The 57,671-nt window shown below is 48.2% G+C and carries 59 protein-coding genes, 1 rRNA gene and 1 pseudogene (2 of these 61 running past the window's edge); 16 read left to right on the forward strand and 45 right to left on the reverse strand.

What is annotated here, in order from left to right:
- Positions 1–1,229: ribosomal RNA gene (locus RAC89_RS28200) — 16S ribosomal RNA — on the reverse strand; it reaches 306 nt to the left of the window's first position.
- Between the two features lie 666 nt (positions 1,230–1,895).
- Here RAC89_RS28200 and RAC89_RS28205 point away from each other — a divergent pair.
- Positions 1,896–3,455: an IS1182 family transposase gene (locus RAC89_RS28205; RefSeq protein WP_306617021.1), complete on the forward strand. Its 1,560-nt coding sequence runs from the start codon at positions 1,896–1,898 to the stop codon at positions 3,453–3,455.
- Positions 3,456–3,668: 213 nt separating this feature from the next.
- On the opposite strand, the gene RAC89_RS28210 is transcribed toward RAC89_RS28205, so the two are convergent.
- Complete coding sequence (locus RAC89_RS28210) at positions 3,669–7,781, reverse strand: 3-keto-alpha-glucoside-1,2-lyase-like domain-containing protein (protein WP_306617022.1); 4,113 nt, start codon at positions 7,779–7,781, stop codon at positions 3,669–3,671.
- 273 nt (positions 7,782–8,054) lie between these two features.
- Here RAC89_RS28210 and RAC89_RS28215 point away from each other — a divergent pair, with 273 nt between their 5' ends.
- Positions 8,055–8,705: an SGNH/GDSL hydrolase family protein gene (locus RAC89_RS28215; protein WP_306617023.1), complete on the forward strand. Its 651-nt coding sequence runs from the start codon at positions 8,055–8,057 to the stop codon at positions 8,703–8,705.
- A 283-nt stretch (positions 8,706–8,988) separates the two neighbouring features.
- On the opposite strand, the gene RAC89_RS28220 is transcribed toward RAC89_RS28215, so the two are convergent.
- The 8 genes from RAC89_RS28220 to RAC89_RS28255 form a co-directional block, all read right to left on the reverse strand.
- On the reverse strand, positions 8,989–10,614 hold the full coding sequence (locus RAC89_RS28220; protein WP_306617024.1) for a response regulator transcription factor: 1,626 nt from the start codon (positions 10,612–10,614) through the stop codon (positions 8,989–8,991).
- Positions 10,601–12,442, reverse strand: coding sequence for a sensor histidine kinase (locus RAC89_RS28225; RefSeq protein WP_306617025.1), 1,842 nt, complete (start codon positions 12,440–12,442; stop codon positions 10,601–10,603). The genes RAC89_RS28220 and RAC89_RS28225 overlap by 14 nt, the downstream gene beginning before the upstream one ends.
- A 144-nt stretch (positions 12,443–12,586) precedes the next feature.
- Positions 12,587–13,963 (reverse strand): FAD-dependent oxidoreductase, encoded by a 1,377-nt coding sequence (locus RAC89_RS28230; RefSeq protein WP_306617026.1) that lies wholly within the window; start codon positions 13,961–13,963, stop codon positions 12,587–12,589.
- A 66-nt stretch (positions 13,964–14,029) separates the two neighbouring features.
- A complete protein-coding gene (locus tag RAC89_RS28235) occupies positions 14,030–15,043 on the reverse strand; it encodes a glycoside hydrolase family 130 protein (protein ID WP_306617027.1) in 1,014 nt (337 codons plus the stop codon).
- 12 nt (positions 15,044–15,055) lie between these two features.
- Entirely contained in the window at positions 15,056–15,934 is an 879-nt protein-coding gene (locus RAC89_RS28240) for a carbohydrate ABC transporter permease (protein WP_373430072.1), read from the reverse strand.
- Positions 15,935–15,953: 19 nt separating this feature from the next.
- Positions 15,954–16,850, reverse strand: coding sequence for a carbohydrate ABC transporter permease (locus tag RAC89_RS28245; RefSeq protein WP_306617028.1), 897 nt, complete (start codon positions 16,848–16,850; stop codon positions 15,954–15,956).
- A gap of 122 nt (positions 16,851–16,972) precedes the next feature.
- On the reverse strand, positions 16,973–18,346 hold the full coding sequence (locus tag RAC89_RS28250; RefSeq protein ID WP_306617029.1) for an ABC transporter substrate-binding protein: 1,374 nt from the start codon (positions 18,344–18,346) through the stop codon (positions 16,973–16,975).
- A gap of 141 nt (positions 18,347–18,487) precedes the next feature.
- On the reverse strand, positions 18,488–19,231 hold the full coding sequence (locus RAC89_RS28255; protein ID WP_306617030.1) for a GTP pyrophosphokinase: 744 nt from the start codon (positions 19,229–19,231) through the stop codon (positions 18,488–18,490).
- A 237-nt stretch (positions 19,232–19,468) separates the two neighbouring features.
- Between RAC89_RS28255 and RAC89_RS28260 the strand changes: the two genes are divergently transcribed.
- Positions 19,469–19,981 (forward strand): hypothetical protein, encoded by a 513-nt coding sequence (locus RAC89_RS28260; RefSeq protein WP_306617031.1) that lies wholly within the window; start codon positions 19,469–19,471, stop codon positions 19,979–19,981.
- Between the two features lie 94 nt (positions 19,982–20,075).
- On the opposite strand, the gene RAC89_RS28265 is transcribed toward RAC89_RS28260, so the two are convergent.
- Positions 20,076–20,528, reverse strand: coding sequence for a VOC family protein (locus RAC89_RS28265; RefSeq protein ID WP_306617032.1), 453 nt, complete (start codon positions 20,526–20,528; stop codon positions 20,076–20,078).
- Between the two features lie 164 nt (positions 20,529–20,692).
- Positions 20,693–22,171: a peptidase G2 autoproteolytic cleavage domain-containing protein gene (locus tag RAC89_RS28270; RefSeq protein WP_306617033.1), complete on the reverse strand. Its 1,479-nt coding sequence runs from the start codon at positions 22,169–22,171 to the stop codon at positions 20,693–20,695.
- Positions 22,172–22,441: 270 nt separating this feature from the next.
- Here RAC89_RS28270 and RAC89_RS28275 point away from each other — a divergent pair, with 270 nt between their 5' ends.
- Positions 22,442–23,305 carry a selenium metabolism-associated LysR family transcriptional regulator gene (locus RAC89_RS28275; protein WP_306617034.1) on the forward strand — a complete coding sequence of 288 codons (864 nt, stop codon included), beginning with the start codon at positions 22,442–22,444 and terminating at the stop codon, positions 23,303–23,305.
- A 16-nt stretch (positions 23,306–23,321) separates the two neighbouring features.
- On the opposite strand, the gene RAC89_RS28280 is transcribed toward RAC89_RS28275, so the two are convergent.
- The 4 genes from RAC89_RS28280 to RAC89_RS28295 form a co-directional block, all read right to left on the reverse strand.
- The gene (locus tag RAC89_RS28280) at positions 23,322–23,810 is read right to left on the reverse strand and encodes an OsmC family protein (protein ID WP_306617035.1); all 489 of its coding nucleotides are present in this window, start codon (positions 23,808–23,810) and stop codon (positions 23,322–23,324) included.
- Positions 23,794–24,990 (reverse strand): cobalamin-independent methionine synthase II family protein, encoded by a 1,197-nt coding sequence (locus tag RAC89_RS28285; RefSeq protein ID WP_306617036.1) that lies wholly within the window; start codon positions 24,988–24,990, stop codon positions 23,794–23,796. The genes RAC89_RS28280 and RAC89_RS28285 overlap by 17 nt, the downstream gene beginning before the upstream one ends.
- A 77-nt stretch (positions 24,991–25,067) precedes the next feature.
- Entirely contained in the window at positions 25,068–25,886 is an 819-nt protein-coding gene (locus RAC89_RS28290) for a phosphate/phosphite/phosphonate ABC transporter substrate-binding protein (RefSeq protein WP_306617037.1), read from the reverse strand.
- 22 nt (positions 25,887–25,908) lie between these two features.
- The gene (locus tag RAC89_RS28295) at positions 25,909–27,036 is read right to left on the reverse strand and encodes an acyl-CoA dehydrogenase family protein (protein WP_306617038.1); all 1,128 of its coding nucleotides are present in this window, start codon (positions 27,034–27,036) and stop codon (positions 25,909–25,911) included.
- A gap of 301 nt (positions 27,037–27,337) precedes the next feature.
- Here RAC89_RS28295 and RAC89_RS28300 point away from each other — a divergent pair, with 301 nt between their 5' ends.
- Both RAC89_RS28300 and map read left to right on the forward strand, forming a co-directional pair.
- A complete protein-coding gene (locus tag RAC89_RS28300; protein WP_306617039.1) occupies positions 27,338–27,922 on the forward strand; it encodes a TetR/AcrR family transcriptional regulator in 585 nt (194 codons plus the stop codon).
- A gap of 7 nt (positions 27,923–27,929) precedes the next feature.
- Complete coding sequence (gene map / locus RAC89_RS28305; RefSeq protein ID WP_306617040.1) at positions 27,930–28,676, forward strand: type I methionyl aminopeptidase; 747 nt, start codon at positions 27,930–27,932, stop codon at positions 28,674–28,676.
- 78 nt (positions 28,677–28,754) lie between these two features.
- Here the strand turns inward: map and RAC89_RS28310 are convergent, their stop codons facing one another.
- The 11 genes from RAC89_RS28310 to RAC89_RS28360 form a co-directional block, all read right to left on the reverse strand.
- On the reverse strand, positions 28,755–29,213 hold the full coding sequence (locus RAC89_RS28310) for a hypothetical protein (protein ID WP_306617041.1): 459 nt from the start codon (positions 29,211–29,213) through the stop codon (positions 28,755–28,757).
- 2 nt (positions 29,214–29,215) lie between these two features.
- The gene (locus RAC89_RS28315; RefSeq protein ID WP_306617042.1) at positions 29,216–29,998 is read right to left on the reverse strand and encodes a hypothetical protein; all 783 of its coding nucleotides are present in this window, start codon (positions 29,996–29,998) and stop codon (positions 29,216–29,218) included.
- A 104-nt stretch (positions 29,999–30,102) separates the two neighbouring features.
- Positions 30,103–30,591 (reverse strand): CBO0543 family protein, encoded by a 489-nt coding sequence (locus tag RAC89_RS28320; RefSeq protein ID WP_306617043.1) that lies wholly within the window; start codon positions 30,589–30,591, stop codon positions 30,103–30,105.
- A gap of 321 nt (positions 30,592–30,912) precedes the next feature.
- Positions 30,913–31,341, reverse strand: coding sequence for a DoxX family protein (locus RAC89_RS28325; protein WP_306617044.1), 429 nt, complete (start codon positions 31,339–31,341; stop codon positions 30,913–30,915).
- Positions 31,338–31,766 (reverse strand): SRPBCC family protein, encoded by a 429-nt coding sequence (locus RAC89_RS28330; RefSeq protein ID WP_306617045.1) that lies wholly within the window; start codon positions 31,764–31,766, stop codon positions 31,338–31,340. Before RAC89_RS28330 ends, RAC89_RS28325 begins: the two co-directional genes overlap by 4 nt.
- A 61-nt stretch (positions 31,767–31,827) precedes the next feature.
- The gene (locus tag RAC89_RS28335) at positions 31,828–32,784 is read right to left on the reverse strand and encodes a sigma-70 family RNA polymerase sigma factor (RefSeq protein ID WP_306617046.1); all 957 of its coding nucleotides are present in this window, start codon (positions 32,782–32,784) and stop codon (positions 31,828–31,830) included.
- A gap of 241 nt (positions 32,785–33,025) precedes the next feature.
- A complete protein-coding gene (locus RAC89_RS28340; RefSeq protein ID WP_306617047.1) occupies positions 33,026–33,442 on the reverse strand; it encodes a VOC family protein in 417 nt (138 codons plus the stop codon).
- A 937-nt stretch (positions 33,443–34,379) separates the two neighbouring features.
- Positions 34,380–35,147, reverse strand: coding sequence for an ABC transporter permease (locus tag RAC89_RS28345; protein WP_306617048.1), 768 nt, complete (start codon positions 35,145–35,147; stop codon positions 34,380–34,382).
- Positions 35,148–35,918 (reverse strand): ABC transporter ATP-binding protein, encoded by a 771-nt coding sequence (locus tag RAC89_RS28350; protein ID WP_306617049.1) that lies wholly within the window; start codon positions 35,916–35,918, stop codon positions 35,148–35,150.
- A gap of 4 nt (positions 35,919–35,922) precedes the next feature.
- Positions 35,923–36,798, reverse strand: coding sequence for a pentapeptide repeat-containing protein (locus RAC89_RS28355; RefSeq protein ID WP_306617050.1), 876 nt, complete (start codon positions 36,796–36,798; stop codon positions 35,923–35,925).
- Positions 36,799–36,811: 13 nt separating this feature from the next.
- Positions 36,812–37,141 (reverse strand): PadR family transcriptional regulator, encoded by a 330-nt coding sequence (locus tag RAC89_RS28360; RefSeq protein WP_306617051.1) that lies wholly within the window; start codon positions 37,139–37,141, stop codon positions 36,812–36,814.
- Positions 37,142–37,492: 351 nt separating this feature from the next.
- Here RAC89_RS28360 and RAC89_RS28365 point away from each other — a divergent pair, with 351 nt between their 5' ends.
- Entirely contained in the window at positions 37,493–38,254 is a 762-nt protein-coding gene (locus tag RAC89_RS28365) for an SDR family oxidoreductase (RefSeq protein WP_306617052.1), read from the forward strand.
- Between the two features lie 99 nt (positions 38,255–38,353).
- On the opposite strand, the gene RAC89_RS28370 is transcribed toward RAC89_RS28365, so the two are convergent.
- Complete coding sequence (locus RAC89_RS28370; RefSeq protein ID WP_306617053.1) at positions 38,354–39,295, reverse strand: DMT family transporter; 942 nt, start codon at positions 39,293–39,295, stop codon at positions 38,354–38,356.
- Positions 39,296–39,465: 170 nt separating this feature from the next.
- On the opposite strand from RAC89_RS28370, the gene RAC89_RS28375 reads away from it, so the two are divergent.
- The 3 genes from RAC89_RS28375 (at position 39,466) to RAC89_RS28385 (ending at position 43,252) form a co-directional block, all read left to right on the forward strand.
- On the forward strand, positions 39,466–40,809 hold the full coding sequence (locus tag RAC89_RS28375) for an aminotransferase-like domain-containing protein (RefSeq protein ID WP_306617054.1): 1,344 nt from the start codon (positions 39,466–39,468) through the stop codon (positions 40,807–40,809).
- 209 nt (positions 40,810–41,018) lie between these two features.
- Positions 41,019–42,185 carry an epoxide hydrolase family protein gene (locus tag RAC89_RS28380; protein WP_306617055.1) on the forward strand — a complete coding sequence of 389 codons (1,167 nt, stop codon included), beginning with the start codon at positions 41,019–41,021 and terminating at the stop codon, positions 42,183–42,185.
- Positions 42,186–42,331: 146 nt separating this feature from the next.
- On the forward strand, positions 42,332–43,252 hold the full coding sequence (locus RAC89_RS28385) for a helix-turn-helix transcriptional regulator (RefSeq protein ID WP_306617056.1): 921 nt from the start codon (positions 42,332–42,334) through the stop codon (positions 43,250–43,252).
- Between the two features lie 199 nt (positions 43,253–43,451).
- Here RAC89_RS28385 and RAC89_RS28390 read toward each other — a convergent pair whose 3' ends face one another.
- Positions 43,452–43,898, reverse strand: a complete 447-nt coding sequence (locus tag RAC89_RS28390) for an SgcJ/EcaC family oxidoreductase (RefSeq protein WP_306617057.1) — start codon at positions 43,896–43,898, stop codon at positions 43,452–43,454.
- Between the two features lie 187 nt (positions 43,899–44,085).
- Between RAC89_RS28390 and RAC89_RS28395 the strand changes: the two genes are divergently transcribed.
- A complete protein-coding gene (locus RAC89_RS28395; RefSeq protein WP_306617058.1) occupies positions 44,086–44,568 on the forward strand; it encodes a MarR family transcriptional regulator in 483 nt (160 codons plus the stop codon).
- Between the two features lie 122 nt (positions 44,569–44,690).
- Here RAC89_RS28395 and RAC89_RS28400 read toward each other — a convergent pair whose 3' ends face one another.
- Complete coding sequence (locus RAC89_RS28400; RefSeq protein WP_306617059.1) at positions 44,691–45,161, reverse strand: NUDIX domain-containing protein; 471 nt, start codon at positions 45,159–45,161, stop codon at positions 44,691–44,693.
- A 176-nt stretch (positions 45,162–45,337) separates the two neighbouring features.
- On the opposite strand from RAC89_RS28400, the gene RAC89_RS28405 reads away from it, so the two are divergent.
- The 3 genes from RAC89_RS28405 (at position 45,338) to RAC89_RS28415 (ending at position 46,629) form a co-directional block, all read left to right on the forward strand.
- On the forward strand, positions 45,338–45,640 hold the full coding sequence (locus tag RAC89_RS28405) for an alpha-helical endospore appendage domain-containing protein (RefSeq protein ID WP_306617834.1): 303 nt from the start codon (positions 45,338–45,340) through the stop codon (positions 45,638–45,640).
- Between the two features lie 64 nt (positions 45,641–45,704).
- Positions 45,705–46,136, forward strand: coding sequence for a hypothetical protein (locus RAC89_RS28410; RefSeq protein WP_306617060.1), 432 nt, complete (start codon positions 45,705–45,707; stop codon positions 46,134–46,136).
- A 262-nt stretch (positions 46,137–46,398) separates the two neighbouring features.
- Positions 46,399–46,629 (forward strand): hypothetical protein, encoded by a 231-nt coding sequence (locus tag RAC89_RS28415; RefSeq protein ID WP_306617061.1) that lies wholly within the window; start codon positions 46,399–46,401, stop codon positions 46,627–46,629.
- Positions 46,630–46,767: 138 nt separating this feature from the next.
- Here RAC89_RS28415 and RAC89_RS28420 read toward each other — a convergent pair whose 3' ends face one another.
- The 7 genes and pseudogenes from RAC89_RS28420 to RAC89_RS28450 all read right to left on the reverse strand — a co-directional run bounded on the left by RAC89_RS28420 (position 46,768) and on the right by RAC89_RS28450 (position 51,061).
- Positions 46,768–47,112, reverse strand: coding sequence for a hypothetical protein (locus RAC89_RS28420; RefSeq protein ID WP_306617062.1), 345 nt, complete (start codon positions 47,110–47,112; stop codon positions 46,768–46,770).
- Complete coding sequence (locus RAC89_RS28425) at positions 47,102–47,644, reverse strand: hypothetical protein (RefSeq protein WP_306617919.1); 543 nt, start codon at positions 47,642–47,644, stop codon at positions 47,102–47,104. The genes RAC89_RS28420 and RAC89_RS28425 overlap by 11 nt, the downstream gene beginning before the upstream one ends.
- Positions 47,645–47,650: 6 nt before the next feature.
- Positions 47,651–47,895: pseudogene (locus RAC89_RS28430) on the reverse strand (amidase family protein); the annotation flags it as partial.
- Complete coding sequence (locus RAC89_RS28435; RefSeq protein WP_306617063.1) at positions 47,850–48,827, reverse strand: phosphotransferase enzyme family protein; 978 nt, start codon at positions 48,825–48,827, stop codon at positions 47,850–47,852. The pseudogene RAC89_RS28430 and the gene RAC89_RS28435, both read right to left, overlap by 46 nt.
- Positions 48,828–48,906: 79 nt before the next feature.
- A complete protein-coding gene (locus RAC89_RS28440; RefSeq protein ID WP_306617836.1) occupies positions 48,907–49,317 on the reverse strand; it encodes a GNAT family N-acetyltransferase in 411 nt (136 codons plus the stop codon).
- Positions 49,318–49,622: 305 nt separating this feature from the next.
- Positions 49,623–50,135 (reverse strand): GrpB family protein, encoded by a 513-nt coding sequence (locus RAC89_RS28445; protein WP_306617064.1) that lies wholly within the window; start codon positions 50,133–50,135, stop codon positions 49,623–49,625.
- A gap of 128 nt (positions 50,136–50,263) precedes the next feature.
- Positions 50,264–51,061 carry an arylamine N-acetyltransferase family protein gene (locus RAC89_RS28450; RefSeq protein ID WP_306617065.1) on the reverse strand — a complete coding sequence of 266 codons (798 nt, stop codon included), beginning with the start codon at positions 51,059–51,061 and terminating at the stop codon, positions 50,264–50,266.
- A gap of 307 nt (positions 51,062–51,368) precedes the next feature.
- Between RAC89_RS28450 and RAC89_RS28455 the strand changes: the two genes are divergently transcribed.
- Positions 51,369–51,569: a transposase gene (locus tag RAC89_RS28455; RefSeq protein WP_306617066.1), complete on the forward strand. Its 201-nt coding sequence runs from the start codon at positions 51,369–51,371 to the stop codon at positions 51,567–51,569.
- A gap of 115 nt (positions 51,570–51,684) precedes the next feature.
- On the opposite strand, the gene RAC89_RS28460 is transcribed toward RAC89_RS28455, so the two are convergent.
- The 8 genes from RAC89_RS28460 to RAC89_RS28495 all read right to left on the reverse strand — a co-directional run bounded on the left by RAC89_RS28460 (position 51,685) and on the right by RAC89_RS28495 (position 57,079).
- Positions 51,685–51,972 (reverse strand): NUDIX domain-containing protein, encoded by a 288-nt coding sequence (locus RAC89_RS28460; RefSeq protein WP_306617067.1) that lies wholly within the window; start codon positions 51,970–51,972, stop codon positions 51,685–51,687.
- A 163-nt stretch (positions 51,973–52,135) separates the two neighbouring features.
- Positions 52,136–53,050, reverse strand: coding sequence for an ornithine carbamoyltransferase (locus RAC89_RS28465; RefSeq protein ID WP_306617068.1), 915 nt, complete (start codon positions 53,048–53,050; stop codon positions 52,136–52,138).
- 291 nt (positions 53,051–53,341) lie between these two features.
- A complete protein-coding gene (locus RAC89_RS28470; protein ID WP_306617069.1) occupies positions 53,342–54,100 on the reverse strand; it encodes a class I SAM-dependent methyltransferase in 759 nt (252 codons plus the stop codon).
- A 183-nt stretch (positions 54,101–54,283) separates the two neighbouring features.
- Complete coding sequence (locus RAC89_RS28475) at positions 54,284–54,730, reverse strand: hypothetical protein (RefSeq protein ID WP_306617070.1); 447 nt, start codon at positions 54,728–54,730, stop codon at positions 54,284–54,286.
- A 204-nt stretch (positions 54,731–54,934) separates the two neighbouring features.
- Positions 54,935–55,384: a HEAT repeat domain-containing protein gene (locus RAC89_RS28480; protein ID WP_306617071.1), complete on the reverse strand. Its 450-nt coding sequence runs from the start codon at positions 55,382–55,384 to the stop codon at positions 54,935–54,937.
- Between the two features lie 42 nt (positions 55,385–55,426).
- Positions 55,427–55,600 (reverse strand): DUF3934 family protein, encoded by a 174-nt coding sequence (locus tag RAC89_RS28485; protein WP_306617072.1) that lies wholly within the window; start codon positions 55,598–55,600, stop codon positions 55,427–55,429.
- A 169-nt stretch (positions 55,601–55,769) separates the two neighbouring features.
- Entirely contained in the window at positions 55,770–56,081 is a 312-nt protein-coding gene (locus RAC89_RS28490; RefSeq protein ID WP_306617073.1) for a nucleoside deaminase, read from the reverse strand.
- 113 nt (positions 56,082–56,194) lie between these two features.
- Complete coding sequence (locus RAC89_RS28495; RefSeq protein ID WP_306617074.1) at positions 56,195–57,079, reverse strand: RCC1 domain-containing protein; 885 nt, start codon at positions 57,077–57,079, stop codon at positions 56,195–56,197.
- A gap of 243 nt (positions 57,080–57,322) precedes the next feature.
- Between RAC89_RS28495 and RAC89_RS28500 the strand changes: the two genes are divergently transcribed.
- On the forward strand, positions 57,323–57,671 hold the 5' portion of the coding sequence (locus RAC89_RS28500) for an SH3 domain-containing protein (RefSeq protein WP_306617075.1). Its footprint extends 644 nt past the window's final position; only the first 349 of its 993 coding nucleotides appear in the window; the start codon lies at positions 57,323–57,325; its stop codon lies off the right edge, out of view.

Raw genomic sequence — 57,671 nt, forward strand, 5'->3', positions numbered from 1 at the left:
TAGTACGTGTGTAGCCCAGGTCATAAGGGGCATGATGATTTGACGTCATCCCCACCTTCCTCCGGTTTGTCACCGGCAGTCACTTCAGAGTGCCCAACTTAATGCTGGCAACTGAAATCAAGGGTTGCGCTCGTTGCGGGACTTAACCCAACATCTCACGACACGAGCTGACGACAACCATGCACCACCTGTCTCCTCTGTCCCGAAGGCCTGCCCTATCTCTAGGACATTCAGAGGGATGTCAAGACCTGGTAAGGTTCTTCGCGTTGCTTCGAATTAAACCACATACTCCACTGCTTGTGCGGGTCCCCGTCAATTCCTTTGAGTTTCACTCTTGCGAGCGTACTCCCCAGGCGGAGTGCTTACTGTGTTTACTTCGGCACCAAGGGTATCGAAACCCCTAACACCTAGCACTCATCGTTTACGGCGTGGACTACCAGGGTATCTAATCCTGTTTGCTCCCCACGCTTTCGCGCCTCAGCGTCAGTTACAGTCCAGAAAGTCGCCTTCGCCACTGGTGTTCCTCCACATCTCTACGCATTTCACCGCTACACGTGGAATTCCACTTTCCTCTCCTGCACTCAAGTCTCCCAGTTTTCAGTGCGAACCAGGGTTGAGCCCTGGGCTTAAACACCAAACTTAAAAGACCGCCTGCGCGCGCTTTACGCCCAATAATTCCGGACAACGCTTGCCCCCTACGTATTACCGCGGCTGCTGGCACGTAGTTAGCCGGGGCTTTCTTCTCAGGTACCGTCATTTCCAGGGCAGTTACTCCCCGGAACGTTCTTCCCTGGCAACAGAGCTTTACGATCCGAAAACCTTCATCACTCACGCGGCGTTGCTCCGTCAGACTTTCGTCCATTGCGGAAGATTCCCTACTGCTGCCTCCCGTAGGAGTCTGGGCCGTGTCTCAGTCCCAGTGTGGCCGATCACCCTCTCAGGTCGGCTACGCATCGTCGCCTTGGTGAGCCGTTACCTCACCAACTAGCTAATGCGCCGCAGGCCCATCTGTAAGCCACAGCTTGCGCCGTGTTTCCAAGCTCCTCCATGCGAAGAAGCCATCTATCCGGTCTTAGCTACCGTTTCCGGTAGTTATCCCGGTCTTACAGGCAGGTTGCCTACGTGTTACTCACCCGTCCGCCGCTAGGGTCCGAAGACCCTCGCTCGACTTGCATGTATTAGGCACGCCGCCAGCGTTCGTCCTGAGCCAGGATCAAACTCTCCAATAAAGGGTAAACTTTATATAGATGAGCTGATTGCTCAATTCGTTACTGACTTTCGAATCTCAAATGAGATTCTGCACAATCACTCGTTGTTCAGTTTTCAAAGGACAATGTTGTTAGTATTACCCGCCTGCCCAAGAAGCAGACAAGAAAACACTTTAGCATGTTAATCACTTATTTGCAAGTGGTAATCTCTTACTGTTAGTTGCAGCCATGTCGCTATCGCAACAGTGGAAGAGTAATATATCATGTTTCATTGCTCGATGCAAGAATGATGTTTTACCATTCCTGGGTCGAACCCGTAAGGACAGATAATCTTTCAATCTTGCTGCCGCGTCGCTATCGCAACGGCCGGAAAAGTAATTTATCATGTTTTATTACTTAATACAATGGCAATTTTATCCAAGCGGCATGTTTACACCTGACCTGCAGCCGATAGTAGCTTGTTCCACCAATTTGATAATCGCATTTCGTTATTTTGTGGTCGTCGGGAGTAAGCAAGGTAACCAAATATGCTGCTGCCACTTATTTGATCGGTTCCAGAATGAGGCTGTCCCAAAAGTCATCATAGATGACTAAGGGAAGCCTCTTTTTCTCATTTTTGTAAAACAAAAAGAAACCAATCCTTGGTAAAATGGAAGTGTCGAGCAACCATTGAAAGGAGAGGTTTCTTTGTTTATTCAATATACCATGGATCAGCTATGTCTGCCAATGGATTTGGAAATGGACATCCCACCACGTCACGTAGCGCGAGTTATTAATAGCTTCATCAATCGTTTGGACGACAGCTTGTTTACAGCTGCGTATCCCGGAGGCGGTCGGGATAGCTATCATCCGAAGATGCTAACGAAAATCATTGTATATGCTTACTCGCAACGCATTTACTCGTCTAGACAGATCGCTAAAGCTGTTCGCGAAAACATCCCATTCATGTGGCTGGCAGGTCGTCAGCAGCCCGACTTCCGCACCATCAATCGTTTTCGTTCCGAGCGGATGAAAGACCAGCTGGAGAAAATCTTTGCAGGAATTCTGCAGCTGCTTGTGGCCGAAGGCTACATCAAGCTGGAGAATTACTTCGTTGACGGCACGAAGATTGAAGCCAACGCAAACCGGTATACCTTCGTCTGGGGAAAGGCTGTCAAGAAACAGAAGGCCAGACTGGAAGAGAAAGTGAAGCAGCTCTTTATTGAGATTGAACAGCAGGAGATTCAGGAAGATAAAGAGCACAACGGCAAGGACCTGCTCGAGCTGGGTGAAGATATCGACCTAACAAGCGAGAGCATGGAGGAGGCTTTAATTATGTTAGAAGCCAAGCTGAAGAGTGAACCAAAGAACAAAACGGTAAAGAAAGCGGTACGGCAGCTGCGTAAGGATTTTGTTCCCCGCCAGCGGAAGTACGAAACTCAGCTTCAGATCCTTGGCGAACGAAATAGTTTCAGCAAAACGGATCCAGATGCGACGTTTATGCGAATGAAGGAAGACCACATGCGTAACGGTCAACTCAAGCCCGGCTACAATGTACAAGTTGGCACAGAGAACCAATTCATCGTAGGTTACTCCCTCCACCAACGCCCGACAGATACACGTTGCCTCATCCCGCATCTTAACAAGGTAAAAGAGACGATTGGTCGCCTTCCTAAAACCGTCATCGCCGATGCGGGCTACGGTGGCGAAGAAAATTACGCGTACCTAGAGAAAGAAAACATGGAAGCGCTCGTGAAATACAATTCCTTTCATAAGGAAGTCTCGAAGGCATGGCGAAACGATGTAGCCCGCTTAGAGAACTGGACGTATAACGAGGACAAAGACAACTGGGTATGCCCAAACGGAAGAACGCTGCATTTTATTAGGGAGAGCAAGAGCAAGACCGATAGTGGCTACGGGGTCAAGCTAAGGATCTACCGGAGTGAGAACTGTGAGGGGTGTCCGTTCAAAGAGAAATGCACCAAGTCTGAACGCAGCCGCGAAATAAGGGTCAGCTTGGAGTATCTTCGCTACAAAAAAGTAGCTAGAGAAAAATTAAGAAGCGAAGATGGACGCAAGCTCTCCGTTCAGCGAATGGTTGAAGTGGAAAGTGTGTTTGGACAAATGAAAAATAACCGGGGATTCCGGAGGTTCCTGCTTCGCGGCTTACCAAAAGTAAGCCTGGAGGTCGGGTGGCTTTCGCTTGCCCACAATTTGCTTAAGGTGGTAACCACGGAGCAAAAAAGACATATAGTCGGGCAAGAATGAACCCTGTCCGGCCATTTTTTTTACGAAATATGGGGTTGTATAAAAGGGGCTGTCCCTTTAAGTAGATTTTTCGCTACTTTTGGGACAGCCTCCTTTCAACTTTCGCAGCTGAAAATTGCATTGTATGCCTAGTTGTAATTGGCAGACCCGTGATCCATCGCTGGAGTTGACGCTTCCTTTCTTTTATTAAAAATGGCTGAAAGCCTTTCTTCTTCACGGCTCGTAAGTAACCGAAATGTCATCCACACTTGCCGACGTATTGTACATTCGGAAGCCGACGCCCCCATTCAACAGGGATACATCGTTTGTTTCGAACACTTTGGTTCCGTTCACGTAAGCCACGATAGCATCGCAGGATACCGTCACCTTGACCGTATACCATACGCCTAAAGCTTGCGTTAGAGATGCGGCGCTGCCTACTTGTGACCAGACGCCCCCCACCTTCTTCATCAATCGAACATCGTTCTGGCTTGGGCGCAGATTCAACCAGTAAAAATTGTTCGTATCCTTCATCCGAAACGCCAGCCCTGCGCCTGTACTTCCGGTCCCTAATGTATCCATCCGTACTTTGGCCTCTACCGTGTAGTCGCCGTCGTTGACGGTGGACGGTTGAATCGCCATTACATCACCGCCCGTCGCACTTTGCTTGTAGGCTTTCGAGCCATCGGTTTGCGCGGCTACCGACCAAATGCCGCCGTATGTTGTCCAACCGTCGGCGATCCCGTCCTCGAACGTCTCCGTGTACGGAGCCCTTGGTCCTGGAGAAGGCATGCCGTACACCGCTTTCACATCATCGAATTGCACTGCGGTATTGTATACGCGAAAGCCGAAGGCGCCGCCTGGATGTGAGGCATCACTTGTGTTCAGCTTAAGCTCGCCGTCCACATACACTTGAATAGCATCTCCCTGCAGCTCCGCCCGGAGATGGTACCATCGGTTCAGCTCCTGCGGCAAAGCAGCGCTGGCTACCTGGCTCCATACACCGCCCGATTTTTTCATCAATCGAAGGGTACCTGCCGAGCGACGCAGATTTACCCAGTAGTAATTGTCCTCATCCACATATCGAACAATCAAGCCTGAGCCGGTGCTGCTTGCCCCTTCGGCTGTCATACGTATGCGGGCTTCCACGCTGCCGCCGTTCTGAGGCGCAGCGGAGACGAGGTTGACGATGTCCCCAGTCAATGAGCTTTGCTGGTACACAAAACCCCCTCCGTCCTGCACAACCGACCACGTCCCGCCGCTTGGCGTCCATCCCGCGGCATTGCCGTCGTCGAAGCCGTCCATAACATCGGCGGATTGGGTCACGGCCGTTACTTCAGGCGTCGCAGCGGACTCGTAGCCTTGTTCGTTCACCGCCGTAACCCGGTAATAATAGGTCTTGCTGCCCGAAAGACCTGTATCCCACACTTCACTTGCTCTGGCGCAGCAATCAAGTCTCGTTTCCCATGAAGGGTTGAATGGTGCTGTACTACGGTAAATGTTATAGCGAATCGCCCCGGGCGCATCGTTCCAATTGAGGTGAACGGCGCTGCCGTTGCTTGCGTCGGCAACAAGTCCCGTGGGCGCTGACGGAGCCATATTCAGAACCCCAGGAACACCGGCGGCAAGCTGGAATTGAGCCGTACCTGGCTGTAAAGCATCCACACTTGTTCCCAATTGTACTCCAGCGTTCAGCTCCGGCCGGGGGTCGACCACACGAAGACCGTTCAACGAGACGTTCGCCGCATTTTCCACCCTGACCGCTGTAATATCTCCATCCAACACTGGGTCACCGGAAACAGCCGTAATGGTATTCGTGCCTTCCATTGTAACGCCGTCGACGCCGGCAATGAGAATGCCGCTGCGAATCGGCGATTCAATCGTGTTGCCCCTAAGCGTAATCTGTTTAATACCACGGGAATCGGCAACCTGTTTATCCTTTTTCTGTGCAAAAATCTGGATCCCGCCGGCAGTCAGCTTCCCGCCCTTGGCAGCGCTGTTAATGTCCGTTAAATAATTGTTCCGGGCAAAATAATTGCCTTCAATGAGCAGCTGCTCGGCCATAGGACCTTCGTGGGCAAACGTACCGGGCTCGTTCTGCACGGCTATGCCGGCACCGCCTAAGTCCGTAAACCGGTTGTTCTTGATCACTCCGTTGCTGCCAGGCCTCACGAGCACGCCATATCGTCTGGACTCCCGAAACGTAGAGCCGCTGACCTCGTAATTATTGAAGTTCTTCGTCAGATTATAGATTGAATCCGCGGTCGACAAGTCATCACCGCCGGTCATTCCGACGATATCGCGGTCAAGCGTCCAGATCGCTCTAGACTTCAAAGGGAAGGTGCCGACCGGATCCATTCCGATGATTTTGGCTGTGCCGCGAATACGGCCGAGATCTGCATCCAGTACCTGGATCGTGTCGCCTATACTGTAGATGCCGTTGAGCTTGACATAAATACGGTTCGGGGCTAGCGGTTCGATTAAATGAGTCGGCGCTTGGTAGAAGTTGATCGCATCGTCCAGCATGCCCTCGAATGTGGAATTGCGAACGATCGGACCGTTCACGGAAAACTGCATGTGCAGCCCGTCCGCCGGCGTTGTCATTACTTGTCCCGGAGTTCTGCGGAGAACGTTAATGTTCGTAAATTGCGCTGTGCCGTCCAGGTTTTGCGATGTGACGGTCGTGCCTGCCCCACGGTACACGGTAATATCACTCAAAGCTACATTGGAATCGTTACGCAGATCGAACATATTGTAGCCCGTGGAGCGGTAGCTGAAAGCGAACTTGTCATTCACCTCAATATACCCGGGTATGCACATTTTGGAAGCTAGGTGCGGAGACAGCTGCAGTCGATACGTCGTTCCGCTTAGCTTCTGCCACGATTGGACAGTAACGACATTCGGCACCGCTTCCTTCTGCAGATCGCTGTTGGCCGGGTCGCGGATGACACCCCACTTGGACGGCATGAGGGGCGTGCGCGGATCGTCCAAGATATAGGCGTAGCCGGCGTCCGGAACGAAATCGATCGTCGCGGCAGCGGCATTACATCCGGCAATGACACCTTGCGTGAAAGGCGGATTCTTATAATCCATTGCGAAGCCGGATATCGATAGGTTCGACGATTCGAAAAACTTAAACGCCCCGTAGAACGGCTCCGTAAATTCAAGCTCTGCGCCGCCGCCTGTCACCGTGAGACCTTGTGTCGCACCTTTGTAATGGAAATAAAAATTCGATGTCAGCGGATCGGGCTGTTCAAAGCGTACCGTATCGATGTCCACCGACCCGGAGCTCGTCTCGCCTATCGGATACAGTCGAAGCTGCTTCAATGTGCCATAGTAATGCAAGCTGCTAAGTGAAATTTTGTATTCCTGAAAGTCGGCATTGTTCGCCGTAATGGTGAACGGAACGGCCTTCTTGTCGTTCCATACCGGGTCCTCATTGGTTATATAACGCAGCTCCGCTTGGGTCGAGCCGGTGTAGTTCTTCATGCGTACCGTGACGGTATTGTAGGGAGATGTCGGCATTTGCAGATTGGGTGCGGATACGACGTAAGGCTTCGGGCTTGCTCCGCTCGCCGTCATCTTCAGCACCCCGCCCGAGGCTCCCCCTGTCAGGCCTGACCAGTTCCAGCCTTCGGCATTGCCGGTCGGAAACGTCCATTCGATCGGGGCAGCCGTATCGACGGTAATCCTGTCAATCGAGACCGAGCCTGAAGCAGCACCTTGAGCGGGAAAGATACGCAAATTTTTGATCATTTTGCCGTTCCATTCCGGGTGTTGACTCAGATCGACCTTATATTCCGTGAAACCGGTGCTGCTCGCAGTAACCGGAAACGTCTGACTGCGCGCCGTGTTCCACGAAGCATCCTCTTGCGTCGTCCACCACAGCGCTGCTTGAGTAGCCGTAGTAGTGTTGCTCATCCGCACCTTAAAGCTGACGAAGCGACTGCCGTCAATAGTGACGGCCCCGTCGGGCGTTGTCAGTTGACCGGACGCCCCCGCCAGAGTCAGCTGCAAGGAGCCGCCGCCTGCCGTACCGGTCGCGCCGCCGCCTAGCGTCCAGCCGTCCGTTGTGCCGTCCGCATCAAAGTTCCACTCCCGCTTAGGAGGGTCAACGATATAACGGCCCGGATCGAACACAACCTCGGCACCGCCGGCAGTTCGAACGGCTGCATCAAGAGCCGCGCGAATGGCTTGTCCGTCCGCGTTCTCATCACCCGGTACCGCTCCGTAATCAGACACACGAATGACGGCCATCGCAGCTTCAGCCTCCGAAGGGAAGATCACGCTCGAAGAGGTGACCGCAAGTGTAACCGCAAGCCCTACGGTTATCCATGGTTTATGCACATCAATTCACTCCTTCTGTTGTTCATTTGTGGAAGCGCTTTCCACTCCTTCTATTATAAATTCTCTTCCTTTGCCGGAAAATTCAATATCCGACGATATGTTTTCATATATGACGATCTTTAGGTCCTAGCAAGCTCTTCATAAAAAAAAGCCGCTTTCCATGCGGCATAAATTGAGAAAACACAAAAAATAAGGGTAGTATATTTTTCTAAATAGAGGTAAATTGAGAAAAGGCATAGCCATACTAATATAATAAAGAGGAAGGTGTATAAAGTGAGGTACGACAGGACCATCGACGTATTATTCCAGGGTGATTCTATTACGGACACGGGACGGAACCGAAACGATATATCTAGTCTCGGGACCGGTTATGCTAGTCGTATTGCCGGTAAGCTATATCTCCAGAATGCGGAAGCTTCCCCGTTTTTCGTCAATCGTGGTATTAGCGGGAACAGAGTATCTGATTTGTATGCACGATGGAACGAAGATGCCATCTATCTTCAGCCCAAGCGTCTTAGCATATTGATCGGGGTCAATGATGCTTGGAGAATTATGAACGGATTACCCGAAGGGGCCGCAGACCGATTCGAGAGCGCTTACCGTCATTTATTAGATATTACGAAGGAATATTTGCCCGATACGGGCTTGATTCTGTGCGAGCCCTTTATTCTTAACTGTGGAGCGACAGCCGAGCGCTGGAATGACTGGAAGTCCTTAGTTACAAAATATCAGGCTATCGTACGCAACCTGGCAGATGAATATGAGGCATTATTCGTGGCATTGCAGAAGCCGCTTGACGATGCTTGTTCCCGGGCGGATGCGCCTTTTTGGGCACATGACGGGGTTCATCCGACGGTTGCAGGGCATGAGCTAATCGCAAATGAATGGATCAAGACGATTCAAAACAGCAAGCTCGCAATGTAAGTGAAAGAGACTCCTGGAATCAATGAAAAAAAGAAAGCACATACACGTTACCAGCGAATCCCGATCTAAATCTTTCGCCGGTTGTCCGTTACTTCGATGAAATATGGGAGCAGCCACCAAAATCGTGGTCTGCTCCCTCCTTGTTTTGCTAGCGTACTCCGCTTGCGTCTGCTCGACCAACCGGTCCGGACGTTTACGTCCCGCCCGCCCACGGTCTCGGCAGGCAGCGATCTGCATTACCAGGCCATGCCCGCAATCAGACACGTTTATAGCGCAGGCAAGGCTAGCCTCCCGGCGTTTCCGGATGATAGCTTGCGCGGAACTCGGAAGGCGTCATTCCCGACGTCCGCTTAAACATTTCGCTGAAATACCGTCGCTCCTCATAGCCGACGATGGCGGCGACCTCCTGAACGGGTACGCCTGCGATCAGCAGCGACTTCGCCTTTTGCATACGCTCGGCCGTGATATATTGGATCAGCGTCATGCCCATGACCTTCTTGAAGAGGCTCGAAAAATAACTGACGCTCAGGTGCACATGGGCTGCACACTCCCCTACGGTCACATTCCGCTCCAACCGCTGCTTGATATATTCAAGCGAATGGTAGATGATCCGCTGCCCCTCGGACAGCGTGTTTCTCCTAACGAGCTCCCCGCCATCCCGGCATAACGCCGCCAGCTGCTGCTCAAGTACGTTCAGGGCGACGCCAGAGCCGCTTGTCTTCGCTTTATACGATTGCACGAGCGGCTGCAGCTCCTCCGGCGATGCAACCTCGTATAAGGTCCGGATAATGGAAGCGGCGAGCTCCTCATAATGACTGAGTAAGTACTCCGGGTTCGGCCGCGGGCTTATCCGCTGCAGCGCCGCCGATAGCTGAAGCAGCAGGTTGGCCGCACGATCTCCGTTGCCCGAACGAAGCGCGAGCAGCACCTCCTCCTTACCCTCCAGCGATACGGGCCCCTGCTTGTTACTTCTTGGAATCTCATCGTAGCTGATCGCACCGTTGCCTCCGGTAAATAGGTGATAGTTCAAGGCTTGATCAGCCTGCTTATACGAATCCGGAAGCTCGGCGACCGACTCCGCCCTGCCGCCGACACCGATGGAAACGGTGAATTTGGTGAAGCTTTCGATATTTTTGCAGCAGCGCTCTGCAATCTGAATTGCGCTCATGCCCGGAGGATCGTTCAGGACGGCGACAAACCGGTCCGCCTCCAAACGGAACAACAGACCGTCGGCATGCTCGCGGATTGTTTCCTCCGCAATATTTTGCAGCGAGAAGCGGATCAGCTCGACCTCGTGCATGGATAGTTCCTCCGCTCGCTCCTGGAATGCGTCGATTTCTAGCAGCAGTACGATCAGCCCCTGCGGCTGCAGCCCCAGCTTAAGAAAATCCCAGCGCTTGGAGGCCTGCTCCCATGAAGTACGGTGCTGCACAAGCAGCCTCAAGTATTCCTGCCTGAGCAGGGGCATGCTTTCGCGCAGCTTGGACTCCATGCCCCTGACGTTCAGCAGCTCCTCCCGTTCCTGCAGTATGTGCGCCTTCGCCTTCCTTACCGCCTCTACGATGTCCTCCTCGGTGAACGGCTTTACCACATAATCGAAGGCTCCGAGCCGAACGGCTTCCTTCGCGTAGCCAAAATCGGTATAGCTGCTGATCAGAATGACTTTGCAGGCGACATTCGCTTCCAGCAGCTCCCGAAGCATCGATAAGCCGTCCATTCTTGGCATCCGGATATCCGTAATAACGATGTCGGGCTTTTCCCGCAGGATCAGCTCGAGGCCGTCCTCCCCGTTCGATGAAGTGCCTGCAACGGTCACCCCCTCGCTCGCCCAATCGATCATCGTCAGTCCGTTGACCACGCTTTTGATGTCGTCGATGATACACACGCTGACCTCGTCATGACCTAACATGCTGCAGCTCTCCTTTCAGCGGTAACGTAATCGTCGCCGTTACTCCCTGGCCCGGCGGACTGTCCAGCCGCAGCTCAGCCTGATCACCGTAATACAGCTGCAGCCGGCTGATCAAATTGCCGATCGCGTAACCGCCCTCGTTCGGCCGATCCCCTTCTGTCGAACCCACGCCTGCATCCAGACCCGCTCCATTATCGCGGACACGAATCGTGCAGTGCTCCCCGTCGTACGTTCGGTCCACACGAATGACGATCGTCCCCCCGCTGTCCATCTGATCGAAGCCGTGCAAAATGCTGTTCTCCGCCAGTGGCTGCAGCATAATTCGGGGAACGGGGAGCGCAAGCAGTTCTTGCTCGCTCACTTCGATTTCGAAGGTGAACAAATTTTCGTAGCAAAAGGTTTGCAGCTCCAAATATTGGCGTACATGCTGCAGCTCTTTATCAAGCGTCGTTACCTCCTGCCCTTTATTCAAGCCGAGCTGGAACAGCCGGGACAAGGCAACAACCATTTTCTGCGAGGGCTCCACCTGCTTGAGTTTCAGCTTCCAGTAAATTGTATTGAGCGTGTTGTACAAAAAGTGCGGATCCATCTGCGCGGAAAGCGCCTTGATCTCAGTCGTCCGCTTGGTCGTTTCCGCCTCCTTGACCTCCTCGATCAGCCTGACGATCTGCTCCAGCATGCGGTTGAACCGAAAGCCGATCTGGGCCAGCTCGTCCTGGCTTTTGCTTTCGAAGCGGGCCGTCAGGTCGTTCAGCTCGACCCGCTTCATCACCTGCTGCAGCCCTCTAAGGGGTAAAAGCAAATAGCCCGTAAACGCACCGGCCACGAGCAAGGCCAGCAAAAAGCAGCCGGCGGTAATGGCGGCGATCATCCATTTGACATAGATAAGGTCCTTCAGCACGTCATCCTTGGATTGAATGGCAACCACGGTCCAGTCATTCAGGCGCAGACGCGCGTAGTTAAACAAATAGTCTTTGCCGTTCAGTTTATCGGGTGCATAGCCGGTCTGACTTTCGTTCAGGAGCGCTGCGATTACGCCGCTGTTCACCGCTTCCTGAATCAACGTGCCCGATTCCGAAACGACAGGCAGCCCCTGCCCGTTCAGCAGAAATCGCGCGGCTCCTCCCTCGGCCCCCGTGACCAGCAGCTGGCGGAGCCCCTCCTCGCGAATGTTGACGACGACGTACACATCCTTCACCGGATCCTCGGAAATAGGCTGCAAAATGAGCGAAACGACCCGGCTTCCGCCCAAAAACAGCGCATCCTCATGGCCTTCGATCCACACGTTTCGCTTCTCCCGAACGATATTTTCGTAAAGCGTGGTCTTCTCAAATACCGTCTGTCGGTTGCGATTCATCGACAGCGGGTAAAATTCGCCGATCGGCGTCGAAACGTAGATCGAATGAATGAGCGGCTCGGCGATCCGGGCCTGAGAGAATACATTGTCCATCTCGGTCATGCGGGTAAAATAGCGGGAAGCATCCCCCGCATTCGCGTCCTTAAGCATCGCTCGAAAGGGCTGGCTGATCATAAACGTCATCATGACCAGCATCAGCTTGTTCAGCTTCTCGTCCACAATTTGCGCCGATTGGGCGACCGAGTCCTGCGTCATCTTCATCGCGTTGTTCTCCATGATGTTGGAGGTGATGGAATAGGAGAGCCCCCCTGTCGTCAAAACCGCTAGAATGGTTACGATCAGAAAGGCTAATCTCAGCTTGTTACGGAACGATAGCTTGCTTCGGTCGAGCATCGCCGGATCCCCCTGTTCGTCGGGCTTCGCCCAGTGGCTGTATAGGTTGATTATGTCATGATGCCATTGCTCATACAAGCGCACCGCAGGTCAGGCTGCGCTAATGATGAAAGCGCCGGAGGCGAACTATGCTCTTGGCGGCGGCGAAAAGGTGCAGCGCCACTACCGGCGATGCACCCAGATGATTCCACGGCTTCAATTCCCTATGGAGCTCCCGCTCTTTCAGCCGACACTCTCATTTGCATTCGCGCCGGCAGCAAGCTCCTCGCCGAGCCATGCCCCTTGCTCCAGAAGCCTCCGCTGCAGCCCGGGCACCGAAACGCCGCGCGAGTCCGTACCGCAAGTCAAAGCCATCGCCGCCGCCGTACCGGATGCCTGCCCCATGGCGAAGCAGTTCGGCATCACGCGAAGCGAGCCTTGAACGGCCCGGTCCGACGAAGCCGCGCGACCCGGCACCCATAAATTATCGATACCTTCAGGAAGCAGCACCCGGTAAGGCACGCCGTGCGATTTCCCCGGAGGCAGGTGAGTGAACGTCATACTGCCTTTACTGTTGGCCAGATGAATGTCGATATAGTAAGCATTACGTGCGATGTCGTCGGGGAAGGAGCGAGCCTCCATGAAATCCTCCGCCGTCAGCACGTAATCGCCCCGAACGCGCCGGGTTTCGCGAATGCCGACCTGCTCGCCGCTAGCGATCAGATGTGCGTGCTCGAAGCCGGGCACATATTTGCGGAAAAACTGCGTCTGCCGCTCTGCCAATCGCCGCCCTTCGATCGCGCCGCGGGTCAAATCCTCGGCCTTCGTGCCGTCGATGCCGAACACATGCCCGAAGTTGACCCCGACCAAATAGTCGTTCACCCACGCAAGCCCCGAAATCGACTTGCGTCCCTCCGGCAAAGCACCCTCTGCCATGGCCCGTTCCACCGTCTTGTGCAGCTGGCCGGTATCGCCCGTCTCCTCGAGAAAGCGCAAGAATCGCCGGCGATCCACATTGACCAGCATGTAGCACATGCTTCCCGGCTGCAGCTCTCCCTGCTCCCCGCCCTTCTGAAAGGGAACCCCTGCAAGTGCGGCAATATCGGCGTCGCCTGTCGCATCAATCACATACCGGCATCGCACGAAGGATCGGCCTGTCTTGTTAACGATTAAAATGCCCTCGATCGTTTTCCGATCCTCCGAGAGTACCACGTCATAAACGAACGTATGGAAAAGCAGCGAAACGCCGTTTTCAAGCGCAGCGTCGTCATAGACTCGTTTCAGCACCTCGGGATCGATAGGCACCCAATCCAGTGTCTGCTCGTACTCCTTGCGGTATTCATCATTGCAGGCCGCCTTCATTCGCTCCATCAGCTCAATTCCGACTCCTCGAATGATCGGCTTCCGCTTATCCGTAAACGGGCAAAATGCCGGCACGAGTGCCACCGTTCCCATGCCTCCGAGAAATCCCCGCTGCTCGATGAGCAGCGTTTGCGCACCGTTCTTTGCCGCGCTGATGGCAGCGGCGATCCCGGCCGCACCTCCGCCCACCACAACGACATCAACCTCATAAGACACCGGCACGCTTTGCTGCGGAAGTCGTATCTCACCGTAGCTCATCGCCATCCTCCTTCATACTTCCCATATAAACTATAGCTTTTCTTTCGCCGAATAAATGCTTTCGCCCTAGCGTCCTTCCAAACACAGCCGTACCAAATCGTCAACATGCGCCATCGCCAAACATTCGACCGTATCCGCCGCGCCGTAATAAATTTTGACCTCGCCCGAATCCTCCAGAATCATGCCGCCTGGAAAAATAACGTCGTTACGGAAGCCGCCCGACGTCTCATAAACCGCTTCAGGCGCGAGCAGGGGCGACTTTGCCATGCCGACGATCCGGCTCGGATCCTCCAGATCAAGCAGCATAATTCCTGACGTATAGCGCTTCTTCCAGCTCGCCTCCCAGCCGTTTTTGCCCCGTGAAGGATCCAGGTCGACCGCATGAAACGTCGTCAGCCAGCCCTTCTCCGTCTTCACCGGCGGCGCGCCCGGCCCGACCTTGTCGTTGGCGAAGGGTACTTGCTCCACCCCTAGCACAAGCTTGGAGCCGCCCCAATACGCCAGATCCGGCGAATCGCTCATCCACATATCGAAGCGGTCGATCCCGCCGCGGCTGTATACCGGAAACGGGCGCTCCAGACGTACGTACTTACCGCCGATCCGCTCTGGAAACAACACCATGTTGCGGTTATCCGGCACCGATAAGCTCAGTACCTCGAAGCTGTTGAAATCCTCCGTGACGGCGATGCCGCCCCGCAGTCCGTGCTTCGTATCGACGGCAAAGCACATGTAGCAGCGCCCCTCGATGACGGTCAGTCTCGGATCATAGACGCGAATGACCTCTTCGTCGTTCCAGCTCCAGCAAGGAGCGCTCTGCACCTGCCAGCTGATCCCGTCGTTACTGTAAGCAAGCCCGAGATTCGTCGTGCTGTGCGGCTCGATCGTCTCCTCCGCTGCGTTGCCGTAGTCGTTGCGGAATACCATTACGTATTTACCCTCGTACTTGGTTACCCCTGCATTGAACACCATCGCAGGACCGTACGGCACATCCTTGGGCGCCAGCAGAGGATTAGCCGGATGTCTCCGGATCACCGAACTAGACTGCAGCTGCCCTATGGTTTGAAACGTATGAAATGTCATGAGTACCTCTCCTTACCCCTTAATTGAGCCGGCGGTGACCTGCATGAACGATTTGTTCGCCAATATATAAACCAGCAGCATCGGCAAAATCGACAAGCAGGCTCCGGCCATCATCAAATGCACCTGCATCGCGGCGGACGAGCCGTAACGAAGATTCGCCAGCCCGACGGTCAGCGTCTGCAGCTTCGGATTCGTCATCGTAAACACGAGCGGCAATATATACTCATTCCATGCATGCCGGAAAGCAAACAGTCCGGAAACCCCGAGTCCCGGCGTCAGCAGCGGAAGAATGATCGTAAAGAAGCTGCGGGAGAAGCTGGAGCCGTCGATCATAGCTGCTTCATCAAGCTCCCGCGGGATCGTCTTAAAGAACCCGAGTAAGATAAAGAACGTGCTTGCATGAGCGCTGATGAGAATGAGAATGACGCCCCACAGCGTCGTATTCAAATGCAGCTTGACCATCAGATCGAACTGCGGGCGTAGCACAACCGCCCCGACGGAGATGAACATCGTCGAAGCCTGGATGCCCACGTACAACGCCTTCCCCGGAAAAGTCCTGCGATCGACCACATACGCGGCCATCGCCGCCACGAGCAGTGTGCCGACAGTCACCGTCACACTCAAAAACACGCTGTTCCATGTGTATTGAGCAAACTTCGTCTGCTTCCATGCCTCCGCGTAATTGGCGAACTGCCATACCTCCGGCAGCAGGCCGCCTCCGCTCATGAGCTCGGCGTTGCTTTTTAACGAACCGGCCACGGTCATCAGCACGGGAAACAGCGTCAGCAGCGCCGTAACAACCAGAAACGCCCACATGACGACCCTGCCTGCGGTCTTAACGAGGCGCAGGTACGCCGGATGCTCAGCTCGCGATAACGTCAATTCGTTCATGTCCGTACACCTCCTCGAGCTAGAACACCTTGCTCATTTTTCGACTGAAATAATAGTACACGGCCGTAATGGCTCCGACGATCAACGCTGTGGCGAAGCCCACCGCACTGCCGTAGCCGATCTGCTGGTCGACAGGCGCCCCCGTGGATACCGGGAAAAGCAGCTTGTAGAGATACAAATACATCACTTCCGTACGGCCGATCGGACCGCCCTCCGTCATGACCATAATGCTCTCATAGCCTTTAAGCGAAGCGATGACCGCGAGCATAATGATCATCTGCATCACCGGGCCTAGCATCGGAATCGTAATGTGCCGGAAGCGCTGCCCCGCGTTCGCCCCGTCGATCGCCGCACTTTCGTACAGGTCGTTCGGAATGCTTTGCAGTCCCGCCAGGAACAGCAGCATATAGTTTCCGACCGCCCCCCATGCCGCAACGATAATGACCGTCAGCATCGCGTATTTCGGACCGAGCCATTCGATCGGCTGGGATATGATCGAATATTGGAGCAGCATCTGATTGACCATGCCGTTATAGGAGTTAAAAATAATATAGAACACGACGGAAATGACCGCCGTACTAATGACCGTGGGCATAAAATAAATCGCCCGAAGCAGCCCGCGCCCTCGCAGCTTTCCGTTAAGAATGACCGCGAGCAGCAGCGAAAGCGGAATCGTGATGATCAGCTTGCCAGCGGCGTAAATGAACGTATTTTGGACTGATTCCCAAAACTGTACGTCGGTGGCAAGCCTGCGGAAGTTATCGAGCCCGACGAATAGCTCCTCGCCATAGCCCGGGTAGTCGTAGAACATGTAACGCAGTACCCAGACCAAGGGGTAAATGCCCAAGGCGAGGGTTAGGATGACACTTGGAAAAAGAAAGAGCGTGTTTTCACTCAGCCGTCTCCATGCGGACATACGTCTCCTCCTCCATAAATTCTCTACTGATTACTAATGACGCCTTGCCCAAGCTAGGGGACTTATGCGGACGGCAAAGAGCCTTCGCCGAACCATCGGGCGAAGACTCTTGCCCTTGCCGTTTATTTTCCCTGCAGCTTGGCCGGGTCAAAGCCCGGGTTCGGCGCGACCTTCACGTCGCCCTTTTGGACCGCTTTATCCAAAGCCGCATTGTAGCGGGTATTCAAATCCTGAACGATTTTCGCCAAATCTCCGCCGGCCAGCATGTACTTGAAGAAAGCGTCGGCATAATTCATTCCTTCAGGCGACACATTCGGCGATACCGGCCAGAGCGAATCCAGCTTGCCTACCAGGAAGCCTTCCATCCCCGGAATTTGAGGCTGCTTCGCTTTCTCGGCGATGCTCGGTACGACCGCGATGCCAAAGCCCTTCTCGTGGTAGGTCGTCAATACCTCGTCCCCGTACATGAATTGCATGAACTTCCAGGCTGCGTCCTTATTCTGGGAGTTGTTGCTCAGCCCGAGCCACGTGCCCGCCGAGACGATCTCGGAGGTGCCGCCGCGCTTGCCGTCCAGCGTCGGCGGGAGCGCGCCCGCCCAGTTGATTTTCGTCGGGAACTGGTCCTTATATACGCCCGGCTCCGTCGAGAAGGAAAGATACATGCCGATCTTGCCCGCCGCGAACTGTGCCCGCATCGGATCAATGTCAAGCGTCTCCGCCCCCGGCAAAATGCTGCCGTCATCATACATTTGCTTGAACGATTTGATTACCTCTGCGTACGGAGTAAAGTCAAATTTGCCGGTTTTGATATCAAAGCCTAATCCCTGATGACCGCTAAGCGATAAAATTTCCCGTACGGAGCGATCCATCGCGCTCTTCGGGTTTTTGAAGTTGAGCGCGAAGCCGTACACGCCTTCCTTTTTACCCGTTTCCGTTATTTTCTTAGCTGCATCCACCATTTCCTGAAGCGATTGCGGCGGATTCTGAATGCCCGCCTTGGCGAACAAATCCTTGTTATATACAAGCCGCAGTGTAAGTCCGGTATTCGGAAGCGAGTACAGCTTGCCGTCGAAGCGGTTGACTCCGTCGATCAGCACGGTCGAGAACTTAGATTTGATGCCGTCGGTCAAATACGTATCGATCGGAGCCAGGTAACCTTTTTTGAAGAAGGTTTCCGTATTGGCGCTTTTCAGTCGAAGCACGTCCGGCGCCTGATTGCTGGAGAAGGCGATATCGACGCTCTGATTATAGTTCTCGGACATGACCGTTAACTCCACCTCAATATTGTCCTTATTTGAGGCGTTAAACTGATTGATCAGCTCCTTAATGTACTCCTGATCGTGACGGTCGTCCGTCCAATATTTGATGATCTTCTTCTGAGCCGGCTGAGGCGTTTGTCCGCTGCTCTTGCCCGCATTCGTGTCCGCGCCTCCGCAGCCGGTCAAGCCGACCGTCAATGCTACGCCAAGTCCGAGACCAACCATTTTTTTCATCATCTATGCTGCCCCTTTTCTGCTTGTTTGTGTTGCCTGTGGTTTTATTATAGACTGCGAACAACAAAAAGAGAGTGGGGTGAGTCCACTCTCTAGGGTAACAAAACGCTTCCAACAGGGCACTAATTCGTTATAACGCTTATGTCAATCTTTCTCGTTACCACTGTCCAACAGCTCCAGCAAAGCGGGCGGAAGCGCAAATTCCTGATTATTGATGATGATGCGGTTCAACTCGGTTAATTCCGGCTGCTCTTCTTTCAGCTTCTCTATTTCCTTATGCAATCGCTCCATTTTCCGGTCCAAAGCTGCCGCGGCATCAGCCGCCTCCTTCAATTCCCCCAATAAACTTGCAGGAACGGCTTGATTGTATTTATAAAAGATTTTATGCTCCAGGCTAGCCCAGAAATCCATGGCAATGGTTCGGATCTGCACTTCAATGCATACCTTCTCGATTCGGTCCGACATGAATACGGGAACCTCAATCAGAAGATGAAGGCTTTGATACCCGTTCGGCTTGGGGTTTTGGATATAATCCTTTTCTTCCAGGATTCTAAGGTCCGTCTGTTTCTTCAGCATATCCCTAATCGTATAGATATCCGACAAAAAGGAGCACGTGATCCGCAAACCGGCGATATCCTTGATATGTTCCCGAATGCTTTCGAAAGAAATTTCGCATTTCTTGCGGTGCAGCTTATTTAGTATGCTCTCAGGGGATTTCAGACGAGATTTCGTATGTTCAATTGGGTTGTACTCGTGCAAAAACTGAAATTCCTCCTGTAAAATTTCAATCTTGGTTTCCATTTCATCCAAGGCAAACTTATAGATCATCATGAAGCGGGTAACTTCGTTTCTAAATCTCTTCATTTGTCTGATGGCCAGCTGATTCATAATCAATTTCCTCTCTTGTAAAAATGGCCATAATCGGCGGAGGTGGCTTACGAGTCACAGTTCACATCCATATTATTTATACCATATCCCTGCTGCCACCTGTTAATGAGACTGCGAAATAGTTGCCGCCTAAATCTTTGTAATCCTTGCCGCGCGTGAGAGCAGTACAGTCGAAAATATGAACTTTTACATACAATAAACCAATTACGCTAATCCTTCGAAAAGGAGAGGGGGACTATGTCTAGTAAAATCATAGATCGGGAAACAAAATCAATGGTGCGAAAGTGGATCAAAAAAATGAAAAAAAAGAATTACCCCAAAGGAAAAAAAACCGGAAAACGAGCGGAAAAAAAACTGAAATTACCTTATAAAACACTTGGAATCGGAAATTACCGTATTGTTTATGATATGGATAATGGCTACGTTTTAAAAGTAGCAACAACAAAGCAAGGGATAAAAAGTAATCAAATAGAGAAAAAAATATATAAAAAATCTCCGCGGTCCCTTCAAAAACATCTAGCTAAAGTCAAAAAATCGGGATTTGGATGGGTCATTATGAAAAAGGCAGAAGAAATTTCTGAAAAAAAACGATATATCAAGAAAATAACTCGTCTAAAAAAGAAGTTCGGAAAAGCAGGAATTATTGCCCGTGATATCCTCAGAAATAAACCGATATGGCATAATATAGGAAAGTTAAAAAGAAAAATTGTATTGATCGATTATGGAAAATTTAAAATTACTAAAGATTGATCCATATTGCGGCTTAAATTACTTGTAAGGAATCGGACGGTTAGAGGGGTCTGTTAATCATTTTGTGTAAACTCGTTTATGGAAACGTCAGTGCTCATTTGTTACCGAGCTGTTCCGCTAAACCGATTAGAAGTCCTTCAGTTCCACGAATGTAGCAGAGCCGATACGAGTCCCCGTACTGAACCACTTCGCCAACTAGCTGAGCCCCATGCTTAGTGAGTCTCGATACCATTTCGTCAATATCTTCAACGGTGAACATGACGCGTAGATAACCGAGGGCGTTTACAGGAGCAGTCCGGTGGTCTGATATAGTTGGTGGGTTGAGAAATCGCGAAAGTTCAAGTCGGCTGTGGCCATCAGGGGTAACCATCATAGCAATCTCTACGCACTGAGTACCCAGTCCCGTTACGCGACCAGCCCATTCGCCTTCGATAGTGGCTCGCCCTTCGAGCTTCAAGCCGATTTCCTCGAAGAAAGAGATTGCATTATCAAGGGATTCTACAACGATGCCAACATTGTCCATTCTTAGTAGTTTGTTTTTTTCCATAGTTTTTTCTCCTTTGGTGTACAACACCATTCAGTTACGTTACTTCCAAACAAATTATACCATGTCACAGTTCATGATAACAAAAAATGAGAGACCTTTGCCGTAACGGTAAAGGTCTCTCTATTTGAATAGCTGTGTCGTTTCACATCTTTATATCTACATGGCTACTTAACAAAAATTTGGATTTGATTCGGCCCTAATCTTCTCATCACCCGATAGCCTTGATTTGAGACGGTTGCAATTCCCTCATTATTACTCCAGCAATACTGGTCAACCACGCATGTACCGTCATCCCTCACCAGCAATTTCCCAAGTACGCCTACCGCAGCCCACTCAGGACGTTCGTTTCTCGGGATATATTTCTGCTCCTGGTCATATTCAGGATTGAGAATAGGCTCTCTCTTCACATACCCGAGTTGAATAACTTTTCCCTCTTGATCCACACGTTCCTGAATTTCAACTTCATGGTATTGAATATTTCCCCATTCATCTCTAACAAATAAGTTGTGCCATCTCAAATCGCTTGCATCCGCGACTATCGCCGGCCTTGCACTTACCACGCCAAGAATGTAATGATCGTCTGCAGTTGCTTTGCGTATCTTATCTCCCTCTAACGTGACAAAATACCCCGGCATAATAGGATTCATATCATAGGTCTCAAACATTTCTGCATAATCAGCAGCATTGGGTGAAAATATGGTTCCGTCGAGATACATATTTCCTGTTGTTCCCTCTATGATTGCGGAGTTTTGTGAAGGTCCATTCGTCAATCCGTTGGCTAAATGCCAGGAGAATGGAAATCTGGATGTACTGTTATCCCCCATAATATGGGCGCCGGTGTGGACAGCTGCCGTATTTCTCCCTTCAGCATGAGCATAATGGGAAAACGCCAGCGTATTTTCCCCCTCCGCATGGGATGCGCCTCCGCTTGCTCTTGCAAGCAATCCTTCCGCATGAGAATAAAGGCCGGTTGCTTCCGTTCCTAGACCTTCAGCATGAGCCCCCAGCTCACCTGCAATCGTTCTATTCCCTTCAGCATGAGCGAAATTTGCGGTAGCCTTTGTTTCCTTTCCCTCGGCATGTGTTGCTTCCCCTATCGCTATAGTTCCAATACCTTCCGCGTGAGCTGCCAATCCGTTTGCGCTAGAGCGGTTGCCTTCCGCGTGAGCGGCAAATCCGCTTGCGGAGGTGAGTGTGCCTTCTGCATGGGAAAAGTCCCCCAGTGCTTTATTAGCCCCTCCTTCTGCATGTGAGGCAGTTCCTTCCGCATTATTGCCATGGCCTTCGGCATGAGAGCTATTGCGTAATGCACGATTTTGAAAGCCCTCCACATGGGAGTTTTCTCCAATTGCTTGCGTTTCATAACCCTCAGCATGTGAAAAGTCGCCTACGGCAAATGTCGTTTGACCTTCAGCGTGCGAGGCGATTCCCGTGCTTCTGGTAAGATTGCCCTCTGCATGAGAGAAGTTTCCAAACGCGTTGGTTGCGAAGCCTTCTGCGTGGCTACCCAATCCGGTTGCTATGGAATCTAGCCCTTCCACATGCGACGCTTCTCCATTTGCGATCGTTTGAAATCCTTCAGCATGCGAGTACGGACCAAACACTTTATTTCTCGCTAAATTTTTAGGCAGGATGTCTCCCAAAAAACATTCCTCCATTCTGAAATCTGTACTGCCATTAAGGCACGAGTGGATTTCTAGTACAATAGTGTAATCTATTCTGAATATAGCTGTTTTGTATAGGAGTATGCGGATGAACGTCTCACAATGGACCAAATGGGCAAAGAAGCACGTTGTATTGGGGGGCCACAAATTGTAGTGGAACTAACGTTCACCAACAGTGCAACGTTCCTTGGCATGGTTTGTTCAAATGAGGTATGATTCGTTATAAAGATGTGGAAGCAGGTGATTGGAATGGACATGAGATATTTGGAGACCTTCATAAAGGTTTGTGAACTGGGGAGTTATACGGCCGCAGCCGATGCGATGAATATCAGCCAACCCGGCGTCAGCAAGCAAATTGGGCGACTGCAGGCGGGCCTCGGCGTTACTTTATTGCGGCGGGAAGACAATGGGATCAAGCTGACCGAAGCCGGACGTGAAGTATACTTAAACGGTAAAAATATACTTTCGATTTGGAACAAGCTGTCGGATGCCTGCCACAGTGTAAGCAACCAGCTGTCGGGCCTTCTGCGCATCGGTGCCAGCACCATCCCGGCCAAACACCTCTTGCCCGGAATCCTGATGAACGTTCACTCCACCTACCCGCATGTGGAATTGTCCGTCAACGTTGCGGATTCGCAGCAAATACTGGATTCACTTTATCGCGGCTCGATTGATATCGCCTATGTGGGGACCAAACCCGAGCATCCCGAGGCTGATTACATCCCTATGACGGCAGACAAGCTGGTCGTCATCTCCAATCGGCCCGACTGGTCGGATAGGGATTTAGCGGACTGTCCGTTCATTCTCCGGGAAACCGGCTCCGGCACGCGAACCGCTTTCGAGCAAGCCATATCCGCCATGGGGCTGTTGCCGGACAAAGTGAAATGCGCCGCAGAGGTTAGCGATACCGGGCTGATCATACAGCTAGTCGAAGTCGGAATGGGACTTGCCGTCGTCTCCAGTCTGGATGCTGAAAGCCTGATTGAACAGGGCCGCATTAAGGTCGTGCAACAATTGCCGGCCGAGCGGAAATTTTATCTGGTGTTTATGCGCGACTCATCCTGCCGGGCCCTTATCGAGGCGTTCGTGCAACTGGCGACGGCCCCGGTATAACCACAGCACCGGCACCTCATAACAGCTTTTTAAATTGGACCTCAAGCTTCATTGATCTTTTTAGCGTATTGTAAATAGGGGAATTGGCAAGCGCGCCCAAGCAAAAATCATCAAAAGCTTTGTCCTCGAGATCAACATATAAAAAAACGGTCACTATCATTTTCGAGATAAACGGTTCTTCATCGTATCCTTTTACACCAATCAAAGATAAAGGGTTCTCCAGAGAAAGGTTCAAAACGCCTTCCATTTCTTCAATGATGGAGCCCCTTTTTTTCGACTGCTCCAAAAACGACAAAAGGATGCTGCTTAACACGGATCCCGCGAAGTATTCAAGACTAGTGACTGGTTTGTATTCCGAATCAAAACTGATTTGCTTATCGATCTGAACACTGTTTTTATTCGTATAAATTTTCACAGAGGAGAGATCATTGGATGTTCCTCTAAAGTGGAGATCAAAAATTTTGGACTCATATAAGGTGTTTGTTTCATCATTTGCCCGCTTCATGATAGTTGCTCCTTAATATGGAGGCTGCTTCCGTCAACGAACGTATTTTGCCCGAAATCGTTTCAAGTACATTGACAGGACTATTGGCGAAGGTAGCAAACCCGCAGTCCGGATTCAGCCATATTCGGTCCATTGGAAGATAGGTCATGGCCTCTTGCACTCTTGTAACGATAGGGTCTATGGTCTCAATTTCATCCGTACGCGGATTGATTACGCCTAAACCAAGCGCCGTATGCTCTGCAATCCTTGGATCAGCCAATAAGGAGTTCAGCTCCCCTGCCCTTGGCGTGGAAAATTCAAGGGTTAGCAGGTCCGGATTCACCTTGGCAAATAACTCAAGCAGCGGTGTATAGGGTCCGGTTAGTAAAGTACTTTCCTTCTTGCTCCAGTTGCCCCTGCAGACATGTAGAGAAGCGACCGTCTTGCTTCGGTCAATATGCTCCATAATTTGTCCAATCAAGGAACCTGCAAATTCAAGCTCCTCTTTCGGATCCTTTCTCTCGGAGAGAGCCGCGCACATAAAGGATCTTGGCTTTCCCTCTGTGAACACAACCTCGGTTAGCACCGGCTCGTCAAATTGAATCACATCAACCCCTAATCTCACAAGGTTGTCTATTTCTTCCTTCAAGATCCTTATCACATCTTGTCCAAGCTCTTCCTTGCTCCCGTATACTTTGCCGGAAAGATTAGGAAGCCACATTGACCGGGTAAGCAGATAGGGGCCCGGTAATGTAACCTTAACGGGTTTGTCGGTGAACTTCTTCAGGGTCAAAAGCTCACTCGCGACAATATCCCCATTGTACTGCAGCTTACCGGTACAAATCGCATTCTTAATACTTACGGCCGGAACATCAAGTGCGGTCAGCATGTCCTCAAACGCCTTTTTATCATCCACGTAATCGAGCATTTCACTCATGCTCATCATTTGAACGCCGCCTATTTTATCGGAAACGAAGGAAACATAATTATCCCGTCCCAGCTCGCCGCTGGTGATGACATCTATCCCCAAATCCTCCTGCAGCTTGACGACTTTACGAGTTTCTTCCTCAAGAAGCTGGTTGAAGTCGTTTGCCTCCATCCTTCCGCTTCTCTTCATTCTTAAGGCGCTTAGCACCATTTTTGATCTTGGCATGCTTCCGATTAAGGAGGTAGGGAATAACGGTAAATTCTGCTTTTTCATGTGTATAATCTCCCGAAGTGATATAAATAGTGAAAAGAGAAGTAGCGGAACCATCCACGCTTCTCTTTTTGATATGATTACTTATTCAAGAACTTCAAATAGTCATTGGCTTCGCGCAGCTGCTGAAATCCCGTAATTCTGCCTTCCACCCATTTCTTCAAGCCTTCCATATCCATCATTTTCTGATGCGCTTCATTGGTATAGTCCATTCGGTGAAGCACCTTTTGCCATTCCGCGAATCTTTCCGTTGAAAAATCAGGATGTGCGGTGAAAATGCAGTGGTCAAACAAATCCGTCGTATCTAGGCATACCAATTGATTTTCATCAACGGTGCCATCCTTCTTCCAGGCTTCCCAGTTCAAGTCCAACGTTACAGAAGCGTCAACCGTTCCCGCCATCAATGCTTTCATGGCATCCAGCTCTCCCCCGACATGGTCTCCATGGAGGCCAACGCCGATGTCAAACCTTTGCTCCGTATAGTCCGCCCCATACTCAAGTCCATTCTTATGCAAATGGTTGATTGGAATCAATCTTGCTTGAGGAGAATCTATCGCTCCAAAGCCAATCGTCTTGCCCCTTAGCCCATCGAGACTGGTAATGCCGCTGTCTTTCCGAACAACGAAGATGGTCTTTCTGTCTCGGTCCGTATCTCTCATGGAACCCATTTGGCAGTTTCCGTCTGTTCGAAGATAAGTATCCAACCAAGCCAGAGGGGAATTCCAGGCGATGTCAATTTCCCGGTTCATCAAGCCGTCAACCTGATCTTCATAATCCTTATAGAAGACACATTCGATTTCCAGCCCTTCCTCTTTGAAAAAATCTGCGATGATCCCCCAGATTACAGTAACCCGAGGATCGTAAATAACCGCCCCGACTTTTATTTTATCGTTACTCAACAGAGCTCACTCCTTTGTTTCTTTATGGAATCATCTGACCCGTTAATGCTTTTCCAAGCCAAACAGTCAAAACGTCGGCACTTGGAGCCATAATTTGACCTGCGTATGCGTCTCGCAACAGCCTTTCGAGTGGAAGAGCCTTATTGTAAGCTTTTCCACCACCAACTCTCATAGCAAGCCTTCCACATTCGATTGCTGCTTCCGAGGCAAAGATTCTGGCCGACAAAATCTTGGCAAGTGCGTCAGCTTCTCCGCCCGCGCCTGCTCTGGCGGCTTCCATCGTGATTGCTTTTGCGGCAGATGCCTGTTTGTAAATATTCGCTATATGAATTTGGATAGTTTCAATATTGGACAAAGTGCTTCCATCCGGATATTTCCTGTTCGCAGCATGGCCGCTGGCTATTTCGAACATATGCATGGCCGTACCGCTGTATACAGCTCCAAGCCCAGTAATGAAGAATGGAGCGACTACATTGAATACCTGCTCCTGACCCGAACCCTCCGCTCCGATGCGGTAAGATGAATCCAACGTTACATGATCAATGTTTATGGGACACGACGAATTACCCCTCATTCCCATGCCTTGCCATTCTGACAATTCAAAAGACAAGCCTTTCGATTCGAGAGGGAATACCCAGTTGTTAATCTTTCCTTCTTCCACAGATGGCGCAAGAACGAGATAGTAGGACGCATAGGATGCGGACGTTACCATGCTCTTCTTTCCATTGAACGTTGTGTGGTCCCCGTTAACGTCAGCAGTCATTTCTGTAATATAGAAATGGGTACCTGACCCGAATTCGCTATAGGCCAAAGCCATGAATTTTCCGTTTTCTATAATGTCGGTAAAAATCTTTTTCTTCAGTTCATCGCTACCATGAGCGACCAAGCACATCACTGCGACATTATGCATCATATAGCAAAGAGCCGTAGTCGAGCAGGTCTCCGCGAATGCCAGACAAGCCTGGGCGTGCTCCTCAAGTCCTTTGCCAAATCCGCCGAATTGTTCCGGTATAAGGAGCTTCAAAAAGCCTTGTTCCCCTAGCTCCTTAAAGGATTCCTCGGGAAATCTCGACTCCTTGTCTGTCCGATCTGTGTAGGGTTCTATGTAGGACTTTGCAAAATCCTTGCCTTTTTGATAAACGTGGTTCATAAAGTTACCTTCCTTCTCCCGGGTAATTACTCATTGCCTTCTATCAATTCAAAAATACTGAAAAAGCTGATCCGCCTGCGATTTACCAACTACGAATCGACAAGAATCATATAAATAACTATATCATAACCCTAATATTGAATGATAGTTTTTCATAGTGCTTATAACAAAATGGAATAGATAAAACTGGCTTAACACAAATTGATCTCCACCAACAGAGAAATTTGCATATCTCTGCCACATGCGATAATATTTTATATAGACAAATTTGCAGGTCTAAATAAGGAGGTTCACACATTCTATGTGTCCCCGTACCAAAGAACAAAATGAGCTCATCCGCACGCAGCGTAGAGAACAGATCCTAGACGCCGCCGCACGCGCTTACTTCCGCACGGGCGGCAGCTTTGATATTCGCGATGTCGCCCGCGAGGCAAAGCTCGGTTACGGCACAGTGTACCATTATTACCCCAACCGACTTTTATTGATACAAGATGTGCTCGATAGCGGTTTCGAACGATGCGAGATAGCCCTAGAAGAATGGGCAAACATCCGCGGTGTACGCCCGAATGACAGGCAGGTTGCTACGTATTGCAAGGCGCTGCTTCGGCTATGGCAGTCGGATGCCCGAGCATATCTCGTCTACAAGATGGCGGCGGAACATTATGTAGGCTTGTCTGAGAAGGATCGGCTCCCTGCTAAGAGACGGTTCATGGAACGGCTGTACGTTCCACTCCAAACGATCATCCAGCGCCATGACGATAGCGTCGACCATATGCTTGCCGTGCTGGTCGGCTGCTGCGGGCTACACTACTACGCGGGCACTTCTGAGCTGGACGTCGATCGAATCGCCCATCTTGCGGCGCAAGCTATTACTAAGGAGTCCTGATACGAACATGATCATCTTAAAAAGCAAATATGAAATCGAGGCCATCCGCAAGGCATGCCAAGTGGTGGCCGAATGCCATCGAACGATCGCACCGCTCATCCAGCCGGGCATCACGACCAACGAGATTGAGCATATCTTCGAAGAGATTATTTTGAAGCACGGCGCCAAGCCCTACACGAAGGGCTACAAGGGCTATCAATATGCGACCTGCGCCTCCATCAACGACGTGATCGCGCATGGATTCCCCAGCGATAAGCCACTTGAGGAAGGTGATATCGTGACGATCGACACGGTCGCAGAGCTTGACGGCTGGCTCGGCGATTCGGCCTGGAGCTATGCGGTCGGGAAGATCTCGCCGACGGCCAAGAAGCTGATGCGCATCACGAAGGAATGCCTTGACCTCGGCATCGCGCAGGCGCAGCCCGGCAATCGGCTCGGCGACGTGACAAGCGCGATCCAGCGGCATGCCGAATCGAACGGCTTCGGCGTCGTGCGCGACCTTCTCGCGCATGGTATTGGCCGGGACCTGCACGAGGATCCGAACTATATACATGTCGGCAAGCCCGGCAAAGGCCCTCGCATCAAGGAAGGCATGGTGTTCACGATCGAGCCCATGATCACCGAAGGCACCTACCACATGACAATCGACGCGGATGGCTGGACCGCACGGACATTGGATCGCAAGCTCGCCGCACAATACGAGCATACGATCGCCATCACCGCTGAAGGCCCACAGATCTTGACCGCTCAATAGAATAATAAGAAGTCGACCAAAGAGATGGTCGACTTCATTCGTTTGCTCCGACTGTGGAGTATGCCAGTCTTGGTGTTCTTATCTAGTTATAGCCAAGCCAAGAGCTTTATGATCCCAGAGTATATCTTCTACAACCGATACCTGATTGTCCTCACACGTAACAATTAGTATGACATCTCCCTTTTTGCCCATTTTAAGTTGAAGTTGCTTTTTGTTACGTTTCAAAAGGTAAACTAACCAATTCAGGGCAACTCCTATTAGAAATCCTAAAATAGCACCGACAATTCCCCAGATAATTGGCCCTCCTTGCCATACGAACCCTTTACTAGCACCGATGGTTGAAAACATAAAGGCAAAAATCATACCTTTATCGATAAATGACAGTCCATCAGCTCGGTGTATACTATCAAGAAGTCTCGGTTCTTTTTTACGCATATCAAGCGGTACTGCGTAAACGGCTGTTATTCCCTTCTCTTCAAGTTCTGTAATGGCTATTTCAAGGAAGGTTGAATACTCGAATGTGGCCAAAATTTGCATAGTCATTTATCTCCAATTGTGATGATATGCCCAACTGGCTGGTAATTTTCTATTAGGTATCGTTTTTGAGATTCGTCAAACAGCTTGTTATTTTCTACGGTGTTCGTATAGGAATCATAAATTGTAAAGAAATAATAGGAGGGGAAATACAAAAGCCATTGCCTATCAAGGACCGAAGAAGAGGTGCCCACATCCCCTAAGATCAGATAGTGTAATGAGAGGATTAGATTCGATTGCCATACGATTACAATTGTACTTAATAAAATAAATGTAGCCAAAACAATACGATGTAAATACAGTTGGCCAACGCTAGGGATTCCCATCGACCATACAACAGCTAACCATGGTTTACGTTTATCGAGGTAATTGATCTCCAGTGCTCCTATGCTAAACTCATTAAAGCGTCCTTTTTCCCTTTGGGCCAGAAGATATATTTTGTTCATATCAACCGCCGTTCGATAACTATCATAAATAGCAAATAAGTAAACTGGGATATAAAGTGTCATGAATTTCGGATCCAATACATCTCTGGCTGCCTGGAATTGACCGTTAAATGTATAAACCATGGCTGCATTTAATTGTATTTTCTGGTTAATAAACATCTCCCACAGAATCAGAGCATATCCACGCAGATATTTATTTAAGAGCAGATGTCCAAAACCGGGAAAAGCTATTGACCAACAGGCGATAGTAATTGGATTACGTTTATGCAGTTGCGTTGTTCCCAGTATGCTAACGTGCGCCAAGTAACGTCTATTATGAAGTTTATTTCTAAAGTTTTCCATAAGCTCCTCCCTAATGTTACCATTACCACACAAAATTATGTTTTCCTTTTGGCAAGGAGGATATGTATTCAACTAAACGGCCCGTTTGCTTAACCTACTGATGTTTACCAACTGTATCCCTTTCCGCTATTTCTATATATCCAAAGAAAATAGGTTCTTGATATTAGAAAGGTCAACCATAACATAATCCACGTCCAATACCAGGTCCAATGAATATAGTCTATTAATTCCGTTTTATGCTCAAAGATAACTTCCAACAACGTCATGATTGTCGGAAATCCGAGTACCCATCCGATTTTCTTCCATATCGCCCCCACCGGATAGCGCAAATTAAAAATAACGCACAGTGAAGGATAAATAAAATATTCAAACGAAAAGCTTGTCCCACCAGCCTTAACAAACTCTCGGATGGGGTATTGAATAAGCCCTAACTCCACAACAATCAGTCCAAAACTCCATGTCATGGTTTGTTTAAAAAAGAAAATAATCGACGCCTCGCGAAGTTTGTCCTTAGGAGTCGATAAAATGAGAAGGAGTAAAGTAATTAGGTTAATGGCTATGAGAATTACTCGATCTATTGTCTCTTCGGACATTTATATCCCTCTTTTTTACAGTTCCCTGAAGGAGAAAAGCCCGTCAGTAAACCGAATTATCTTTATGGTAACAAAAGGAACTGTGGATATTCTCCCCAAAAGTCAATTGAATTATCCTGCCAGTTAGCCTAATGAAAAGACAGCCAAGCAAGTGGCCGGCTGCCGCGGTTTCATGTTTCAACTAACGTATCCATAGTGGGACTGCAATCCTAAAGGATCTACTCTCATGTTGATTAAAAAAGGTGGCGCCTCCTGATGGGGCTAATCCCGTATCGACGCAACAAAAAAGCCGCCGTTCTTATCTCGGCGGCAGTATATATGTTATTCGCGTTCTCCCCAGAGAAGACTGCGCAATCTTCGATCGCTCAGCCACAGCGCTCCCCATGCCAGTATAGCCACATAGACGGGGAACAGCAGATGAGACCATAACGGGTTATCCACCCTGAGATGTGTGGCCACGGCGCCTCCTAAGAAGCCTGTGAGCAGCAGCGCCCCTAAGAAGCGCGTTCGCGGTATGGCATACAGGATGGTGCAGAGCAAGGCTAGAACGCCCATCGTTGTAAGGTGATGCTCCGCATAGCCTAGCATGACTGAGCCGTCTACCACTGCCGCGGGCTTCGCCATTTTCCCGATCCCATCGAACAGCATAAACAGAATAACAATCCCGCTCATGATACGCGCTGTCCATAGACGTGCTCTAGAGATGTCGTGTACCGGCGTTGTCCCTGTCTTCGTATTCGTCTCGATCATCGGGATTCCTCCGTGTATTTCTTGAAATTGTCCAAAATCGCTTGCCATCCCGCCTGCTGCATGTCAATGGAATGCGTGCTCTCCGCGTCGAATATCTCCACCACCTTCGTTTCGTTCCCTTGATTCATGAAGGAGATCTCCACCTTTCTCCCGTCTTCCATTGTGTACGAAATTTGCTCATGCGGTTTCACAACGTCGTACGTTCCAAAGAAGTCAAACCCCATACTACCGTCCTTTGCTTCCATCCGAGTAAGAAACCTGCCTCCCACCCGCAGATCATTCTCCGCCCTTGGCGCGTGCCACGTGTCCGTTGCTTGATTCCACTTCGTGATGTGCTCCGGTTCGGACCAGTACCTCCATACCTTCTCTACTGGCGCCTCAATAACAGCTTGCACGGTTACTTTCGTCGGTTGATTCGTTTCCATTGTAAAAACACCCTCTCTTATTTTTGTTTTCACTTCTATAGACGAAGCCAACCGATGAAATTCATCGGTCTAATCGATCCGGAAGCCCGAATCGGGCAAATAATTTTCGATTGATAAAATTTTGGACGTGGAATACTTTGTTATCTTTCACTTCTAAGATGTGAATTCCCCAAGGGACCAAGCTGTCCTCTTCCCTGCTCCACATATACTGCGCTAACGCGGGGTAACCGCCATTCGCCGTAACCGGCACAAACCGGGATCCTTCGCAATGCGGGCGCGTAAGCGTGAAGAACTTGAACAAATCGTCCTTGCCGCGCACCCACATAGGGAAAGGCGGCATCGACATCCGACCCTCTTCATGAAACAAGGCAACCAGGGCGTTGATATCGAATTGCTCGAAGGCTTCCACATAACGCGACAGCAATTCCTGATCAGGCGCTTCTTCGCTCCTGCCCAATTCATCGGAACGGAGTTGTTCCCGCGTAAGCGTTTCTCTGGCTCTCTGCAGAGCGCTGTTGACCGCTGCCGGCGACATGCCTAACGTCTCTGCGATCTGCTTGGAGGGCCACTCGAATACATCCTTCAAAATGATCACCGCACGTTGACGGGGAGGTAGGATCTGTAAAAGTGTAATAAAACAGATATGCAGCGTATCTTTACGGATGAAGATATCCTCCGGATTATTCGAAAAATCAGGGGCCGGCCAGATCCAAGACGAATCAGGCAACGTCTCGCGAGGTTCGACAATGGATTCCGCAGGGCCGGAGAAGTCTACAGGGCGAATGCGGCGTTTCGCTTGTCTTAGCTTGTCCAGGCAAATATTTGATGCGATCCGATAGACCCACGTTTTAAATGAGGCCTCCTGTCGGAAGGAGTTCCAGCTTTGCCAGACGCGAATGAAGGTTTCCTGCACGGCATCGTCTGCATCATCGATAGACCCTAGCATCCTATAGCAGAAAGAGGTTAATCCCGGCTTCAACTCGTCAAATAACTCAAGTTCTGGTGCGGTTACGTTCATTGCGTTGTCCACCCTTCAAGGAAAGAATTCTTCAATACTATAATACCTATTGACGAATTCGTTTGTATATAAGAAAAGCTTCTATCGAAGCCCTCTCGGGGATGTACATTCGTGAGCAAGAGGAAGTTTTTCTTGAAACTTTAGAATCCTTGAGCTCCGCTCAAAACTTATAAATTCTAATGTTATAAAAAAAGAGCAGCGCCACCAGATGGTGGGCAACTCTTTCTTCGTGAGGTATGGTTTACATCTCCGTGTAGACCTGGAAGGTCACGCCGAACTTGTCCGTGACATCGCCGAATCCAGGGCTGAAGGATTCCTCCCGAAACGGCATATTGACATGGCCGTCTTGCATCAGAGCTTCGAAGATTCGCTTTGACTTCTCAACCTCGTTCGTCGTAATGCAGATCGTCACCCGTTTCCCGGTTTCGATCGGCGAACTCCAGGGCGCATCCGAGAACATCAGCTCCGATTCGCCCACTCTCAGCTTCGCATGCGCCACAAGACCCTTCAGTTCGTCGGTAAATGTATTGGGCATGTTCGGCATGTCTCCGTAAGTCGTAATGAATAGAATCTCAGCACCAATGGTTTGCTCGTAGAACTGAATGGCTTCCTTCGTACGTCCTTCCAAATTAATGTAAGGGGTTAGTTTTACCGTCATCGTTGGTTCCTCCTAGAGTTTGAATTGAGTGTAATTTCCGATTCATACCTTAAGACGTTCGAGTCACCGTAAATTCATCGGTGCGTCGAAAACATCGGAATCCAACCGATATCTATCTTCAGTTTATTAATCGCGCAACAGCTTCTCTGCGGGGCCAGCAATCAATGAACTATCCTCCCCGTTAACCTAATGAAAAGGCAGCCAAGCGAGTCGCTGGCTGCTGCGGTGTCCTGTTTCAACTAACGTCTCCCGATGCTTATTGAAATCTCGATTTCGTTAAGAGTGACATTGTCCTTTAAAAGTAATTTCTCTTTGATTTCTGCATCGGGACAGCCCTGTAACGTTCTGCTCCCTTATTACTGCGCTATCGTTTCCCGATAGTGTTCAAAATTCTATCTGCATTTTGCATTACCCTTCACTTTATTGGCATTCTGTTTTCAATGTCTGATGTCTAAGGATAAGTGCCGAAAGTAATAGATTTCGCCAGGCTTTGCACTCCGGTTTACAATGTAGAGGCAAGGCTACCAATATTCTTTTATAATCTTTATATGTTTATTATGTTTATTATGTTTACTTTGTTTATCATGTATAATATTATTATTATTATTATTATTATTATTATTATTATTATCTTTATTGAACAACATTTGCTCAAAAAAATTTCCCAAAAAAATAACTAATGCCCTCAACCTTCCCTATTGGAAAGATCGAGGGCACCACACAAGCCGCCGTAGGATCCAACTACTGTAGCCATTCAATTATCGTTCCCAAGCAGCTTAATAACAGCAGTAAGTATCTGCCTTTGCGATACTCGCAGGAATGAGATAAAGTTCTTGTCAAAATGGGGATGGAATAACGTTCTTGTCTTCAAATTTGACAACAACTTTATCCCACAACAAAACGTAATATGACGCAACCAGTAATGAAGTATTTGTTTTTATACTCTCTTTTTATACGCCCTCATTGCAAACATATAAGATATGAGCATAATTCCGATGCACCACGCAAGCGTGATCCAAATGTCATTGTTGAACGGCTGACCCGACAGCAATGCACGAATGGATTCTACGATCGAGGTCACCGGCTGGTTTTCGGCAAAGACGCGAACGCCGGTCGGCATCGATTCAGTTGGCACAAATGCCGAACTGATAAATGGCAAGAAGATAATGGGATAGGAAAAGGCGCTCGCACCATCGACCGTTTTTGCGGACAGTCCGGCTATAGCTGCGACCCATGTTAAGGCCAGTGTAAACAGAGCGAGTATTCCAGCTACAGCAAGCCAAGGCAGCACTCCCGCGGACGAACGAAAACCCATTATTAATGCTACAAGAACGATGACGACAACCGAAATGGCATTGGACACCAGAGAGGTCAGCACATGCCCCCAAAGTAAGGCGGAACGTGAAATCGGCATAGTGTGAAATCTCTCGAGTATGCCCCGCTGCACATCGGTAAACAGACGGTAAGCCGTGTAGGATACTCCGCTGGCGATAGCCATTAGCAGTATGCCTGGCAACAGGTAATTCACATAGTTATCCGTTCCGACCTGAATTGCACCGCCAAACACATAGACGAACAGCAGCATCATTGCAATCGGGATGAGGGTGACCGTGATGATGGTATCCATACTACGGAATATATGACGCATGGAACGTCCAAGCATAACGCTAATATCGGTGAAGAAATGATATTTTGACGCCTCCATTTAGTTTCCCCCTTTTTTACCGACGATAGCAAGGAAGATATCCTCTAATGTCGGTTGCTTTTCAACATACTCCACTTTTAAAGAAGGGAACATTTTTTTTAACTCCTGGAGCGTGCCGTTAGCGATAATCCTACCCTCATGCAGTATGGCAATTCGGTCGGCAAGCTGCTCTGCCTCTTCCAAGTACTGCGTAGTGAGAAGTACCGTTGTTCCGCCGTCGGCAAGCTCTTTGACAATCTTCCAAACCTCGATTCGCGCCTCGGGGTCAAGCCCGGTGGTTGGCTCGTCGAGAAAAATGGTCTGCGGATTTCCTACAAGGCTCAAGGCGATGTCGAGCCTGCGGCGCATACCGCCCGAATAAGCGGACACCTTACGGTCAGCAGCTTCTGTCAGGCCGAATCGTTGTAACATGTCATCCGCCACCTGACGCGGGTCTTTGAGGTATCGCAGCTTAGCAATCATAATCAGGTTTTCCCGTCCGGTTAAAATTTCGTCCACAGCGGCGAATTGCCCGGTCAGACTGATCGCCTGCCGCACGTTATCGGGTTTGGACGAAACATCGAATCCATTTATGACTGCGGTTCCGCCGTCCGGTTTGAGCAGCGTGGTGAGGATTTTGACAATGGTTGTCTTGCCTGCCCCGTTGGAGCCGAGGAGAGCGAAAATACTGCCCTTTTCCACATCGAAATCTACGCCCTTCAGCACTTGGAGCTGTTTGTACGATTTCTTCAACCCTTTTACTTGAATGGACTTGGTTTGCGCAGCTTGCATAGGATTACCTCCCTTCATTGACAGTCACTTTTGACAAATCGGCTCCCATGCCTTTGAGCACAGCGAAAGTCAGTTTATCCATCGTTGCGCCGTCAAAGCAGACGGTTTTGATCATACGATAGTATTTATTCGTGAGAGTAAATCCGGGCTGGAAAGAAACATTTTTAAATGTAGCGCTCTTGAACGAAACGTTGTTTAATCCCGCTCTATCGAACTTAACGCCGATAAACGTCTGTCCGTCCAAACACTGCCCGGTCAAATCGGAGTATTTAAAGTCAACCCCATCAAATATGCAACCTTCAAAAATCGTTTTTCTAAGATCGCTCGTCGAAAACGTTACATCGGTCAGTCTTACGCCTGTGAATTTGGCTCCTTCAAGGCCTGCCGCGCTGAAGTTGGTGCGCACAAGGATCGTCTTATTGAAGCTTGCATTCGCCAGGTCAAGAGCCGATAGACTGCAGTCTGTCAGGTTCGCGCCGTCAAAATTGGCTTCGCGTACGTCACTGCCCTTAAACGAACTGCCGGTCAAATCTGCGCCCGAAAAGTCGGAACCGTGCAACGCGCTGCCTTTAAACTGTCCTTTATGGGCCGTAACGCCTGCAAAGTCGCTTTTCGTCAGGTTGCTTCCGCTAAAGTTTGTCAGTACTTGCCGTTCCAGCGAACGGGAGAGGTTGGCGACCTCCAGGATCGTTTGCTCGATATCGCCGATACTCTCAATCGTCATCTTAAACGCTGTTTCATCGTCCTTGCCCTCAGCTCTGAGTTCACGGTATCGCTCCTGCAAATCGGAGAGCAGGTCGGCCTTCAATTCGGTGACACTTTTTACCCCATCGTATGGCATAAACACGCTGTTCAAATAATCCGTCACTTTCTGATTCATCTCATCAATCTCCTTATAATAAGTTTTCTAACACGCGTTTTGCATACTCCCAGTTGCTCTTGTTGCGGGCGTATGTATCCTTGCCCCTTGCGGTAATTCTAAAATATTTGCGACGTCCGCCCTGTGATTCATCGCCCCAATACCACTCGATATCGCCGTCTGCTTCTAGCCGACGGAAGCTGGAGTACATTGTAGCTTCCTTTAGTTCATACTCGCCGCCCGAACGATCGGCAATCAGCTTGACAATCTCGTAACCGTAACGATCCGCTTCGGATAAGAGCCGTAAAATCATCGTATCCGTATGTCCGCGTAACAGGTCGGATGTGATTTTGTTCTCGCTCACTTCAATCACCTCCATACCTGCATGATAAAACATATTACTGTGTCTGTCAAGGTACTGTTTTAGTTTTAATACTTTGTCTAAAACAATTCATGAAAGACAAAATAAAAAACCGCGATTTGCGCGGTTTCCTAGGCAGTTACTAGTATCAGCAAATCTCGTGCACCGGGTAGATTTACCTTTGAATGGTTGTAGGTTTCCTAACTCAAGGTCCTGAACTGTTCGTTCATGAGTGAATAAAGGTGTATCTCACCTGGGCAACATTGGATAAGGGAACATTTGACAAGCTTCCTCCGCAATTACGAACCGGACAGGTGACTAGTATCATTGCTTCATTTTGAGAGGGGTATATAAATGCGTTTAGAAGGCAAAGTAGCCATTGTTACTGGAGCTGCATCGGGCATGGGTAAGGCAATCGCTGAACTTTATGCAAAGGAAGGCGCGAAGGTTGTTGCAACGGATTTGAACCTGGAAGGGGTTCAATCCGTTGTAACAGGTATCACGGAAAACGGGGGCATGGCGATTGCGCTCAAGACGAACGTCGGAGAACTGGATGACGTCAATGCGATGATCGACACGGCTGCGAATGAATTCGGCACTCTAGATATACTGGTCAACAATGCCGGCATCATGGACAACATGGCTGCGGTAGGCGACGTAGACGATGCCCGTTGGGATCTCATCTTTGATGTGAATACGAAAAGCGTCATGCGCGCAATCCGCAAGGCTCTTCCGATTTTCCTTGAGAAGGGCAAGGGCGTTATCGTCAACATTGCTTCCACCGGCGGCTTCAGCGGCGCTCATGCAGGAGCTGCTTATGTTGCTTCCAAGCATGCTGTTGTCGGCCTGACGAAGAACACGGCGTTTATGTATGCTCAGAAGGGTATTCGCTGCAATGCCATCGCTCCGGGAGCAACCATTACAAACATCAGCTCTTCGATGACCAATTTGAATGAATTCGGAGCGTCGAGAACGAAAATTACTCAAGGAGTCATTCCTCGCGCAGGCACTCCGGAAGAGATCGCGCAAGTGGCTCTGTTCCTTGGCTCCGACGAATCGAGCTTTGTCAACGGTGCGATCGTGACTGCGGACGCAGGTTGGACGGCAGCATTCTAATCCAACTCAGTATAACTATGAGGCAACAGGCGGCTTAGCTGCTTGTTGCCTTTTTTCCATTCGCAAAGGCAAGCAACCGGAACCCTTGAAACGAGTCCCCTATCCGGCTTTAGCACGATTGAGAACATGCTGCTCCCTTTTCTTCCCAAACAGATTGGTTCCCATGACTCCGGCGATAATAAGCGCAGAACCGGCAATATGATACAGTCTGACTTCCTCCCCAAGCAAAAACGCTCCGGCAGCGATGGACACAATGGTCGATAGATTGGAAAATACACTCACTCTGGAGGCTTCAATTTTAGTCAAGGCATAGTTTGAACTCAGCGCCGTTACCAGTGTGGACAAAATGCCAAGATAGAGGATGGCCGCGATAAACGTACCGCTAGCAAGCGGAGAGAACAATTGATCGAGCGTTTCTGTGGCTGCATGCCCCGCAAGTGACACGGCAAGGAAAGATAGAAAGGCAATACCCAGCATGACATACGTCATTTCCGCTGGACTGAACGATTGGAGAAGCCGCCTCGCGAGCACGTTGTACCCAGCCACAACCAAGCAGGATAAGAATAAGAGAACAATCCCTGTCATGTTGGACCAATCGATGCGGCTGCCCTTCATGATAAAAATGAACAGAACTCCGCTGACCGACAGACCGATGGATAGCTTTTGCAGGAGGGTGGTTGTTTCTTTCAAAAACAAGAACGCCAGCAGCACCGTTAAAACCGGTGTGAAAGCAAACAGAATGCCTCCTTCGCTGGACGTGGCGTGCTTCAGGCCGTAGGATTGGAGCGTGAAAAATCCAAGCGGATACAAAGTGGTCAGGAGCAGCACCTTGCGAAGCTTTTTCCCGCGGTAGTTCAAACGGACCCGGCCCAGCATGACGGGAATGGACATCACGGCGAAGGATGCCGCAAACCGGAATGTCAGTGTATCCATAGGCTCTGCGAAATCTAGAGCAATCTTAGTGAATAAAAATGAAAATCCCATGATGATAGCGTTCATAATCGTATATAGATAAGCAAGTTTCAATCCCGATGGATTCATCGATGCAAGTACCCTCCTTGAATAAATCGTGTCATGTTCGCGAACATGGAGCTGATATTGAAATGGTAAAACGAAATGGAAATAGCAACAACAACAAATTCCCATAATTGTATCGATACAGTTACTAGAATCAATTATAATGAGAGTGGCAGGAACGAGGGGGAAAAAACGTGAAAAGATACTTGTCTATCCTTTCCGACATGGAGCTTAAAATCAACGACGGGCACTACCGCCCGGGCCAAAAATTGCCTTCCGTCCGCGATGCCGCGAAACGGTACGGATGCAGCGTTAGTACCATTGTTCGGGCTTACGCGGAGTTGGAACAACGTCACGCTGTTTATTCGATACCCCAGAGCGGGTACTACGTCGTTGACATGCCGGACGGGATATCCAATGCCCAGGATGACGGCAAGATTGATTTTTCATCGGCCATGCCGGATAGTAACGTATTTCCTTATTTGGACTTCCAGCATTGCTTGAACAAAGCGATTGATACGTATAAGCAACAACTGTTTGCTGGCGGGGATCCGAAAGGGCTCTCGCAGCTTCGGCAGACCCTGGTATCCCATTTGGCAAATGATCAGGTGTTTGCAAGAATGGAGCAGATTATTATTACTTCGGGGGCCCAGCGGGCTCTGGAAATTTTGGCTAGAATGCCGTTTCCAAACCGAAAAGAGACCATTCTGGTCGAGCAGCCGAGCTACGATAATTACTTGCGATATCTTGAGATGGAGGGCATACCTGTAGTAGGGATTCCGCGCAAAGCAGCCGGTATTCATTTGGAGGAGTTGGAGCAAACGTTCAAGAATGGCGGGATCAAATTTTTCTACACCATGTCCAGATATCACAATCCGCTAGGAACCACGTACACTGCTCAAGAGCGGAAAGCGATTGCCCGGCTGGCGGGCAAATACGATGTATACATCGTCGAGGACGACTATATGGGCGATTTAGGAGAAGAAAAGGAATTCGATCCGATTTACGCGTATAGCCGCACATCGCATGTCGTTTACGTCAAGAGCTTCTCCAAGATTATTTTCCCGGGCTTGCGCTTAGGTGCGGTCGTGCTGCCCGAACGGCTGTTTGAGACATTCCGCGCCTATAGGGGGCATGCCGATACTTCGCTTTTGTCACAAGCGGCGCTAGATGTATATATCAAAAACGGCATGTATGAACGGCATAGGCATAAAATCAGCAGCCAATATGCGGCACGGATTCGAGCGCTAAACGATGCGGTCTACCGTCAAAACGGCGAAGGATGGGTAGCATTATCGGGGGTCGAATCCGGCGTCTATGTACAGTTCAGGCTACCGCAAACCGTTAACCTGGACCGGCTGTTAAGGCGTCTGGCAGAGAGGAATGTGATGGTTGTAGCCGGAAAGCAGTTTTATTTGACGAACTGGCTTGAGCGGGAAAAGTTTCTGCGAATCAGTATTTCACAGGTTAAGCCGGAAAAAATCGAGGAGGGAGTGAGGGTGATCATGGAGGAAGTAAGGAGAGAGATTGGGAGGTAGATAACTCACGCTCGTAACTTCGTCAATCACGCAAGACGCGGTTTTGCAGGAGTCATCGATCATCCTAACCGAATGGGAATGCTTCAATCTGGCAAGTTATAAATTATTTCCCCCTTGTGCGAGTACCCTGACATAATGCTGTCAGGGTACATGATTTATTATGGGTTATGTAAGCAATAAACGATACCCATTTCAAGGAGGATATTCCTATGACAAATTCAAGACAAATCACTTCCGAAGTAATTGCAGAAATCCAACCGTTCCGTATCTCCGTACCGCAGGACGATCTTGATGACCTTCAGTATCGTTTGTCCCGGACTCGCTGGCCGGAAGCGTTAGGCGGGGCTGGCTGGAAATATGGGGTTTCGCTCGACTATGTGAAAGATTTGGCATCCTATTGGCAGAAAGAGTATGATTGGCGTAAATACGAAGCCCGCCTGAATGAATACCCACAATTTACCACGGCTATCGATGGTGCCAACATTCATTTCATACATGTTCTTTCGCCTGAGCCCGACGCGTTGCCGCTGCTGCTCACCCATGCATGGCCCAGTTCGATTGTCGAGTTTTTGGAGCTGATCGGTCCGCTCAGCGATCCGCGCAGTCATGGTGGCGATCCGAGCCATGCATTCCACCTAGTCATCCCTTCCGTACCCGGATTCGGGTTCTCGGGTCCAGCCCTCGAAGCAGGATGGGATATAGCTCGCATTGCGAGAGCATGGGATACCTTAATGAAACGCTTGGGATATATGGAATATGGTGCACACGGCAGCGATTGCGGCGCGCTGGTGTCCAGAGAGCTTGGCATTCAGAAGCCGGAAGGGCTTCGCGGCATTCATGTGCTTCAACTGTTTTCTTTCCCTTCCGGAGACCCTTCGGAAATGGCAAACTTGTCGGAAGAAGATCAGAAAAGGCTTCAATTCCTGGCTAATTTCCAAGAACGCGCCGGCTTCAATGCGATTCAGTCAACCCGGCCGCAGACGCTCTCCTACGGACTTACAGACTCGCCGGTTGGACAGCTTGCTTGGATTGCCGAGTTATTTTGCGGCTTTGGCGACCATGTGGATTTTATCGACCGGGATGCCTTCCTGACTAACGTCACTTTGTATTGGTTGACGAATACGGCGGAATCGTCCGCCCGCTTGTATTACGAGAATGCGCATAACCATGGGCAGGAGCCGCAGGGACCGAATACGACTCCGACAGGAGTGGCTGTGTTTGGACATGACTTCAAATCGATGAAGCGGTTTGCCGAGCGTGACAACACGAATATCGTGCGATGGTCGGAATTTGAACGCGGAACGCATTTTGCCGCAATGGATGCGCCGGATCTTCTAGTTCCTGACATTCAAGCCTTCTTCAGAGGATTCCGTTAAAGCCAAGCTCCGAAAGCCTCCTTATTTCGGTTTGTGGTCCTCTTTATCATGAAACGGAGAAAAATGGAAATCTTGGGCTTTCGAGTGTAGAATAGAGAATGGGCGAAATGGCCTTATGGCCGGGTTCCCGGATTGGAGGTCATCCTATGAAGCTGGATCGTTTGCTCGCGATAACCATGACACTATTAAATCAACCGCGCGTCAGTGCTACCGACCTGGCTAAGCGCTTCGAAGTTTCTCTGCGGACGATCTATCGCGACATGGAAGCCATTAATCTAGCCGGAATCCCAATTGTATCTTTCGCCGGATCTGATGGAGGATATGAGATTATGCCGGGCTACCGATTGGAAAAGCAGGTATTATCTTTGGAAGATTTCTCATCAATCTGTTCAGCCTTGCGCGGAGTACGTTCCGCGACGGATCATTCCGAGATTGACCGATTAATAGAACGAATTGGCGCTTTAATGCCTGAGCAAACGAAAGCTGCGGATCCAATCTATGTGGACCTCGATTTCAAGCCGGCGCCAAACGATAAAGAGCATATGGGTCCGTTGCACCAGGCAATCAGAGACTTTCAATTAATTACATTCACGTACTTGGACAACAAAGGAACGGAATCCGAACGCAAGCTGGAACCGATGGGGCTTTTTCTCAAAGGCTTTGTCTGGTATGTGTACGGATTCTGCCTGACCCGAATGGACTTTCGCGTATTTCGACTGTCCCGTATAGGTGAATTGAACCTATTGCCGGAGCATTTTGTCCGACGGGACTACACGCTGCAGGATGTCGAACAGCAATTCATGAACAAAGCGGATTTCAAGAAAGTACAGGCGGTACTCCAGTTTCAATTGGAGGCCAAAACCCGGGTTCGAGACGAGTTCGGCTTCGATGAAGTCATCGTGAATGCGGACGGAACTTTGTCGCTAATCACGCATTTTTCATCAATGGAACGGGCGATTCAAAAGATTATGAGCTATGGAAGTTTGGTGAAAGTGATGGGACCTCCTGCATTAATTTTGGAGATGCAGAGTCAAATTCGGAAGATGGTTGAGCTATACAAGCTATGAGATATTAACTTAATACGAATAGAACCTCCAATTCCACTTATCTAGATTGGAGGTTTTCTTGATTGATATGATAGTATAACATCGGCGTATAGCTCCCTTGCACGAGTAATCATAAATTGTCCTTTTCTTTATTGAAATTTTCATTAAATGGTTTTACTCCGTCTTTAATAAATTCTTGACATTTGTGCGGCGCGTTGTTTTATTTACTGAACTTCGTGAAGAGACGCTGCACCAGTCCCGGCTCCGAGATACGGCTATTCTGGAAGGCTGCAATCTTCCATTCCCCCTGCTGCTTCACGACCACGTTGGTATTAATTGAATCGCGCTTCCGCGGAGCCGTTTTCTGCCAGCGCAGCTTCACTGCACCAACACCATGGAACACCGCAAAGTCCGTGGTTAGAATCCGAATTTTCTTGATTTCGCCTACAAGCTTCGATCCTTTCAATACACCCTGCCACAATGCTTGGTGAACATCTGTAATCGCCTGGCGGCCCTGCAGATGCTCCCCCTGGAAAGTAACGTAATCCGCTTCTTCTGTAAAGCATGATCCGTACGCTGCGGCATCACCGTCGTCCCATGCCTGCTTCAGTCGAAAGAATAGCTCCGCTATTGCTTGAGTTTCCTCCGTATTCCGATTGTTTCTCATCTGATCCTCTCCCTCTCTGAACTGGCCAAAACTTCTCCGTAATCGCGAGCGGAGTGTTTTGCTCTCCAAGTGCCTTATGGTATACTGTTGCTAAAACTTTAATGAATTTATTATCTTAACCGATATTATATCTTAATTAATTAAGATATTTTGATCATACATGGAGGTTTTGCTTTTGTCAAGCAATATGTCTTCTTCTGATACGCCTAATTTGTCGACGATACATAAAGCCCTACTCGACGAGTTGCGCCAGAACAGCGCGCGAGCCGTTATGTTTCACCAGTTGATCTCCGAGCGGCTTGGCCTAAATGCTACCGATCACAAGTGTCTGGATTTCCTCAACCGTACGGGGCCCGTTACGGCCGGCCAGCTCGCGCAGTTGACCGGGCTGACGACAGGCGCCGTCACAAATATCATCGACCGCTTGGAACAAGGAGGCTATGTCGTACGGGACAGAGACCCAGAGGATCGGAGGCGGGTCGTTGTCAAACCAGCCCCTAACGGCTCAGCTCACGTTTCCCCTTTATTCCAATCCATTACGCAATCAACGCTTGCGATTCTCTCTCAATACAGTGAGCAGGAAGCACAGCTCATTCTTGGCTTTATCCGGCAGTGCAATGCTATGACGTTGGCTGAAATGGAGAAAATGAAGCTGTCCGCCGATTCATAGCCTTGACTACCCTAACCTAGCTGGGATCCTGTTTGTCTTGTATCCTGCATTTCGCCCATAAGTAGAAAAAGCCGTAGCCCTCCTAGGACCTGCGGCTTAACTTTTTAAGCTGCCGCGGCAGTCTACTCCCTGCTTATTCCACTATCGTACCCGGTGTACATATTACTTGCCCACATCGGTTTGCCCTCACGTAATATTTGAGGTATTAGCTCCTGCACAAGATACGGCAAAACATTATGTTCCTTAAGCTTTTCCAACGTGGGTTCAATCCAATAAAATTCAAGATGCGGCTCTAAAGATTGAGGTGTAATCGTGGCAGATAAACCATTTGTTCTGACTTCAAACAAATGATTTATTTCGTGATATTCCTTTTCCTTAATTCCAAACTCAACAACGCCAAGAAAGCGAGTAACTTCACACGAGGTCACTCCTAGTTCCTCTGCTAACTCTCTTTTAAGAGCATCATGCGCACTTTCACCAAGATCAACACCCCCACCTGGTAAAAATGAATGAGCGCCTTTCATGCGAGCAATTAAGATATGATTATTATCCACTATGAGTGCTCTAGCAATATGGCGAAATTTTATACTCAACTTTTGTTACCTCCTCAGATTAAAGCTTACACATTTAGCACTAACGTTCAGGGAAAGTGTGAAACAACTCCGAACGTAGGACAAAGACCTATTATTTTTTTAGATACAATTAACACTTTTCCGTAACCGTAATAATATAACTTTAGGTTAATGGAGAGAGGGAATGTGTCGTGAGTATGCCTGAAATACCCAGTGGAGAAAACAGGCCCACTATAGAGGAAACCGCGATTGATTTATTGGAGTCGATCGCACTTGAGGAAATAGCGCTTGCTCACCTTATCAATGCTGAGGCAGAACAGCTTCAGGCATTCGTTGGTAAGGATCTGAATTTCCCGTCAAACCCAAGCAATAGTGACATTCTAAGGTTCAATGTCCTGCTCATCCGCATGATGGAAACGCTGATGTTCAAAGAACTATTCCTTCTGCGTAAACTGGAAACCGCAATCCAAATTGATTTACAACCCGGCTCCGAGGAATAATGTTATGGCGATCAGCAGCGCTCGTTTTAAGCATGATCGAAAGGTTGCATTACCCGGTTCAAGCATGGAATCCGCTTTAATCAACTTTTTGGAGCAGTATCGGAAGCTGCTGCTTGCGCTTAAACATAATCACGACCTCCGTCCGAACATCTCACTGGGCTTGTCCAAGATGCTCTTCCTTCTATCCTCCGTCATAAATATTCAGCTCCAAAAAATAAAAACGTATGCTACCCTACATCCTAACGGCTTGGATCCGATGAATAGACCTTATTTGGAATTGGAGACCCAAAAAGAGCTGAACCTGCATCGTATTGTACATTCGCTAAAGAAGCATGCCATTGAACTGGATCCGAGTATGTATCCTTTCTACAAAAACTACCTCAATGAAATAAACCGATATTACGCAAGGAAAAGAAAATTGTTTACCTACGAATGCGGACATCCCGGCCCTCCTTGGATCAATCCGTCTATAAAGAAGCGTGTTAATGGAGAATAGAATGAAACTATTGGGCACCCCAGGAGAATAGCTCCGAGTAGGTGCCTTTTGTTTATATGAAATGGAGATGCAGCAGGTCTAATCCCAGGGATCGACTGCTTTTTTTTGCTTGCGGATGTCCTTTCTATATGTTGAGGAAAATAATTCGAATTTCAGAGAATTTCTACTATATATTGATAGACTGAATATGGTAGAATAGTAGAGAGCTAAAAAACAAATTGCTAGGGTCTCATTATTCTAGCCAACAATGGGAGTGATATATGTGACAAAGGAACGTTATAAATTCTTGATTGAAAATCTAAAAACAGGCGTGAAAGCTACTGGAATCGGTTTTGGTTTCAATGAAGAAGAAGCTCGTATAGATGCACGAGACAAATATATTGATATGGAGTCACTTGATAGCGAGGTAAAACATGACCAAGTACTAGTCGGAATCTGCTTGGAAAAAGGTACCGGTCAAAACATATTTGTATGTGAAGGCTGCAGTGCCTAACTACATAACTAATCACGTTAGATTCGTCCGGGGTTTGCTGTTTTGACACTTACCATGTGGAAACGGCAAGTATGAAGGATAAGGCTGCCTGGTGATGATCTTGGCAGCCTGTTTCCGTGTTGGTTGTTCCCAAGTTCACTAATTTGACTTAGCAAAACTAACTAGGGGTATTTCTTCAATTACTTTTAAACCGTTAAGGACCAGTAAAGTACTCCCATCACACGCATTTGCCTTTACTTGGTCAAAATCAACACCTTCTTTAATTTGATACTCTACATAGAACGAAGAGACTTGCCCTGCCGGAATTGCTCCGCTCGAACCTCCACCCCTATAGACCATCTTCCTGAAGCTGCTCTTATTGTCCATTTCCATGAGCGAGGCAAGTTTTTTGTTTGGTCTTACTGTTACTTCCAACCCGTAAAAGTAATGGCCTGGGTAATCGAACTGCCCTGTGACCTCCTGTTGGCTAAACTCAATGCGCATTCCAATATTCGGGGTCTCCATATTCGTACAAAATTGCCCCTTCTTGATTTGTCGCTTTCACCGTAACTGGAGAATGGAAAGGGGAATCCAATACCAAGAACCAGAACCTAACTCCTTTACTCTCAATAATGGTTGCCGCTTTACTTTTCTCACTTATGACTATGATCTGTGTGATTTCAGGATTTAAGATAGCGCCGTAAATAAGACTTAGCTCCACATTTGGATTACTTGTAGCGACCCACGTAAGAGCCCCATCCGAAACCAAGGGAACATTATCGCTTCCCCCTTTCACGTTTAATCCGAAAGCGCCATCCTCCAAGACACCGAACGCGAGTTCATTATTATAAACCTGATAAAATGTAAAAATGCTATTGTCGACTAACTGCGAATAGAGTACCTCTTGAAAATTGCTATTATAATCCTGAAGTTCTGCTGCAATCCGCTTATTTATTGAACCATGCTGATGGAATATAGCTTCAAAAATTACGATACTAATGATGATGATAATTAGAAATATTTTTCCGTTTTTCAAGAACTTGTTCATTTTATCACCAGTTTCGATATTATCCTTGACGAGAATCGGAATGCCATGTAGAGGACCTCTACTTCTCCTATACTGCCGCTCTAAATCCAGTGTCTCAGCGATAAAGATGGCATCTGGGTTTATTTCAATAATCGAATTATTTGTAGACCGTCCTGGTCATACTTTGCAATTGGAGATAGTCTTATCTCACCATTCAAAAGCTGAGGAATATACTTTTGTCTTTGAGGAAGGGGCCACACCGGTTATCGCAAAACTGCGGCATCCTTTCCCGAATCCACGAATGGACAGCTTCGTTCTCCATAACAAAAGCGTAATATCCTAATACCGCGGTAAGCATGAAACCTTCAATTACGGGATAAATTTCCTCTTTTGGAGGCTCCTTGCCATAGTACCCTTTGACGACATGCTCTCGGGTTTCCTTTGGGGCATTTAAAGCTGTCATTGCTACGTCAAATAAGCGATAACCAGAACCGAATAAGCAGTAATCGATAAAAACGTACCTTCCTAGCGGCGTAACAATTATGTTACCCATGTTCAAATCCGCGTGGATTATACCCTGCTTCACCGTCTCAGGACATTGGGCCTTCAACCGATCAACGATAAGATTAAGCGTTTGCTCTACCACATCGAAATTTTTATCAGAAAACAATTCAAGTTCGACGCCGCGCCGAATTTGGGTGAGCATCCTTTCGATTCTGCGAATACCGTAGTCCGGCCGATCCGAAGGAATAACCTTATCATAAGTAGCGAAAAACGCCTGGAGGTTCGCTACCTGAGCGCCCAATCTGTATGCGGCATCAGGGGTCGACAAGTCCTCCTTAGTCATATTGCGGCCATCGATCCAGCGGAGCAGTGAGCAGTATATACTTTGCCCATCAATTTCAATCTCAGTTACGAGTTGTCTAGACCGGCTTACTACAGGGGCCTGTATAGCGAGGTCCGTCCCACGAGCAATCGCCTCCAACAGCTTCAGCTCGGATTCAACTCCTTGCCTTGTATGTTGTATGCCGGCCATATTCACGGTTATCGGTTCGTGCACGCGAAGAAGGTAGGTGTTACTGTCTGACCTATCGGTCACTTTATACGTCCGATTTTCATTGTGCCTTAGCAACGAGATTTCAGGATGGGCGATGCCGTACTGAAGCAGAAGCTCCGCGATCTTATCCTCCATGATGTACCCCGATTCAAATTCGTTTATGTGATACTCGATTTCCGAGTGTTGTTTTTTGCCCGGCAGCTTACTAATTCGTTCACTCTTGATGTCTCATATAAATGCTTCTCTCTTTAAATCCAAGCGATTTCCAAAATGCATATCCAGAATGATTCCAATACATAACCTCGATATCTATGTTATTCGTGTTCAATACTTCGAGCAACTTATCAAAACCTAATTTGCCATACCCATGCCTTCTGCGGTTTCTACAGATAAAAAACTGTCTTAAATATAATGGCTTCCTTGTATGGTTCACCAAAGCATAGCCAATGGTTTCACCCGTAACTTCAAATGCATAGGCTTTATAATCCGTATTGATAAACCCCCTCATTCTATCTTTCAACTGTTCGAGATTCATTGGATTGTCATGATTCTCATCTTCGATAAGTTGCTTGTTTAGCAAAGAAAGAAGGTCCAGATCTTCGTCAGAACAAATCCGTATGGACATTTCGGCCACGTGGAACACCCCTTTAATATACATTAGACTGCTAGTCGACGTAAGAGTTCACATATTCACTATAAGCAGCCGCACAAGCACTTATAGAGAAACATCGAAAACAATGAATTCGGCCAAATTCGCTCCTGGCGGCAGATGTTCCTTCCGTGGAACACTGAAAAAACAAGCTCGAATCCGGCTGGAACGAGCTTATTTAATCTTTGATTTGCTTTAGTTTTCTATATCGTTGATTTCTGGATCCATCAGCTGTAGTTAAACTATCGTTTTCCATTAGAGGAACAAACCACGATTTTATTCTACTCACTCCATTTGGCCTTTTGAATCACATCAGAGATGAATGGATTTTTTGCATTAGTATAAGCAACTCTATCGTTAAGATATTTTTCCGCGAGTTCTTTTTTCAATTGATTGTATTGCTTTAAAACCTCGGGATGGGTTCTTAAATAATCCCTAAATAAAATATTGTTTTTCCACTCCTCGCTTCCATAATTGTATATATGCAGGTGGTGCGTTCCTGCTCTCCTTTGACCTTTTCTAAAGAATCTTCTAGTAGGGAATTCTTTATGGTACACATGTTCATAGCCTATTTTCGCTAACGGTTCAATAAATTCTTCTACTTCGTTTAAATCACGTACTCCGACCATGAAATCAATGATCGGTTTGGCCCCCAGGCCCTGAACGGAAGTGCTCCCAATATGTTCTATAGCAATTGCTTTATTAGCCAATGCATCCTTAATTTTTCTTTCTTCCTGTTGGTATTCGAAAGGCCATTTTTCGTTGTACTCTTCAATAACCACTGGTTGTTCCATACATTCCTCCTGATCACCATGCATCCTTTTTTTAATAATATTAAAATGAATGCTGCCCGTTACTTCAATGAAAAGAGGTCTGCATCGCGACAAGCCCCTCCACACCAAAGTGCACCCAACGCATCATTTTACCGAGGTCTACGCATCCCGAAATGCCGCCATAGAAGTTCCCTGTAACTAGACTCGTCTACCGGGGTTTTGGTCATGACGCCGTCACACCACTCCGTGAAGAAGGAGGGGGTCAACGTGATCGTTCCGCGCTCTGTGACCTTCGTGACAAGCGGTTTCTTGTTGAAAGGCGAGTCGGAATGCTCGGCGATTATGCGCTGAATCGCATTCAGCTGGGTATCGTCGGTAATAGTCTTCGCGGTATCGAATACGTAGCCGGTCATCCACTCGCTATGCTTATGCTTCAGTTTCATCTCCAGGACGTAATCACCAAGCCCGGCATGCTCCCCGTACGCCGGGACAATTCGAAAGTCCCCATTTGAAGAGGAGACAGGCTCGCCTGATAACGGCACAGGTCGTAGCGGCAGATTACTGCCGAAGCCCGTATCGATGAGGTAAGTCCGATTCTCATGCCGGAACAGAATCGTAACATGCGTACGTCCGGTGGCCGGGTAACGCTGCTTCTCGTGATTATATACCACGCCGCTGACCAGCCGGGCATCCAGTTCGTTGTCCAGCATGAAGAAGTAAAACAATGTATTTAATTCATAGCATAGGCCTCCTTCACCTTGAACCGTAATTTTGTCCAAGAGCTGCTCCTTTGAGATGGTCTGTGTTCTGGATTCAATGATTGCTAAATTTTCAAAAGGGACCGCGAAAGCCGTTCGTTCGAGTACAGTGTTCAACTGGTCGAATGTAAGCGGTCCGTCGTCCAGCAGTCCGATTCTTGCCCGAAATGGTGCGTTCACATTACGCATGATTCGTACCTCCCAGACTCAATAATAGATGGTCAGCTTCCATTATACGGCCGTTCACACGAAGAAGTAAGCCACTCATATGGAAATATGTGCCTATTTTTCCTGAGCATTGGAGTACTAATGTCTCACATTGAAGCTTATTCAGCGACCTTGATTTCGTTATAATGTGTGCTGGCAGCTTTGTCCTGGTAGCATATTCAGCTATCATGCTGAAAACCATGCTAACCCATGTCGATTTTCTGAATGAACAAATTCTCGAGTTGGATCTGTAGGTAGCCAAACGGCTCGACCCTTTCATCAAGACATTGTGCGGTTAGACACCATTCCCGGAATTGGCCGACGTACGGCGGAACAAATCTTATCCGAGGTCGGAACGGACGTTGGTTCACGCTTCCCTACGGCCACTCATCTCTGTTCATGGCAGGGCTCGTTCCCAGGCAGAATGAAAGTGCCGGTAAACATGCCTAAGATGCCTCTTGACGTTCCAATGTCTCACAAATCTCGTTAAAGCACAGTTTTAAAAAAACATAAAAGCTGGGCTTAGTTTCGTGCTGCCATTTTGGATCTGTGCTAAGAGTCATTTTCGGGGTAGAGCTTTTATGCGATCAGGGGGCAGCGTAATGCTACAATCCTAGTTTGGGGTTGTATAGAGATAATGAATGAATCTTTCCATTCATAATGTTCTCGATAATTTGTTTAAAGACATTTGCCCCGCGAATATCCACATCATATCCGGTTTCTTCCTTTACTTCTCTGCGCGCCGCATCAAGAATATCTTCATCCTGCTCTATTCGTCCACCCGGAAAATTCCATTTGTCCCTGACAGGTGGTTTGTTTTCTTTTATTAGCAAAACTTTGTTTACACATAACACAGATACGCTAGCAACCAAAACTATTCCAGATTTAGTCATCAGTCGTTTCCCTCATTCTCATTATCGTTAGTAATGCATTTAAACCTTAATTTGGTTTAAGGGTTCTAATAAATTTATTTTCGAATATAGCCACCTTTCCGACGATCCATCATTGGTCCTTATTACCTGGAACTTTATAAATTTCAGGCATATTACCTCAAGATTATTGCAATAAATACAATAAAAGACTTTTCTGAACATGCATTCTATTTTCAGCTTGCTGATAAATAATGGAGTTATGCGATTCAATCAAATCATCTTCAATTTCATATCCAGGATGAATAGGCATATCATGCATTATATAAGGGGAGTCATCACCTAAATTCATTCTATTAATTTGAAAAGGCATCATTAATTGTATCCTTCTGCTTTTCTCTTCTTGATAACTCATATCATAGAAATACTCCATATCTACCCACGTATCAGTGTATAAAAAATCAGTTCTGCTTACTGCATCGGATAGAGTATTCACTTTTTCAACATACCCGCTCATATATGCTTTTTTCATTAATTCTTCATCCCAGGAGTCTTCATTTACGATAGGGGTTATCAATAAAAGCTTAATCCCTAGTGATATACAACCTTCTATTAATGAATTTGCTACATTGTTGTGAATCCCAACATACGTTATTGTCACACCTGAAAAAGTGCCCTTTACTTCGTAAACCGTCATTAAATCAGCTAATGCCTGACAGGGATGGTATTTATTACAACAACCATTTATTACTGGAACACTAGAGTGTGTGGCTAGTTCAATTAAATCGGAATGTTTTTTTAATCGAGCCATAATAACATCACAGTTTCTAGATGCATAACGAGCCTCATATTTGATAGGTGAGAGGCTAAAATTACTGGAATCCCAGTCCATGGTTACAGCATAACCTCCCATTTGATTAATTCCAGACTGGAAAGACAAATTGGTTCTTGTTGAAGTCTTTTGAAAGAGCATTAATAGCCCCTTGTTAGCACATGCTTGGTAAAAAAGATATGGATTCTGCTTGACCTCAATGCCATTCTTAATTATTGAAAGCAATGAATCTTTATCAAATTCCTTTAACGATAAGACGTGATTACTCAACTTATTCACCGCCTACGTATATTTATACATGTTAATGTATTTTTATAGATTCTAATATAGCTAGAAATATATGTCAACACTTGAAATTACACTGCCCTTTCAACGCGACCAAGGATCAGCTTCCCATGACGGACTGACCCTGGTTATTGCTTTATCGTTCCCAGGGTAGTTCTAATAACAACCAAAAAAACTAGGAGCAGTTGCCCGTGACAAACTGCTTCCTAGTTTCAGCATATATACAGCAATCCACTCCCCGGTAATGGAGGGTTTCTTTGTATACAATTTCTCTTTTTATTTATTAGCCAAAATTGTAAATTCCCATGGTATGTTTTCATTTTTCCAACCACGATGCTCTTCAAACTTCATTAACTTAAAACCAGATGTAATAACCGAATTTATTATTTCGCTAAGGGTATAAAGCCTAATCGAAACATCTGGAAAGTCTTTTTGTTCACTTTCGTCGAAATAATGTTTATATGCTACATCTCCATTATGCAATTCTTCGTCAAAGTAACTTTGTTGGACTTGATATTGGATTTTAGAGTTAGAAACGATACACCTTCTTAAAGGATGAAAGTCACTTAGAACCATTACCCCATTATCTTTAAGTAATGAAAAAAGAATAGACATGAATCTTTCGATATCATTGAAATAGTGTAATATTCCCCCTTCCAAGTATAGCATGTCAAAATGACCACTATACTTTTCTAAGTCTATATCGTAAATATCAGTAACAATATATTGAATAGATACCTTGGCAGAATCAGCGAGCTCTAGGGCATATTTTTTATTTTCTTCCGATATATCAAATACTGTTACATCTGCACCTAACAGTGCTAATGGGACTGCTTTCCTTCCATTTGATCCGCAAAGATTAGCAATCTTTTTCCCTGTAATCTGTTCAAAGTATTGCTTATGTTTCTTTAGCTGTGCTTTGGGATTTTCCAATATCTGTTCTGCCTTTTCCTTAGGTGAACCATCTCGTCTGTTCCAAAATTCGTACGCTCTATGTTCCCAAGCTATCTTATTTTTTGCACTTTGTTCATTCATTTTTAGCCAAATCCCCTTTCTTTAGAGACTATTCATACAAATGTAAAGCAAGACACATGATACCATTTATTGGAACAAGGTGCCATATCATTTCGCTTCAACCTTTGCTCGTATTGGGTCGATGCAAGTGCCCACAGCGATTTCATGCGCGGGAAAAGCGATTTGGGGGAGAATGTCGTATTACTAAAAATGCTTCTTAGGTTTATTAGATGCAGCAATAACGCAAATCAAAACACTTATAATACCACAGATAATATAGGTATACGTATAATAAGGCGCTGCTTCACCGCGTATGAACATCATAGTTGTTACTCCATCCATCGATCCGTCACCGCCCCCAAGCACCAGTAAATAACCAATTAGATATATCAACAATCGTTCGCTGATGACAGGAATAATACTAACCCATAGCGCACCAGTACGTTTTTTGTCAAAAACTTTCTTAGTATAAAGACCAGCTACGAGATATGGAATGATCAACAAAGGTGCGCCAATAAAAGCACCAGATATGTTCCAATTATGGTCTACGGGCTCTTTAAAGATGATCCAATATAATGTAAACATCGCATACAGCGTAAGAAAATAGCTTGATGTAATGACCATCCAACCACCAATTATTTTGCCAACCATTTATATCCCACCTTCGAGGATTCGCTTTCGTACCATCTATTTCGTGAATATCAATACTTAAAGAACACTTCCATGTAAATGATCTTCAAATAAATGTGCCATAACTTCAGTAAATCTAATCTGTCCCAACGAAAATAGACGATCCCCCTGGCGCATACCTGCGCTTTGAGAACCGCCTAATTAAATTACATCTTAGGAGACTTACTAACTCCGTTTCGTTCCGAGCGTAGCCCACACTCCTTTGAGCCACGAGTCAAACTCATCACCCTTGTTCCCTTCGTATGTATCATAAACGTCGAGTCTCATCTTTTTGAATTTCTCTTTAAATTCCTCATAGGAGTGATCCTCGGGCAAGCTTTTTTTGATTCGCAGCAGAATCTTGGACAAATCTTTCATGGATTCGCGATGTTTTTTCGCGGGCATTTGAACATCTTCGCCTAGCGCCCTTAGCTTACGGTACGCAGCCTCCTGCACCCGATAGACCGAATCATTAATCAGTCTGTGTTGTAGTAGACGAATAGCCTGATCGCTATCCAGCTCCCCCAGCTTGTCCACTGCTTCCAGTCGCTCTCTCCAATTTGACGTTCGATTAGCCGCTGCCTTTATTCTCTCCCATTGTGCAGCTTCGGTGTTTTCCAAGTCTTGATCTATCATATTGATCCCATCCTATTCTACCTCTAATTGTACTTGTGCTCGTTAGGTGTTGCCTTTATCCACACCGGTAGCTGCGGCACCATCCTGATTCTTCGTCCCCTTGCTCTTATACGGCTTGGGCCTGTTCATGGCTCGGTTGGTGCTGGCCTGCCATCGGTTCCAGCCCTTTTTATCGGTCCCCCTGCCCGTGCCGCCTTTCCCCTTCGCTTTACTCAATTGATCACTCCATTATCATATGGGTCTATGGTAAAATGATTAACAATTTGGAGTAAACGTATACTGGCCGTCAGCGGACCTCAATGAAAACATAACATAAATCTCAAGATAATGCATCCGCCACGGTACGTTTTCAAACTTCTCATTCTTTGGACCCCGTCAGGGGCATTCAAGCCCCATTAAAAGATAACAGAATAGTGCAGCTGCACATGGGGCAAGGTTCACATGTTGTGTATAATGTATAGCCCTTTTTCAGGAATTTCTTATTCTCAATATCCAGCATGCTTGGTCCGGCATTTCTTATAGCATCAACCTCAGCATGCGCTGTTGTATCTGATTCCGAGAAGACCCTGTTATGTCCCCTGCTAATAATCATACCGTCAGAATCCACAATAACGGCTCCGATAGGATAGGTACCTTCATCTCTGGCTTTTTCAGCTTCAATAAATGCCTCCAATAAATAATTACGATCAGCTGTCATGAACTAAGCCCCCTTTACAAAACAATTGCTTTATTGATATTCCACAAAAATCCAAAAATTCCTGTCTATATTGAATCTGGGTATTAATCCACAAGCCAACGTTTAAAAGAAAACTATTTACCCGGCAATTGGATGCCACGCCAACCGCTTACATCGCATTGGCTATTCTTATTATCACCCACTGCAACCACTGTGCCGTCCGATGTAAGCCCGAGAGTATGAGCGCAACCTGCCGCTACCGCCACAATATCGCGCCAGCCACCAACATCGCATTGGCCATGCTCGTTCCAACCCACTGCCGCCACAGTACCGTCCGATCTAAGGCCGATAGTATGATTACTACCCGCCGATATCGCAACAATACCGCGCCAGCCGCTTACATCGCACTGGTCACGCTTATTCCAACCCACAGCCGTTACCGTTCCGTCCGATGTAAGCCCGACGGTATGAAGGTACCCCGCCGCTACCTCTACTATGTCGTGCCAGCCGCTTACATTGCATTGTCCATACCGATTATTACCTACAGCAACCACCGTGCCGTCTGATTTAAGCCCGATGGTATGCCAGTCACCTGCCGCTACCGCCACTATATCACGCCATTCACTTACATTGCATTGGCCTTCATTATTTCGACCCACAGCCACCACCGTGCCATCCGATTTAATCCCGACGGTACGACGCCAACCTGCTGCTATCGCTACAATATCTCGCCAACCGCTTACATCGCATTGGTCATACTTATTCCAACCCACAGCCGACACCGTGCCGACCGATGTAAGCCCGATGGTATGAGCATTACCCGTATGAGCATTACCCGCCGCAACCGCCACCATATCGCGCCAGCCGCTTACATCACATTGGCCATATTTATTATCACCCACAGCCGTCACGGTGCCGTCCGATGTAAGCCCGACGGTATGACGATAACCCGCCGCTATGGTAGCTTTTGGCCACCGTTTCACCTTTAACGCCGTTTCTTCCGGTGAAGTATAATCCATGCTTTACCCCCTTGAATAAAAAACATATTTATAAAACGGTTCCACTTCGAGCCGACGCCGCGAGGTATTGCATCTCCCTTTTCCCTGATCATAGCGATTCGGACAAGGGATTTCAACACACTGGATACCGCCACGGCCATTTTCGCAGTAAGCGCATCGTAATTAATTTCCGTCTTAAGAAACTCCGATCTCTTTTGCGCGTCTAATAAGTTAAAATCCTCTCGAGCAAAGGAGAATTGTATTGTGAGAACTGTGGTTTGGAGACGCTGGGCTCGAGTCTTACTGATGTCTGTTTGGCTGGCGAGCTTTCTTGCGACCCTCGTTTATCCTACGACTTCCTCCCACGCCTTTGGTCCGCGTAAGTTTGAGCCGCCGAGCATCCCGCCCGTTATTTCGCTTCTGGAGGATACGCCGCTTTATCCCGAGCAGGATGAATCCGTGGAGCCTTGGGCGGTGCTCAGTCCCCAGGATGTGGAGACCGTCGAAGCGGAGAACGAGTGGTATACCAAGGAGTCCGGTGAGAAAGTGTGGGTTCGAGTCAAGACCACTTGGCTTGGGGAGCTGTGGATGCACTTGGAGAAGGAGAAGATGG

This window comes from Paenibacillus sp. GD4 (assembly GCF_030846225.1).
GTDB classification, from domain to species: domain Bacteria; phylum Bacillota; class Bacilli; order Paenibacillales; family NBRC-103111; genus Paenibacillus_G; species Paenibacillus_G silviterrae.

What these genes read in the sequence shown, in the direction of transcription:
- RAC89_RS28395 (WP_306617058.1), top strand. Translation starts at nt 44,086, where the DNA reads ATGTCTTCTTCTGATACGCCTAATTTGTCGACGATACATAAAGCCCTA.
- RAC89_RS28350 (WP_306617049.1), bottom strand. Translation starts at nt 35,918, where the DNA reads ATGCAAGCTGCGCAAACCAAGTCCATTCAAGTAAAAGGGTTGAAGAAA.
- RAC89_RS28235 (WP_306617027.1), bottom strand. Translation starts at nt 15,043, where the DNA reads ATGACATTTCATACGTTTCAAACCATAGGGCAGCTGCAGTCTAGTTCG.
- RAC89_RS28275 (WP_306617034.1), top strand. Translation starts at nt 22,442, where the DNA reads ATGGACATGAGATATTTGGAGACCTTCATAAAGGTTTGTGAACTGGGG.
- RAC89_RS28370 (WP_306617053.1), bottom strand. Translation starts at nt 39,295, where the DNA reads ATGAATCCATCGGGATTGAAACTTGCTTATCTATATACGATTATGAAC.
- RAC89_RS28470 (WP_306617069.1), bottom strand. Translation starts at nt 54,100, where the DNA reads ATGAATGAACAAAGTGCAAAAAATAAGATAGCTTGGGAACATAGAGCG.
- RAC89_RS28310 (WP_306617041.1), bottom strand. Translation starts at nt 29,213, where the DNA reads ATGCAAATTTTGGCCACATTCGAGTATTCAACCTTCCTTGAAATAGCC.
- RAC89_RS28280 (WP_306617035.1), bottom strand. Translation starts at nt 23,810, where the DNA reads ATGAAGCGGGCAAATGATGAAACAAACACCTTATATGAGTCCAAAATT.
- RAC89_RS28250 (WP_306617029.1), bottom strand. Translation starts at nt 18,346, where the DNA reads ATGATGAAAAAAATGGTTGGTCTCGGACTTGGCGTAGCATTGACGGTC.
- RAC89_RS28295 (WP_306617038.1), bottom strand. Translation starts at nt 27,036, where the DNA reads ATGAACCACGTTTATCAAAAAGGCAAGGATTTTGCAAAGTCCTACATA.
- RAC89_RS28315 (WP_306617042.1), bottom strand. Translation starts at nt 29,998, where the DNA reads ATGGAAAACTTTAGAAATAAACTTCATAATAGACGTTACTTGGCGCAC.
- RAC89_RS28435 (WP_306617063.1), bottom strand. Translation starts at nt 48,827, where the DNA reads ATGGAGGATAAGATCGCGGAGCTTCTGCTTCAGTACGGCATCGCCCAT.
- RAC89_RS28255 (WP_306617030.1), bottom strand. Translation starts at nt 19,231, where the DNA reads ATGAATCAGCTGGCCATCAGACAAATGAAGAGATTTAGAAACGAAGTT.
- RAC89_RS28245 (WP_306617028.1), bottom strand. Translation starts at nt 16,850, where the DNA reads ATGTCCGCATGGAGACGGCTGAGTGAAAACACGCTCTTTCTTTTTCCA.
- map (WP_306617040.1), top strand. Translation starts at nt 27,930, where the DNA reads ATGATCATCTTAAAAAGCAAATATGAAATCGAGGCCATCCGCAAGGCA.
- RAC89_RS28495 (WP_306617074.1), bottom strand. Translation starts at nt 57,079, where the DNA reads ATGGATTATACTTCACCGGAAGAAACGGCGTTAAAGGTGAAACGGTGG.
- RAC89_RS28260 (WP_306617031.1), top strand. Translation starts at nt 19,469, where the DNA reads ATGTCTAGTAAAATCATAGATCGGGAAACAAAATCAATGGTGCGAAAG.
- RAC89_RS28440 (WP_306617836.1), bottom strand. Translation starts at nt 49,317, where the DNA reads ATGTCCATACGGATTTGTTCTGACGAAGATCTGGACCTTCTTTCTTTG.
- RAC89_RS28325 (WP_306617044.1), bottom strand. Translation starts at nt 31,341, where the DNA reads ATGATCGAGACGAATACGAAGACAGGGACAACGCCGGTACACGACATC.
- RAC89_RS28265 (WP_306617032.1), bottom strand. Translation starts at nt 20,528, where the DNA reads ATGGAAAAAAACAAACTACTAAGAATGGACAATGTTGGCATCGTTGTA.
- RAC89_RS28320 (WP_306617043.1), bottom strand. Translation starts at nt 30,591, where the DNA reads ATGTCCGAAGAGACAATAGATCGAGTAATTCTCATAGCCATTAACCTA.
- RAC89_RS28475 (WP_306617070.1), bottom strand. Translation starts at nt 54,730, where the DNA reads ATGGTTGGCAAAATAATTGGTGGTTGGATGGTCATTACATCAAGCTAT.
- RAC89_RS28390 (WP_306617057.1), bottom strand. Translation starts at nt 43,898, where the DNA reads ATGAGAAACAATCGGAATACGGAGGAAACTCAAGCAATAGCGGAGCTA.
- RAC89_RS28450 (WP_306617065.1), bottom strand. Translation starts at nt 51,061, where the DNA reads ATGCGTAATGTGAACGCACCATTTCGGGCAAGAATCGGACTGCTGGAC.
- RAC89_RS28285 (WP_306617036.1), bottom strand. Translation starts at nt 24,990, where the DNA reads ATGAAAAAGCAGAATTTACCGTTATTCCCTACCTCCTTAATCGGAAGC.
- RAC89_RS28420 (WP_306617062.1), bottom strand. Translation starts at nt 47,112, where the DNA reads ATGCGCATTGAGTTTAGCCAACAGGAGGTCACAGGGCAGTTCGATTAC.
- RAC89_RS28405 (WP_306617834.1), top strand. Translation starts at nt 45,338, where the DNA reads ATGCCTGAAATACCCAGTGGAGAAAACAGGCCCACTATAGAGGAAACC.
- RAC89_RS28300 (WP_306617039.1), top strand. Translation starts at nt 27,338, where the DNA reads ATGTGTCCCCGTACCAAAGAACAAAATGAGCTCATCCGCACGCAGCGT.
- RAC89_RS28385 (WP_306617056.1), top strand. Translation starts at nt 42,332, where the DNA reads ATGAAGCTGGATCGTTTGCTCGCGATAACCATGACACTATTAAATCAA.
- RAC89_RS28380 (WP_306617055.1), top strand. Translation starts at nt 41,019, where the DNA reads ATGACAAATTCAAGACAAATCACTTCCGAAGTAATTGCAGAAATCCAA.
- RAC89_RS28460 (WP_306617067.1), bottom strand. Translation starts at nt 51,972, where the DNA reads ATGACTAAATCTGGAATAGTTTTGGTTGCTAGCGTATCTGTGTTATGT.
- RAC89_RS28335 (WP_306617046.1), bottom strand. Translation starts at nt 32,784, where the DNA reads ATGAACGTAACCGCACCAGAACTTGAGTTATTTGACGAGTTGAAGCCG.
- RAC89_RS28365 (WP_306617052.1), top strand. Translation starts at nt 37,493, where the DNA reads ATGCGTTTAGAAGGCAAAGTAGCCATTGTTACTGGAGCTGCATCGGGC.
- RAC89_RS28340 (WP_306617047.1), bottom strand. Translation starts at nt 33,442, where the DNA reads ATGACGGTAAAACTAACCCCTTACATTAATTTGGAAGGACGTACGAAG.
- RAC89_RS28355 (WP_306617050.1), bottom strand. Translation starts at nt 36,798, where the DNA reads ATGAATCAGAAAGTGACGGATTATTTGAACAGCGTGTTTATGCCATAC.
- RAC89_RS28480 (WP_306617071.1), bottom strand. Translation starts at nt 55,384, where the DNA reads ATGATAGATCAAGACTTGGAAAACACCGAAGCTGCACAATGGGAGAGA.
- RAC89_RS28345 (WP_306617048.1), bottom strand. Translation starts at nt 35,147, where the DNA reads ATGGAGGCGTCAAAATATCATTTCTTCACCGATATTAGCGTTATGCTT.
- RAC89_RS28240 (WP_373430072.1), bottom strand. Translation starts at nt 15,934, where the DNA reads ATGAACGAATTGACGTTATCGCGAGCTGAGCATCCGGCGTACCTGCGC.
- RAC89_RS28220 (WP_306617024.1), bottom strand. Translation starts at nt 10,614, where the DNA reads ATGTTAGGTCATGACGAGGTCAGCGTGTGTATCATCGACGACATCAAA.
- RAC89_RS28445 (WP_306617064.1), bottom strand. Translation starts at nt 50,135, where the DNA reads ATGGAACAACCAGTGGTTATTGAAGAGTACAACGAAAAATGGCCTTTC.
- RAC89_RS28230 (WP_306617026.1), bottom strand. Translation starts at nt 13,963, where the DNA reads ATGAGCTACGGTGAGATACGACTTCCGCAGCAAAGCGTGCCGGTGTCT.
- RAC89_RS28490 (WP_306617073.1), bottom strand. Translation starts at nt 56,081, where the DNA reads ATGACAGCTGATCGTAATTATTTATTGGAGGCATTTATTGAAGCTGAA.
- RAC89_RS28330 (WP_306617045.1), bottom strand. Translation starts at nt 31,766, where the DNA reads ATGGAAACGAATCAACCGACGAAAGTAACCGTGCAAGCTGTTATTGAG.
- RAC89_RS28410 (WP_306617060.1), top strand. Translation starts at nt 45,705, where the DNA reads ATGGAATCCGCTTTAATCAACTTTTTGGAGCAGTATCGGAAGCTGCTG.